A 46,882-nucleotide genomic window follows, 5' to 3' on the forward strand; every position below is an offset into this window, starting at 1 on the left:
ACCCTCCGGCGACCTCCCCGTGAACCGCGCCCACCCCGCCCAAGCAATGCGTGGTGCGAAGCCCGCCTGATCTTTGGTATTGTTCTCACGTCGCCGAGGGGCGCGCCGCGAAGCCGGTAATCCCGAGGTAGATGACCCAGTCCGGGTGGCGGAATGGCAGACGCGCTAGCTTGAGGTGCTAGTGCCCGTTAAGGGCGTGGGGGTTCAAGTCCCCCCTCGGACACCACCGATTGCACCTATAACCCCATAGATTTCCAGCCCAGGAGTTACGTTAGCTGGTCGCCTGGTCTACATCCGGGCTTGTGTGTCAACCTAAGCCGATGTCCTGAGAGTAATTCTCCCCGTAGGGCCGCGCCCTGGATTACGGCGCGCGAGTCGCCAAGCGCCCTGAGAGTAGCCGCGCTAGCGTCTGCGGACTGCAACGGCGCGCTGCGCATGAGTAGTCCGGTCATGATCTCGCCAATCATTACGCCGGTGGGTTTCACCGGGTCGGGAAAGACTGCGGATGCGGTGCAAAGGCGTACGCGACGTGATCGGTCACAACGTCGGAGGGCCCGAAAGCGCTTGGCGGCCGTGCGGGTAACCGCCTGTTCGGTCGGCGTTTATCCGCGGGGACGGGCGCGGACGGAACGGAGTCGGCGGACGTCGTCCTGATCGAGTTCGTACGTCTTGTCGGGAAACTCGCCGACCAGGTAGTTCCGCAGGTACCTGAAGTACGCCGACATCTCCGAGTCCGTCATCGGACGATCCTCGGCGAACGCTCGTTCCGCCACGGCTGATCCGGCGGTGATCCCGCGATCGTCATCCGACGCTGACCAGCCGGACACGACCTCGTCTTCGTTCCGCCGACGCCTCAGCAGCGTTTGGCCGAGGCTCGCGACGTAGCGGAGGGCTGAATCGGCGCCGTCGTTGAATGCGAACGAGACTGACGCGGCCACGCTCGGCATTACCAGGATGATCTCGGCCTGCCGCGCGAACGGCTCGACCCAGTACCGCGGCCCACCGGTCGCGAGCCAGCGGGGCTCGGCTGCCAGTTCACGCGCGAACCGCTCGCGTTCCTCCGGCGGGCGAGCAACACCGCGCGCGTCGTAGAGGTAGGCGCCGTAGTCGATGACTTCGAGGCCGAGCGTCTGTGGCAGGTCCCGGTACAGGCCGCGGAACGTGAGCACGTAGACCTCTGTGACCTGTCCCGCAAGCAGTCGCGACCACAGATCATTCATAGCGCCCTGCTCCATCCTCTGGCATGACGTCATCGGGCATATTGGTCACAGCTCACGAGCATACGCCCAGGATCAATCTGTTAGCCTGCAAACGGCCTGGTGAGGCGGGATTTCCATGGTTCGCCGCCGTCGAGTCGGGTCGGGGGCAGTGGCTGGTCGTAGTAGCCGGGTGGTCCGGCGAGTACGGCTTGGAAGTATTGCGGTCGGCCGTCCGGCGCGAGGGGGACGTCGTGACCACGCGTGCGGGTGAAGCCGATCGCGAGTTCGGGGAATCGCGGGTGGTCGGGGTCGGTGTCGTCGAGCGTGTAGCCGCGAGCGACGAGGAGGTCGAGGAGTTCGAGGGCGGGGGTGTTGAAGACGTCGATCCCCAGGAGTTCGACGGTGATCCGATCTTGCCCTCGGTCGGGGTTCGGCGCCCATAGTTCGATGGCGGTGAGCGTGTATCCGTCCTCGCACGCGAAGATCGCCGTGAACGAGGGGCGCACGACGAAGAGCATCGCGTAGAGATCGGGTCGGGCCTGGGCGAGGTCTTCTAGGCGCACGTGGCCGAGGGGTGTCGTGGCCGCGACCAGTTCCTCCATCGGCATGCCGAAGGGGAAGCCGGCGACGCCGTTGGGCGGGTCGATCTCGAAGCGGTGCTCCAGCGGCTCCGGCCCGATCTTGCTGAAGTCGAAGTCCGGTTCCCGTCCGTAGTACCTGTCGCCCGCGACGAGAACGGACTGCATGAACAGCGGCTCGCCATCGTCGGCTCGCGGCACGTCGTGACCAGCGTTGCGAGTGAAGCCGAACGGTAGCTCGGGGACGGTGTAGTGCCCCGGCGCCTCGCGGCGGTCGATCTCGAAGCCCTCCGCCTCGATCCGCTCGAGCAGTTCGAGCGCGGGCGTCCGGAACACGTCGATGCCTCGCCAGGTCACGTGCAGATCGTCGGTGTCAGTGCCCTCACGGCCGGGCAACGGGCGTGGAGCATGCAGTTCGAAGTACGTGAGCGTGCATCCGTCCTCGAGCCCGAAGACGATGGCGAAGCTCGAATTCTCCAGGTAGACCGTGAGGTCCACTTTCATGTAGTGCAGGCCGGCCTGGTCGGGATCGGTGATCACGACCCTGCCGCTGGAGACTGCTGCGGGAATGAGTTCGCCTACGGGCATGCCGATCTTATAGCCGGTGGCGCCGTTCGGCGGGTCGAGTTCGATCTCCATGGCCACCCACGGGATTTTGCCATGCGGCCGTCTGCCGCGTGCCACTATTCTCGGGCTCATGTCCTTGATACGCCGCCGTAAGCCTGCTGCCGAGCCGCCCCCGGTGCGCCTTCCGGACCTCGAGTTCCTCGCTCTTGTGAAGGAGAGCCTCGAGGCGTGCGCGCCCGGGGTGACGGAGGGGGCGGAACTGAAGGGCAATTCGCTGATCAGCCCGCGTGGCTGGGCGGTAGGAGTGCTGCCGCCTCGCCACGCGGGCGGCCACCACTACGACCTGGCCGTGGCCCCGGACGTGAACCTCCAGCCCGATGTCCCGATGTTCCTCGAGTGCGCCGTCGCGATCACCGGCAACCCTCGGCACGCGGCCGACAGTTGGGCGCAGACGGCCGGAGCGTGCCTGCTCGAACTGCTCGACCGGCGCGAACGCTTCGCCGACCACGCTGGCCCCGAGGACCACCGGGGTGTTCCCGGCTGGCACATGATCGCCTCCGGGGCCACTGGCATGGGACTCGACGTCGCGGAGAACCAGCGGCTGCAGTTGGCGCTGGTGAACGCGAACGTGTTGCACCGCATCGCGGACAGCTTCACCGCGGGCCTGGAGTCGCCGTACTTCAACGGGGTCAAGGTCTTCTACGGCGGGCAGCCCGGTGCGATGGAGGCCGAGGTCCGCGTGAACGGCGAGCGGCACGCCGCCGCCTCGGCCGCTATGGCCGCGCTCAACCTGCCGGAACCCAAGGTCTTCACGGCGGTGCGCTACTACGCGCTGCTGCTTCCCCTGCCTCCCGGCCGGAGCGAGCCCGAATACCCGGCCGTCCGCCTTGAACTCGAGGACGCGGGCGATCACTGCCACGCCCACAATGCGACGTGCCGATGCGGCGGCGACTTGGACCCGGAGCACCCGGGCTTCGAGATAGGCCTGCCGCATCTGGTCGCGGAACTCTCCGACGAGGAACGCGCGCGGTCGGTGCGGATCGACACCGGGGCGATGATCGTCGCCGACGGCGTCGGCAACTTCCTCAAGGTCCGCCTCCCTATCCAGCTCGAGGACGGCCGTACAGTGGTCTACCTGGCCTGGGCCTACCTCGAGGCGGAAGTCTTCAACGAGGTCGGGAGACGAGGTCGAAGCCAGAGCCTGGAAGGCCATCGCTTCAAGGGCCTGTTCTGCAACGCCGTCGGGCCGTGGGGTGAGCATCTGCTGCGCGCGCCGATCATCCTGGAAGGCCGGCCGGCCAGCGAGCCCGGCGCGGTCGGCTACTGCGAAGTCGTCGAGACCAGCCACCCGCTGCTGAACAAGGTGCTGACGGAACGCTGGCCCGCGGACTTCGTGCTCGGCGACCGGGATCCGCGTTTGCGCGCTGCGTAGGCGACCGAGGTCGTCCCGGAGTCGGCCTTCAGCTCCCAGTTGCTCTCGGCACGAAGGGCGTGGCGTCCATACGTATGAAGAAGGCTCTGCCGTTACTGCTGCGCGCCGTCGCCACGTTGTCGTGGAGGTCGAGGGCGACGAACGGGTTGGAGCCCTCGAAGTAGGCGACCCATCGCAGGCTCCCGTCAGGCGGAGGCATCGCGAGATAGCCCTCAGAACCGTGGTCGCATTCGCCGCCCTGAAGCACGCAACCGGAAGCAGGGACGACCGTCTCGACTAGGGCCTGTATCGAGTTCGGATTGTTCGGCCCCAGCGTCTCTTGGAGGCGGCGAACGGGCGCGCGGTCATCCTGCACGCGATGCACAGCGTGGTGGACTGGCTGGCCTTCGCGATCTGGATCGACGGCGACCTGGTCCGCTCCCTCAGCATCTCGCCGGATGGCGGAATCCAGGAGAACATCGGTGAGCCGCTCTCCTTCGAGGCGCCGTTCTGGGGCGGCGAGCATCCGGTAGAGCGGACACCAGGCTGGCCGAACCAGGAGCCGTATCCGCTGTCGTTCCACCCGCTGGAGCTCGGCGAGGAGGCGCTGCGGTCACTGTTCGGATTCGTCCTGGAAGGGTTCCCCGACCCGGAGGATGTGGATGCCTCAGAGGTTCCGGCGCACGGATTCCGCCTGCTCGATCCAGACGGGCCGACGCCGGAGCAGCGTCAGGCCGAAAGAGACGCTCTGATCGTGCAGATGGGTCCGCCACGATTCTTCCGGATGCAGCCGGACGGTTCGATGCTCGAGGTGGACCTCCCGTAGTCTCCTGGCCACGGCAGGTCCCGCTGGGTGTGCCGCCGGTTCGGCGGGGACATAGATAAGGGGCGAATGACTTGCCATTGCCTTGCGTCCTGTGTCCGATGATCCACGTCTACGCGACGATGCCTGACGGGCTGGCCGAGATCGGCAGCGACCTCCTCGGCACCCGCGCTGGAGCTGTCACCGGGCTCGGCTACAGTCCGACCATGGCAGTAAGACCTTCACAACGCTGGCGCGAGGGCGTCGGGCAGGACGCGCATGAGATAGATCGAGGCGGGAATACTCGACCCCGAAGAGGGCTGTATGGCCGCGCTATTCCCGGAGTCGCTTCTGACGCGCACCGACGAGGTGCTCGCAGTCTTCGAAGTCGAAGTTGCTGCGCTGAACGACCCATCGGACGAGCAGGTGTTCACGGCTGTCCGAAACGTCGTTCTCGCGTTGAACCGGGTGAACCGCGAGAACGGCGGCGTCGGCTATGAAACCGGCGAGCGCGAGCAGCTCTGCGACTACATCGACAAGACGCTGGCAGAATTCGGAATCGACGTTCCCGCGCTGGCCGAGCGCAGCGACCTCGGTCGGTACGCGATCACCGACCGGTGGCGCACGTGGTAGACCGCGCCGAGTGACGCCGGCGCCCTCAACGGCGCGCTAACCTCAAGCACTGCACACCCGACGATCTTCGCAGGAGAGCGAGCCCGCGACCGATGAATACGACGCCCGACAGCATTGAGCTCATCCGCCTTGGCGCCGGGGCTCAGCATCTGAGTGTCATCGTGCTCGGCCGGCATACGCCCGGAGTGCTGCCGCTGCACGACATGCTGCGCGCCGAGATCGTCATCGAAACCGGGATCGGGACGCTGCGCCTTGAGACCACGATCTCCCCATCAGACATCGATGCTTGGGAACGCGCCATCGACGCGCTGGCCGAGGACGAGCCCATCTCCTGGCTCGGCAACCGCTGCCCCGAGATCGAGATCGGGCCCGGAGACGGGAGCGGTTTCTGGCACGCGACCGTGTCCGACCCCGCGCAGTCCGGCGCGATCGTCCAGATCCCGATCACCATCGACGTGGACGAGTCCCGGGCGAGACTCACGGCCGTGCAGCAGGCATATCCGCCCGAAGTCGTCTCGACCTCGGCTGGCAGCTACGAGTGGCGCCCAACGCGGCAAGACGGCACACCTCAATAGTGGGCTCTCACCTGCCGAACCGGGTGTCCCAGAACCTTTCCGATCGCGGCGAGGTCCCACTCCTCGAGCCAGTCTCGCTCCGGATTCCAGATCGGCACGTCGAAGCGGGCGAAACCGCACGGCCAGCGGTAGTCAAGATCGTTCAGTGAGTGCACTGCAGCACAGCACGGCATCAGCACCTCCAGGTCCTCGAAACCGCCCACAGCCCGAGCGTCGACGGCCTGGGACCACCACGTCAGCTCGAGCGGCGTGCCGCACAGTCGGCAGCCGACTGCCTCGAAATTGCTGCCACAGTCGACGAAGACAACACCCTCGTGCCACCGGGGCTCGGTGGGTACGGGCGCTGTCCGACGGCCGACGGGAGCCAACTCGGCTGCGAGAGCCGCAGCGCGAGTACCGCCGACCCGGCTCGGCTGCCAATACGGGTCGGTAGGGAAGACGGTCAACACGTCGCTACTCACGGCGCGCAGACTAGCAACCTATCCGGGCCAGCGGTTCGAATGAGCAAGTCCGTACTCGATGGCCTGAGCGTCAATACCACTGCACAATGCCGAGTGCACCCTGTGAGCTTCGGCTTGCGCGCTTCAGGATCCGCCCGGGGCCGTCGATGAGCCCTTCAATATCGAAGTTGCCTGGCGCGTCACCGGTGACCTGGAGCCAAGCGCTAATCCTGGCTGCGACACTCGCACGCCGAACGGGGTCCATGGCGAGGACCGTGTCAGTGGCCTGTGCGGCTTCCGAGACTACTTCGGCGGTAAGCAGGAAGCAACCAGACCGCCCCGGCATGGCGAGAGCGGCTTCGAATCCGAGGCCGTAGTAGAGCGCTGCTACTGGATCGCCCTTGCGGATGGATGCAACGAACCGGCCCTGCTCCGGGACGTCCGCCAGCAGATCCATGCACGCGTCCACGTCGAAGTTCGGGCGCCGGGCGTCGTGCATCTCGCAGAAGCGGAGTACCGCATCAGTGGGGCAGTGCCGCCCATATCCGCGGGACTCCGGCTCCGCGAGCGCCGCGGAATCCATCGCCTGCCACCACGAAAGATCCTCCGGCGCTTGGGGCTCACCGGGGATGTCGGCACGCAGTTGCGGGATTGCCGCCGACGGCACGGCGGCGACGATCCAGAAGCCGGTGACGCTCATCGCTCTTCCGTAGGAGGATTTGAAAGTGCCGTCGCCTCCTGACGGTCCCACCACTCCTTCCCGTCGGCCCAGTGCTTCACCCAGCCGGCAAACCCGGGCTCGCCGGTGGTGAGGCCGAATTCGGCACCGAAGGGGGTCGCTGCCATCTCGTCGATGAGGTAGATGTGGCCGCGGTGCTCACCTGTGACGATCAGGTGCCAGTACATGCCGCAGCCATCGGTGCCCAGTACGAGAGATCCGTGGTCGTAAACCGGGGCGAGCTCGTCTTCATCCGGCTCCGGCGCATCGCCGCCCTCCCAGATCCACTGCCCTGTCAGCGGGAACGGCTTGCCCAGATCCCGCTCCGGTCGACCCGCTCCCCAGTCCGGGGGAAGCACGCCGAGTTCCATGAGGCCGTAGTCCGGAGGACCCGAGTACGAGCCGTCGCCGATAGTCGCGACGAAGCTGCGATAGGGCTCGGGCAGAACGATGCCGTGCTCGCTTTCGAAGGCGTACACCGCGTCCCATCCCAGCGGCGTGCTATCGGGCCTGAACTCTTCGCGCAGCATGGCCAGGTCCTTGGGCGTGGCGTGGGCGGCGTCCAGGAGGTAGCTCATGGCGGGCAAGGCTAGCGGAGTCGCAATCTCGGCGTCGGTGGGCGCGGGCCGTCGGACGCAGCGTCTGTCGTAGCCGTGGTGCATAGTGCGGGTCATGTTCGCCGACCTCTTCGACATCGAGTGGGCTTCACTCACACACGCCTACGGCTCAGCTGAGGACGTGCCGGACATCCTGCAGGGCCTGGTGTCGGACGATCCCGACGAGCGGGAGATCGCCCTGGACAGGTTCCACGGGGCTGTCCACCATCAAGGCGACATCTACGACTCGACTGTTGCGTGTCTGCCATTCCTGTTCGACGCGGTCGCGGACGCGACGGTGGCAGGGCGTGGGGCGGTGGCCGAACTCTTCGTGAGCATCGGCGAGTCGACGGTCGGTTCGCCGCGGGCGCGCGGAGATGACGAGGCGGACTGGGCGGTGCCGTATCGGCAGGCTGAGACACTGATACGGACGCGGGCAGTTGAATTCGTGGCCTGGCTCGCAGATGAGGACGCGCAGGTCAGATCAGCCGCCGTGGCCGCTCTGGCGCACTTCACGGCTCAACCGATGGAGACCTTGCGGCTATTCATGCACCGGCTGGCTCTGGAGCCGGTCGTAGAGAGCCGCATCGCGATCATTACGGCGGCGGCCGATGTCGCGGTACGTACCCCGGAGGTCGGCGACCAAGTCGCCGAATGGCTGCTGGAAGTGGTCGGCGGGGACGCCGACCCTGGCACTCGGCTGGCCGCACTCGTTCATCTTGCCCGCTCGGCGCCCGAGCGGAGGGTCGAGGACCTGACCGGCCGCGCTGTGCGTCTCCTCGGCGAGATTAGTGCCCATCCCGGCTACAACGCCCCGCCGATCGATGATCGGCCGGCGACACCGACCCTGGTCGGGGCGGTGCGCGTGACGTTCGCTCCCGAGCGCGAGGGTCGTGCGGATGCCTGGACTGCGGATCTGGTCCGCGTCTTGCACGACGCGCTCGCCGAGCGGGTCGCCGACCGGATCGCGTTGATCGTCGACCAGCTGCGCCAGCCCGAGCCGGGGCGGCGGGTGGATGCGTTGCGCATGGGCAGTCAGCTGATCGGCCGCTGGCGCGGCCCGTTCGAGAATCTGGTCCGGCTCATCGGGTGCCAACTCGACGCACCGGAGCATCCGGTGCGCTACATGGCCGCGCTGGCGTTGCAAGACACGTACGAACTGGCGACGCCGGCGGCCGACACACTGGCCGCACAAGTAGTCGCCGCCGGCCCCGAAGCCTGGGTCAGCCCGGACCGGAAGGTTCAAGACTCGTACCGGATGATGCTGCTCGCGCTCGCCCGCCTGGGCGATCCACGCGCCGTGCCGGGCATCATCGCCGCGCTGGACAGCGGAGCTGAAACCTCCATGCTCGTTCAGACGCTTGGGCAGTACCGCGATTACCGGCACAAGTTCACGCCGCGACTGCTCTCGCGACTCGCGACAGTGCAGGCCGAGATAGATCCCGCCCGGCGGAACAGCATCAGCAACATGCTCACCGCCGCGCGGCAGCTCGGCGCGGCCGAGGCTCTGCCCGACGTCACACGGATCCTGGACATTGCGATGCGCTCGGAGAACCACACGATCATCCAGAGTGCGCTGCACACGCTCAAGTCACAGGGCACGGCCGCCCAACCCTCCCTGGTGCACGTGCAACGCCTCACCGACCACGCGGACGCGCATATCGCGCTGCCGGCCATCGAAATAGCCTGGGCGATCACGCATGATCTGGAGGCCTTCCTCTGCGACCTGCGACCCCGCATCGACGGCACCGACCAGCGTGCTGCGGGTCTGGCTGCGCAGTGCGCCGGGGCAGCTGGCACTGGAGCGGCACCGTTGGCCGGATCCATCCGGGTCCTGGCAGGATCCGAGGATCTTTGGACCCGTGTCCGAGCCTCCACCGCGCTGGTCAAGATCTCCGCCAGCGCCGATGCGCTGCTGCCGGTTCTGGTAGCGGCATGGCAGGAGAACGCCCATACACGCACCCTCATCGCAGAGTGCATCGGCAGCCTGGGGGCTCAGGCGTCTGACTTCCTGCCGCTGTTGCGTGCCGAACTGGCCGATCCGCGCCGCTACACATTCCGCCAAGGCCTCTGGTCCAACAGCAACGTCCCGAGCGATGAGAGGCTGCTGGCTGCATGCGTGGACGCCGTCGAACGCATCGCATGGCCCAGCAGCACCGAATCGGCGGGATCCTCGTGACGTCGACTCTTCGGCACCGGCAGAGTTGGTACCTTGACGGTCGCGGCCATCCAAAATGTCGGACGTCACCCCTGACGGTCTGATCCTCGTCTACCGAAAGGTGTGAGCATGGATGCTCAAGAGACGCCGCTGGGCGAGATCACGTGCCCGTCCGGCGTGCTGACGATCCTTGACGGCGGCTACCTCGGTTCCTGGTCGGCGGATCGTTCGCCGCAGGACGTCGATCCAGAGACGCTCGGCCTCCAGGATCCTCAACTGGCCGCTGAGATTGCTTCGGCCGTCGACTTCGAGGTGATCGGGCCGGACGCCGAGGCCGCTGCGCGCAGCTTCAACCAATGGGCCGGTCTGACGTTGTACGACATTCCCGGCTCAAGGACGCAGGCGTTCACGGCCAAGTTCGCGGAGCACTGTCGCGAGCGCGGTCTCGAGGCTGGTCTCTCACCGTTCCCGCAGCAGATTGCGCACCGTCATCGAGCAAGGCGCGCTGCGGGCAGGAATGGTGCTGGCGCGTTCCCGTTCTTCGGAGTCCCGGCTGTGGCGGTCGGCGGACTGCCTGACGATCGACCACTCGCGGTCAGCGGCACGCGGTCGCTCTCCGCCGACTTTGAGGATCGCTGGTCGAGCCTGACACTGCATGTCCATGACGCTCCGGCCGTCCGGAGTGTCGAAGTCGGAGTGGTCGGCGTCGACTGGGCTCGGTTGATGTTCGCTGACGTCGATGCTCTCTCGTCCTGGCAGCACGAGCACTCGATCGACGGCCTGGCCGACGTGGCGTTCTGGGGCCGCGACGCCGATCAGGCCGCTACGGAGCTCGACGCGCCGGTGCTCGGCACGGTCGGCGAGGACAACGTCCGGGGCTGGAGAAACCTGGCTTACGACGACGCGTGCCAGCATGCGGTGGAGGTCGGCTCCTGGAAGGCCGCCGATCCGGCCCGGCGCCTGGCGTTCGACTTCCGGCCCCACTCGCACCACTGGCAGGCGATGGCCGGCGTCAGAGCCTCGGACACCGAAGCGTCGACTGTGGATGTGGGCGGCGCCCGCATGCTGATGGCGATGACGAGTTGGGGTGACGGCATGTTCCCGGTACACGCCGAATTCGGCGAACACGGCGACGTGGTCCGGGTGCGGGTGGCCTTCGAAACCGAGATCGGGGAGTGAACCGTACAACGAGTTGAATTAGCAGAGGTCAACGCGCCGGGCATCGGTCATACTGGCCGAATGTCGGAGGCGTCGGAAGAGCTCAACGGGGACAAAGCGTCCGTGCTGCTGGCGTTCGGGATCGCGGCCAACGTCAAGCATGAGATCGGGCGGGGCGAAGGCGGTCTGGACATTCGGCGCGGCACCAAGCACTTCGCGGCGGGAGCGAAGGTGTGGGTGCTGCCGCCGCGCTGGGGCGATGGCGGAGAGCAGGTCGGGGTCGTCGGACGGCACCGCGGAAGCCCGGGGCCGTACATCCTGCTGGTGATGCCGCGCCGGCACCTGGAGAACTTCCGGACGCAGGGCGTGTACAGTCCCGCGCTATTCGCCGCGATGACCAGACCGATGAAGCGCGGAGGGAGTCCGGGGACGTCGTTCGCGCTCTGGGAGGATAAGGAGGCTGCCGCGCAGGTCGCCGCGATGTGGAATCAGCCGACCATGGAGGCGCACTTCGATGAGCCCCGGGGCTGGGGCTATGTTCCGGACCCGCCGCCGATGGAGCTGGAACGCGACCGGGTCGTGTTCTACCTCGCGCACTTCAACGCCAACCGTGCCTGGTATTCCTCGCGGTTGCCACCCCGTGAGGCGGGCGACGCTGCGTGAGGCTCACGGCCGATGAGTACCAGCGGACCGTGGCCGGGCTGGTGGGACGGACCATCACGGCCATCGCCTACTTCCCGTTGATGTGCGGAGAAGACGGGCTGGTTGTCGACGAGTGGGACGCCGGCGCCTGGCACGAGCCGACTATGGGCGTCGAACTGACCACGGCGACCGGCGAGGTCTATTCGGCTGTGTGGGGTCACAGCTTCGACTACTACGGCCTGGAAGTCTTTCCCACGCCGATGACTGCCCATCTGCGCGACCCCGGTACGCCGGGCGGATCGGCTCGGATCGACGTCACTGACCACGCGCAGTGGGCGGGCCTCGTCGGGCAGCCGGTTTCGTCGTCGGACATCATCTGGAGCACCGAGCCGGAGGCACCGCCGACCCCGGCCGCTGTGCACCTGCGCACAACGGCCTGCCAGGTGTGGATCGCGGCAGGTCGCCCAGCCGCATGGCCACCGAACGGGAAGTTCGACCTCCATACAGACGACGTCCTCGTCGTGTTCGACGAGGTGCTTGCGGATCAGATCGGGCTCGTTTGAGCGCGTGGGCCGAAGGAATCGCTTCAGCCTCGCCGCCCGGCTCTCTTCAGTGCGACCAGGCAGGGTCGATAATGCTGCCCCGAAGCCGCTGTGCGGCACGGCGTGGCTGTGGGCGCCCACTGCCGATGCCCGCCGACGGCGGCGAGCCGCGCTACCCGGCGACCAGCCTCGGGCTGGACGACGACGATGCCGATGACGACGATCGAGAAGCGGGTGGAATGGCGTCGCGCCATCCCGGCCCGGCGTGTCATCATCGCCGGATGAGCGAGACGGAGGCGTGGACGACGCCGGAGCAGATCGCGGCGAAGACCACCGAGTTCGAGGCGGCGGCGAGCGCCGCGTTCGGCTATGTCCGCCCAATCGCGGGATCTGCCACGACGATGTCGACGGGTCGGTTGTCGTGGACCGGGTCAACGTCCCGGTGCGGCTGCTGCCGGCCGCCGCGATGGCGCTGGTGCTGGGTGAGCGGTGGGCGCCGAACTGCGCGGTGCGGGTCAGCGCTGTGGAGCTCGATCAGGCGCGGACGATCGCAGGGCCAGCCGAGGCGTGCACCGAGATGCCGCACCCGAACCTCATCGCGTGGCGCTATCTACGCGAAGAGATCGGCGACCACGGGACCGCCGTCGCTGTCTACCTCGAGTGCATCGACATGACGGATATCGGCGACGCGTACATCGACGCCGTTCTCGGCGAGATTCACCGAGGACGGATCGAGAGCGCGGATGGGACGACGACGCTGTGGCGCCCGGTCGGCCCGGCCGAACTCGATCTCCTGCGTACTTCAGGGATGACGGCGTGGTCGCCGCGCCTGCCCGACCAGCCCATCTTCTACCCGGTCTTGAACCAGGACTACGCCGAGCACATCGCTCGCGAGTGGAACGTCGCCGCGTCCGGCTCCGGCTACGTCACCCGATTCAATGTGCTGACCTCGTTCGCCCGCCGCTACCCGACGCAGCAGGCCGGTGGTGCCGGGCATCTGGAGCTGTGGATCCCGGCCGAGGACGTCGACGAGCTAAACCGCAGCATCGTCGGCCCGATCGAGATCGTCGGCGAGCACCGTGGGCTATGAACTACGGGCCCTGGTAGCCGCCGACACCGTTCTGGACTCGGTGTCCGGCCTGCCCCCGGGCGCGGTCGTCCGTCTCGCGCAAGGACTGAGCCTGCTCGCGCTCACCATCGAACTGCAGGACCGTCTCGACGAATCCGGGCCGCGCACACCGGAGCAGCGTGCCGCGGCCTGGTCGGCGGCCGGCCCGGTGGCGATGGTGTTCGCCGATTACTTCGGCGGTGTCGGCGAGCAATCGGCAACTGTCTGGGACAGCGGCCGTCTCGTCCTCGGTCCGCTCACGGTCGGGGACCGCGAGCCGTTCCCCGCCGACGGCAGCCCGATTTCGCGGGCGCTGCGGCTCCTTGGCGCGCAGGCGGATGGCGGTCGGGACGAGTTCGACACAGTCGGCCTGGCACGCCACCGCAACACCGAGGACTGGCCACAGCCTCCGCGGCCGATCCCGGACGAGCACATCGTCCACGCGGCGGCGATCCGTGCAGAGGAGATCGCGGTCGGCTACGTCGACGGTTGGCTCACCGGCGAGGCCGCTCGCCGTCTGGCATGGTGGCGTGCCTGCGACCTGGCTGATCCCACGAGCACGATCGGCGGGCTCGCGGCGCTGCGCGACGACGTCGACGCCTTCGACCGGATGTGCCACGACCTGGCCGCCCCCGTCGGCGGCGGCGAACGGAACGCGATCTGGCACTACCTCGATCTCGATCACCGCAAGGCTCATCTATCCCGCGAGGTTCGTGACTCGATCGCGGTGATCCGCGACGGCCGGCAGCGGTTCCTGATCGACCGGGCGGTCTCAGGCGAGGGTATGAACTGGTCTTCGCACAGCGCACTGCTGGGCACCGACCGCCCCGAGGAGATTGACGCCGCGCTCGACCGCGCCGATCCGCTGGCCGGCGTCGCGCTGATCGGACTGGCAATGACCCACCCGGATCCGGGGCAGATCCTGCCGCGCATCGCCCGCGCCTACGCGATCGGCGGCGACCAAATGACGCAACAGGCGACTGTCGCTACCGCCCACGTCGCCCGGCTGCACCTCACCACCAGCCCCGAAGTCCTGGCCCATGTCCGCAGCAGACGCCGCGGCAACGAAGCGGACATGGACCTGTGGTCGTTCGTCCCGCGTCGCCGCTTGCCGTGGTGGCTGTGGCGGTACGAGCTTCCCCACGTCCTCGGCGCCCGGCTGCACGGGTGGTGGCTTGTGCTCACGCGCCGCGCCGGATGACGAGAGTTCCTCAGTCCCACCAGAAGAACTAGGTGTGGCTGAACACCTGCGGTTCGGCGAGCGCCGTTGTGGTGCCGGTGCCCTGGTCGACGATGTCGGGGCAGTACCCGGTCTGCTCCTCGGCGACTTTCGCGACCAGGGCCGGCGCGGTGGGCGGTTCGGGGACGTTAAGCTCGATGACGTCGTGGCCGAGGGTCAGCAGTTCGGCGCCGAACCGAGCGCGCCAGTGCTCGAGGACGGCTTCGTGCTGGGCACCGGTGATGTCGTAGTTGCAGGCGCCGCCCCATTCCATCCTGCGCAGGATGTCCAGGCCGCCGGGGCCGGCCGGGCACAGGCCGATGACCGTGGTGTCAGCGGCCCAGGATCCGCCCGGTGGAGGCTCGTTCGGCAGGTCGAGTTCGCCGCAGCGGTGCGCAGCTGTCATCTCGTCGCGGTCGTCGTCGGTGAGGAACAGGTCGCCGTTCTCGTCTCTCTCGCCGCCGCCCTGCTCGCAGTCCGCCTTCAGGTCGGCCAGCAGATCGACGACGTCGCCGCGCCAGGGATCGTCGATTGTGACGACGTAACGGCCGTCCAGGTGTCGCCACACGGTCGGGTCACGGTCCCGATCAGCCTGGTTCGGGTCGGTGAGGAACGGCCACAACCCGGTCTCGCCGTGCAGCGCCTTCAACGCATTCCACACGTCGCGCGCCGACCCGGCTGGCACGTCGACGGCAAGGATTTCCGCACCGTCGACGAGAGCGCCCATCGTGCGGGACGTGCCCAGCAGCGCTTGTGCTTCGCACTTGTTCATGCAGCGGCGAGGATGTCGCGCAGCCGCCGGGTCGAGGCCAGCCAGGGGCCGTCTCCGGTCTCGTCGCCCTCCAGCCACAGTTGCCTGATCTCGCTGTCCTCGCCGAGGATCCGTTCGACGTAGGCGTCCGAGGCGAACTCCTGGCCGCCGGGCAGTTCGCGGGCCGCGATCGCCGACGCGGCCAGCGCCTCCACCCCGAAGTCGCTGTCGAGATAGGCGTCGCAGGCGATGACCGCATCGAGCGCGCGGCGCAGCAGCGGGATCCGCTCGTGCTCGGCCGCGTCGTCCAGGTCGTTGGCGAAGTCGGCGGCCGTGTCGTTGTCGAACGGCCCGATATCCCAGGCGCCCATGAGCATCCCCATCCCTTGTTGATCGTCGCGAGGACCGTATCCGACGCCGCCGACAATCCCCGTCGCCGCCTGTCGGCGCGGGCCGCTACGGTCGTCGTCATGGTGGGGATCGACTACATGTGCGGGGACGCGACGGCGCCCAACGGCAAGGGCGTCAAGGTGATCGCGCACGTCTGCAACGACCGCGGCGGCTGGGGCAAGGGCTTCGTCCTCGCGCTGTCTAAGCGCTGGCCGCAGCCCGAAGCCGAGTACCGAGCCTGGCATCGCGACCGGGCGCGCAACGACTTCGGACTCGGCGCGCTGCAGATGGTCCAGGTCGATGGACTGCTGTGGGTGGCGAACCTGATCGGCCAGCACGGCACCCGGACCAGCCGCTCCAGCGGCGTCCCAGTCCGGTACGAGGCAATCGGCCAGGCGCTGGCGAAACTCGTGCCCCGCGCCCTCGCGTTGGGCGCCTCGGTCCACATGCCGCGCATCGGCTGCTGCCTGGCCGGCGGGCGTTGGGAGCGCGTCGAGCCGCTGATCGAGGCGACGCTCGTCTCCGCCGGGATACCCGTCACCGTCTATGACCGTGACTGAATCAGTACCCTCATTCCGAAGGATGCGCTGGCCGGGCTGGACGGCATCGATTGGACGCGGCTGCACCACGCCTACGGGCGCATCAGCGATGTCGCCGGGCTACCGAGCTGCCGTAGCCCCCGCGAGTGCCCACGCAGTCTCGTTGAACCGGGGCGAGATCACGAGGACGGGCTTGGTGGCGGTCATGACGACCATCGTGGCCGTGACCGTGGGTGCAGCGCGAGCGAGGTCCTGCAGGTCACGCCGTGATGCCATGCGGCGGCACGCGCGCGAGCAGGACTCTGTACACGTCGCCGCGCTGATCGACGGACACCTGCACCGTCGAGCCCGGCCTCCAGAACTGGCGCAGTTCCGGGTCCTCCGCCCTGGCCTCGACCAGTGCGACGCCGTCGGTCGCAAGGAGTGCCTCGAGGTCCGTGAAGGAGATGCGAGGCCGCAGCGGGCCGTAGGCGGCGATCAGGGCAGGGCTCTGGTCGGCGACTGTGAGCCAGTGGCGGTGACACTCGATGGTGATGTAGCAGCATGTCCAGTCCGGTGAGCCCTTGAGCCGGTCCCACCAGATCTCGACACCGCCGAAATCGCGTCCGAGCCGCCGTCGGAGCCGGTTCTCGGCATAGCAGTCGCCCAGACGCGCGGCCGCATCGTCAGGGCTGCACGAGCAGTCCAGGCCGAGCAGTGCACCGCCGGCGATCACCTCGGCGAGGACCGTGGCGCTCATCGCAGCGTCGCGATCGCGACCGCGGTCCAGAATGCCGGCTCGGGTGCCTGGTCATCCGGCCGGTCGCCGATCCACCGCCGCACGGCTTCGGCATGCTCGAACGACGCGAACAGCCCGTTGCCGCCGATGCGAACGCCGAGGTCGGCAAGCGCGGCGGCCTCGTAGCTGTGACACAGCCATGAGTGCACGGCGCTGAGCCACGATTCGATGCCGATCACGTCGTATCCGAGGATCTCGATGGTGCCCTGCGTCGGCTGGGACCACGGGAACCACGCGGCGGCCGACGGTGCGAGCGCAGCGTGCTGCTCGACCAGCTCGGCGCGGTCATCATCGGTCATCAACACCGCGTATTCGACGGTGGCCTTCGGTGGATCGTTCAGGCGCTCCCGATGCCAGGGACGGAAGTCCTCCTCAGTGAGGACCGGGTCCGTCAAGCAGCCGCTGATCGTGACGAACCGCTCGGGGACCAGCTCAGTGTCCTGCCACGGCTGCCGCACGGCGCCCGGCGCGTAGACGTAGCCGACCACGCCCCACCCGCTGCCGGGCGCGACGGCGTTCACTGGCCGCTCGGGTGGTTGCTCAGCCAGTCGGCGAACCGGGACATCAAGTGCGCACGCTGGCCCAGGGTCGCGGCGATGACGTCGCCGCCGCCGTCGTACGGGTGGTAAAGCCACGCAAGATCCCTCGGCGCGGTAACTGCACCGCCGTACCGGCCATCGGCGATCTGGCGTAGCAGCGGATCGAGTGCGCCGAGGTCGTCGCTGCGGATGGCCCCGGCCCAGACGATCGCCGGGCTGCCGCCTGCGTCGTCTTCGGGTACGAACAACCGCCACAGTCCAGCCCCGGGCAGCAGTGCGAAGTCCAGCGGCCAGTGCGGCCATGTCACGACCGTGACGACGAGGTCGCCGCCACGATCGCCGAGCAGGGCAGTGAGTAGCGCGTGGTGACGGTCGAGGACGGACTGCATCTCGGCCTCACCTTCCGGATACCGTTTGGACCCCGGCAGGCTGTGAAACCGCACCCAGCGCTCGGGAACCTTCTGACGGAGCCGCCAGCCGATCGGCTCGACTCCCGGCCAAACCCGGTCCCAGCGCGCAAAGCCTGGACGGTTCACCGAACGCGGGCACCGGCCGACCGAGGACGAGCGCCGTCGGACATCCTGTCGGGCTTGTCGCCCTCACGTCGGGTCGCCGCGGTCGGCGATGACGCCGACGTCATCAGGCCAGGTGCCGTGGTCGATCAGGTGCGCGACGGCGCGTCCGGCGGTGTCCAGCGGGACGGTGTCGCGGTCGGCGTAGGTGTCGGACTGACCGTTGGCCAGGATGTAGCCGCAGGACTCGCCTTCGGCGCCGAAGGCCGCGAGGTGTTCGCCGGGGTCGTCGTCGCCGTTCACCAGGATCACCATCGCGCGGGCACCGTTGGTGACGACGCCGAGCCGACGGCCGTCGTCGGCAGCGAACCACGTTTCGGCGGTTGCCCAGGCAAACCGGGAACCGATCAGGCGGCGCGCCTGCTCGCCGTCGTACCCGACGCCCGCGTCATCGGCGTCGCTCAGGCGCCAGCCCGTCCCGGTGTTCGTCACGAGCCGATCCCAGCCCAGGTCGGCAGGGGCTCGCAGCGGGTCTGCCATTCGGTGGGGATGTCTTCGACACCGAGACGGGTGGTGACGATCCCGCCGACGATGGCGCAGTTGGTGTCGATGTCACCGCCGACGATCGCGGTATCCCAGAATGCTGCGACATAGTCGTCCAGGTGCTTCGATGCGACCCAGAGACAGAAGGGGACGGTGTCGGGCGCGGAGATCTCCCGGCCATTACCGAGTGACGCGGCCGCTGAGCGTGGGTCGTCCAGGTGGATCAGGCGGATGGCGTTCTCGATCCCGTCCCGGACCAGGCCCGGCGGTGCCACGTCGGCGACCAGCCGCAGGAACTCCGCCTCGTGTACCGACGGCACAGACGCGGCGAGCGCGGCTGCCGCGGCGACGGCGATCGCCCCGGCCACGCCCTCCGGATGCGTGTGTGTCACCTCGGCCGACAGCTTCGCCTCGGCCACGGTACGCTCCACATCGTCGGCGAACCATGCTCCCAGTGGGGCCACGCGCATCGCGGCGCCGTTGCCCCACGAGCCGCGTCCGTCCCACGATTCGGCGGCCAGTTGTCGCCAGTCACCGCCTTCCTGGCGGATCAGCCGCAGCATCCGGTTCACACCCGGGCCGTAGCCACGGTCGAAATCGTGATGCTTCGCGAACGAGGCGGCCAGCGCGTCCTGGTCGATCCGGTCGTGCCGGTCGATGACCGCGAACACGGAGCAGGCCATCTCGGCGTCGTCGGTCCAGTACCACGGGTCCGGCGGCAAGCGCCGCTCGCGCAGCGCAGGCACGTTGTCGGGTACGAAGAAGCAGGAGCCGATCGCGTCACCCACGGCCAGGCCGCGCAGCGACGCGGCGGCACGGGCACGGCGGTCGGCGATCATGCCGCTTATCCTCCCAAGTGAAGCTGGCGTCACGCTACCGGAATACAAGGCGATGACGGCCTTGTCCGCCGACGTCCGAGCGTTCCTGTACCTGGAGCCGGGCGTCAATGTCTGAGATCCAGCCGAACATCGCCCGGTGCCGGCCACGGCGGGCTTGCCATGTACGGTTCTCGACCGCCATGATCCCAGACATAACGACGCGAAAGGGCTATGCCGCGTAGGCGCCCCAAGGACGTGCCCTCGGCTCGGGGCACCGCGACATCCGCTGTCCCGCGCCTGCGGTGCCGGTCAGCGATCTGGCCATCAGAGTCACGGATCCAGACCCGGACTACTGGTTCGACAACCAGGTGGTCATCGAGATCGATGGTGTTCCGTTCCTGGACAAAGATCTCGAGCACATTCACACGGTGGCGACCCCGAGGTACTCCTCGGCCCGGCCGGTTTCCTGCTGCCCGGCGACGAACCACGCGAAGCACCTCTCGGCACGCCCAACTGGTGCGTCGCCGAATGCTGCGGCGTGTCGGCCAGCACCAACGACCTCGCCACCCCCACGCAATAAAACCAAATCAATCGTCTAGCGGCGTGCATTCCAAGATCGGCCTTGTCTCGGCACGTGACCGGCCCCTCATTCGCTGTCGTGGGAGTGGGGCCGGGGATGCATGCGGGCTTGGAGCCAGTCCTCGAGGGTACGGCGTGCGCGTGCCGTGATCGCTGCCTCGGGCAGCATGCTGTCGAACGCGTGCGGGCCGTCGGCGAACACGTGCAGGTCGGTCGGCACGCCGGCGGCGATCAGTCTGCGGGCGTACTCGAGGTCTTCATCGAGCAGGCCGTCGAGGTTGCCGACGGAGACGAAAGCGGGCGGCAGGCCGGTCAGGTCGCGGGCCCGTGCCGGGACCGCGTAGCCGGGAACGTCAGGGGCGGATCGGTATGGGCCGAGGTATGAGTGCCAGCCGTACTGGTTGGTCGCGGGGCCCCAGAGCGGGGCGCCGGCCCGGCTCGATTCGGCCGGCAGCCGATCGTCGAGCATCGGGTAGTTCAGCACTTGGAAGCTGATCGGGATCTCGCCCCGGTCGCGGGCGAGCAGGGTCAGGCCTGCGGCGAGTCCGCCACCCGCGCTGCCGCCGATGACTCCGATCCGGGTGGGGTCGATGCCGAGTTCGGGTGCGTTGCGGTGGGCCCAGCGCAGCGCCGTGTAGCAGTCCTCGAGCGGGCCCGGGTAGGGCGTCTCGGGGGCTAGCCGGTAGCCGACCGAGATCCCGACGCACGCCAGCGTGGTGCACCACCGGTCGAACCGTCCGTCCTCGCCCAGGTGCGAGCCGATCACATAGCCGCCGCCGTGGATCGAGATCAGGCAGGGTCTCGGGAGCGTCGTGCCGCGTTCGCGGTGCAGGCGCACCGCGACGTCCGGGTCGCCGGGGGCGTGGCGGTTGAGGTGTTCGACGGTGCCGGTCGGCGTGCCGGACGAGCGCAGCGTGCGCCCGCGCATAGCGGCCAGGTTTGTCTCGTCGATGGTGACCTCGCCGATCTCCTCGAGTCGTTGCCGCACGTCGGCGGGCAGCGCTGCGAGGAGCAGGGCAAGGTAGTCGGCTCTCTGTGGCGCGGGTCGGGTGGTCGGGGTGGTGGGTGTCGGGCCTGATGCGGACATGGAGCGCCTCACACGGTAGGATTGCTTATATGTTTAAAGCTATCAGGGTTACCGGGAAGCGGCGAGCCGCGCCCGTACCGCCTGAGAGCGCCGCGCAGACGAAGGACGGACGGCCATGCCAGAACAGGAACACCACGACCTGGCAGCGGACGCAGGCCTGCAGGCGGACCCGGATACGGCCCGGCTCGCCGTGTCCGCCTGGGCGGCCATGTCCGAGTTCGTCCGCAGCTTCGACCCGGCCGAGGAGCTGCGCAGCACGCTCGCGCTCGGCCGCGGCTCCGGGCGGGTCAAGACACTGCTGGGGCTTGCCCGGGAGCCACTGAGCGTCGCACAGCTCGCCGCGACCGTTGGCCTAGACGCCCCCTACACGACGCTCATCGTGAACGAGCTCCAAGCGCTCGGACTCGTCTCGCGCACCAGCGACGAGCACGACCGACGACGCAGAATGGTGGCATTGACCCCGCGCGGGCAGGAAGCCGTGCAGACGGCACAGGGCATCATCGCCCGCCCGCCGGCCGCCTTGCACGCCTTACCCGCCGAAGACCTCGCACACCTGCACCGGATCCTCGAACGCCTCACCAACCTGCACCACAAGGACATCCAGCACACACCGAGCCCGCACTGAGCGCCGGACGGGGCCTCCCCCCGGGTGGTGGACACGCTGATACTGGATCTTGCAACGGGCACCGGCCCAAGACCTTGACCACTGCGGCCGGGGACCTGGATCTGCGGATCCCGAAGGTGCGGGTCGGCTCGTTCTTCCCGTCGCTGCTCGAGCGCCGCCGCCGGATCGACCGGGCCCTGTTCGCGGTCGTGATGGAGGCGTACCTGCATGGGGTCTCCACCCGCTCGGTCGACGACCTGGTGGTGGCGATGGGCGCGAACACGGGCATCTCGAAGTCCGAGGTCTCCCGGATCTGCCAGAACCTCGATACGGAGGTCGCGGCGTTCCGCGACCGGCCGCTGTCGCACATCGCCTTCCCGTACGTGTTCTTGGACGCGACCTACTGCAAGACCCGGGTCGATCACCGGATCGTCTCCCAGGCCGTGGTCATCGCCACCGGCATCTCCGCCGACGGCCGGCGCGAGGTCCTCGGCTTCCAGGTCGGTGACAGCGAGGACGCCGCCTTCTGGACCGAGTTCCTCCGGTCCCAGCGCCGCGCGGATGTCGTCGGCGTCTTCCCGAACCCCGCCGCCCTCGAACGCCTCGCCGGCGCGATCCTCGCCGAGCTTTGGGTCGAGTTGTCGGGCGTGCCTGTTCGGGTGACGCTGCCAGGGGTGCACCGGCTCTGACCGCTTGCCGGAAGCGCGGTGAGCGCCCACTGGTTGGTGTCGTCGCCGCCGAAGGCATTGACTGCTGGACCACGGTGCTACCGGTGATCGGCATGATCGAGCGTAGTTTCGCCACATGTGCGCGGCCTGCGCGTCGTCGTTCACGTTCGGGACGCCGACCTGGTTGGCCATCAGCGCGGGTTGGTAGGAGTCGCGGCCTTGGATCAGTTAGGCGTCGAACCAACCGCCGACGGCCACCGCCCCGGCCACGGCCGCGAACATCGCCGCGACGGCCGGGGTGGTGCGGGCCGTGTTCCGTGCACTGTCGCGCAGCGCGAGGCGGGGACCGCGCGGCAGGAGCAGAATGCTGTCATGCAGGGTGAGTGGACGGGCGAACGGGCTGGTCCGGACATGTTGGGGAGTGCGGTGTGACCCGCAGTGGAAGGCCGCTTGCGGGCTGGGGCTGTACGACAACGCGTTCGACTCCTCGTTGCAGGCCTACTTCCTCCGGCGCCTGGCGCGCTCGAGCGACCCGCAGCGGATCTTCACCGCGGTACGCGCCGTGGTTGCCGAGACCAGGGTCCTGAGGAGCAAGGTGCGCCGGGCTCTGGATTCTCGGGCGGTCATGTCCATACCGCGGAATGCGATCGTGATTCTGCCCGCGTCTGCCGCGTGCGCGACGGCCCCGTGGGAACTGATCAACGCCTCGCTCAACAACAGTGCGGCGCGTGCGGTTGAGAGCCTCACGACCATTGATCATCCGCAATTATGCGCATTGCGCCGCCATTGACATGGCCTATCGATCATCGCGCGCGGAGTCCTTGACGGACACGACGCACCCGCTGCACACTGGTGTACAGTGATGCACGCCGGTGTGCAACGGAGAAGCGGGGTGCGCTTCGAAGCTCCGAGGTCGGTGGGGTCGACGCCTTCTTCTCCGCCGAATCCGAGACAAGGAAAGATCATGGCCCGTCTGCCCGAACCCGACCGCTCGACCTTCCCGCAGGACCTTCAGGACTTCCTCGCGACGATCCCGGAGCACAAGAACTTCACCATGATGTCGTATTCGATATCAACGATCGAGCAATATATCCGCCAGGGCGTGGCTCAGTACACCGGGCTCGAGCTTCCGGCGCGGACCCGCGAGCTGGTCATCTTGACGACGGCGGCTGTGGCCCAGGCCGAATACGAGTTCGTCCAGCACGTTCCGATCTCCGAGTCGGCCGGAGTCGACCCGGAGATCCGCGAGGTGATCCACCGGCTCGAGTTCGACTCGCCACGGTTGTCGGCCGGAGACCGGGCGGTGGTGAACTTCGCCGCCGCGGTCGTGCGCCACCCCACCGTCTCCGACGAGGTTTTCGACGCCGTCCACGCCGTGCTGAGCAACCGCGAGACTCTCGAGGCGATGCAGGTCATCGGCTTCTACTGGTCGTTCGGCCGGGTCGCAACGGTACTGCAGGTAGAGATCGAGCCAGCGCACGGAACCGCCGTCGTCGAAGCCAGCAGGATGTTGGGCGCGGCCAGAAAGGAAATCAGCGAGTGTTGAAACTCTGGAAGGGCTGCATGGGGTTGCCGCCGCAGTGGTAGCGCGCAACGCCGTTGTGCTCAAGTATTCTGTCCGACCGCGGCCAAGAGTTCCCCGGGACCTATCTCACCATACCCGGGTTGCGGTTTAGCCGAGGCGATTTGAGCGTGCGCCGGAGATACCAACACGAGGGGCGTGCCGACGTTGACGGCACGCCTAAACCCACCTCCGAGTAAGTCCTCAACGCGATGCCGACTCTCAATCAGCAGGAATCTCCTAGTGATATATGACACAAGAAAATTCGCCCCGCGGCGCGGCGTACTCCTACATCGGATGACCCGGCGAGGGTATCTTCGCCCAGCTCAACCTTGAAAGACCCGACTGGCCCGAGCCGAGCGGGGGCGCCGGACCCAAGCCGAGTGCCGCGACTGCCTGCCCCCAGAGCGTGAGAACCTCCGCCAACTCACCCTCGGAAAATCCAGGCACACACGCGGAGAAACACGGCTTCAACAGAAAGCCCTTGAATATCACGGTGCGTTCGGGCCGCCGATCGCTGTTGCAGCATGCGCGGCATCAGCCTGCGAACTCAACCGCGGAATGTGTGCTATCGCATGGGTCACAACCTTAGTGGCGCACTTGCGCATTGAGTGTTTCTATCCGCTACAGTTATGGACGTGACCGAGATCGAATCTTTTCCGGTATACATCCCTGAACACGACCTCGAGGACCTGCAGGAGCGCCTGGACCGTGTCCGGCTTCCCGAAGCGGAGACGGTCCAGGACGGTACGCAAGGCATCGGCCTGGATCATCTGCAGAGCCTGCTGGACACCTGGCGTGCGCATGACTGGCGGTCCCTGGAAGCGCGGTGGAATGCGAGACCGCATTACCGCACCCGCCTGGACGGCCTGGACATCGCGTTCTGGCATGTACGCTCGGCCGAGCCGGGCGCCTTTCCCCTGGTACTGACGCACGGCTGGCCCGGCTCTGTCCTGGAATTCCAGAGCATCATCGGGCCGCTGACCGACCCGGTCGCGCACGGCGGCGCCGCCGAGGACGCCTTTGATGTGGTCATCCCGGCGCTGCCGGGCTTCGGCTTCAGCGAGCGGCCCCGGGAACGCGGCTGGACCCCCGGCCGCACAGCACAGGCCTGGGCGGAACTGATGACCAGGCTCGGGTACGAACGCTTCGGGGCGCACGGCGGCGACTGGGGCGCGTCCGTGAGTAGCTACCTGGCCGGCCTGGAGCCCGAGCGGGTCGCCGCGCTGCATTTGACCATGCCGTTCGCGTCCCCGCTGCCCGAAGACGTGGCGGCTGCGGACGACGCGGAGAAGCTCATGCTGGCCAAGCGTGACAGGTTCCTGAGAACCGGCCCCACCCACGCGATCGTCCAGAGCGTGTTCCCGCAGACGCTGGGCTATTCCCTGACCGACTCTCCGGCCGGGCTCGCCGCGTGGCTCGGCCAGGCGCTGGTCGACTTCTCGGACAGGCGGCCCGAGGCGGGCGGCGGCGTCAGCATGGCCCAGCAGGTGGAGAACATCGCCCTGTACTGGTTCACCCGTACCGGAGCCTCCGCAGCACGCTGGTACTGGGAGTCGGCGCGGTCGACGCCGCGCAGCGCAGAGGCGCAGAACAAGGAGACGGTGACCGTACCTACCGCCTTCACGCTGTTTCCCGGCGAGCCCTACCCGACCGCCCGGCGCTGGGCGGAACACCGCTACCGCAACATCATCAGCTGGAACGCGATGGAGTACGGCGGGCACTTCGCGGGCTGGGAAAAGCCCGGCCAGCTGGTCAGCGAACTCAGGAATGCCTTCCGTCAGGTCCGCGACCGTTAGGTTCCGAGCGATCGGGCGACGGCCTATGCACCGTCAACCGGTACCGACCTGGACCCCGAGGAGTTGAGCAAAGGCATGCAGGACGAGAAAGGACTGGAGCCGATGGAGGAGTTCGACGTCATCGTGTGCGGCGCCGGTTCCGCGGGCTCGACGGCCGCGGGATATCTGGCCGCCGACGAGGACCTGCGGGTGCTGGTCCTGGAGGCGGGGCCCGACGATGAGGACGAGCGGGTAACCGACCCTGACCGATGGCCCGAGAACCTCGGCGGCGAGCGCGACTGGGGGTACCTGACCGCGCCGGAGGCCGGGCTCGACGGGCGGCGCCTGCTGTATTCAATGGGCAAAGGCCTCGGCGGCGGTTCGAGCATCAACGTCGGAGTCTGGTCGCGCGGCCACCGGCGCGACTGGGAGGATCTGGCTGCCCAGTGCGCGGACCCGCGATGGTCATACGAGTCGACGCTGGAGATCTACCGCGAGATCGAGACCTGGCGCGGCAAGCCCGACCCGGCCCGGCGCGGCACGGCCGGCCCCATGCACATCCAGCCGGCTCAGCCGCTGGATCCCTTCTTCGACGCGATGCTCGACGGAGCAGAAGCGGCGGGCCTCGAACGTTACGACAGTCCCAACGGGGAGCTCGCCGAACGAGGCACCGGCTGCGCCGTGCGCGACGAGATCGTCGAGAACGGCGTCCGGCGCTCACCGTACCGCGCGCTGCTCGCCCCACGGCGCCGACAGCGACATCTGACGGTGCGGACGGGGACGCACGTCACCCGCGTGCTGTTCGAGGGCCGACGCGCGATCGGCGTCGAGGCCGTCGCGGACGGACGCCTCGTGCGGTTCCGGGCCGAACGGGAGGTCGTGCTCAGCCTCGGGACGGTCCAGACGCCGAAGGTCCTCATGCACTCCGGTCTCGGTCCGGCTCGGCACCTCGAACCTCTGGGCATCGACGTCCTCGAAAACCTTCCCGGGGTCGGCGCCAACCTGGACGACCATCTGCTCATCGGATGCGTCTTCGAGGCCGGTGAGCGGGAACTGCCCCCGCCTGCGCGCGCGCAGGCGGTGTGCTTCTGGGGAAGCGACGGTCGGCCCGAATCACCGAAGTTCGTCATGTACTCCGGAGGGGCGGCGTTCATGAGTCCCGAAGCCGCGGCGCGCTACGGTAGCCCGGCGTCGGCGTTCACGTTCCTGCTCGGCATGCGCCTGCGCTCCCGCGGATCGGTGCGGCTCGCCGACGCCGACCCGGCGAGCACACCGGTGATCGAGACCGGCTTTTTCACCGAACCCGAGGACCTTCACGACGCCGTCGAGGCCTACCGCTTCGCCGAGACCGTCGCCGACGCGCCGGCGATGCGGCGTTACCGCGGCGAACGCGCAATCCCGGGACCGGCGTCGGACGCGGATGTCGCCGCGTACCTCCGCACGGCCGCTTCAACGTTCTGGCACCAGTGCGGCACGGCCAGGATCGGCGCCGCGGACGACGCGGACGCCGTCGTCGACCACGAACTGCGAGTCCGGGGCACGCAGAACCTGCGTATCGCGGACGCGTCGGTCCTGCCTCGCGTCACCTCGGGAAACACCATGGCTCCGTCCGTGGTGGTCGGCTACAGGGCGGCCGCACTGATCAGCGGTCGAGCGACCGCCCCGCTCGCCGCGGACCGATGAGAATACGCGGTCACCCGATCAGTCGGCGTCACCTTCGTTCGCTTTATCCCGGGCGGCGGCCGTCCGGCACTGCTGGGTTCCGCCGAGCCGCGCGAGATCTGACCTCCCTGCCGCGCACTGTTCTGACAGGTTGACGGCTGGCTCCGCCCAGTCATCCGGATGGGTGGCTGGGCGGGCCATGCGGCCGGGGGCGACGCTCGCGCCGCGACGCCGGGTCGGGAATCACGCGCGCATCGATCGTTTGACCAGGAGGCCGACAATGACGGGAGAGCGCGATGGAGACGCCTACGCCGATGAATGTCAGGGCACTACCGAGCCCGCTCGCCGCGCCGCCGAGGCCGTAGGCGCCGAACGCGATCGCGGGGGCCCACACCAACGCGCCGGCGGCGTTCGCCACGACGAATCCGGGCCGCCTCATCGCGACCATCCCGGCGATGAACGCGGCATACGTGCGCAGGCCGGATATGAACCTCGAGTAGAAGACGACCGTGCCGCCGTGGCGGTCGAACAGGTATCGGCCGACCTTGAGCCTGCGCGGTGTCAATCCGACGTGGCGTCCGTAGCGTCGCGGACGGGACCGACGAAGCCAAAACGCAAGTCCAGCACGTGCTGACCGTCGTCGGCACCGACCTTGTCCGTCTGTTCACTAACGATCGGCCCGAACGAGCATCCCCGGCCCACGCGACGCATCAGCCGCCTACAACGCCGCTGTCAGCTGCTCGACAGGTGGCAGGCGAAGGTCGCTAACAGCACCCCGACGCTCCGACGGAGCCGCAGACCACGCAGCCCCTCAGCGCAAAGGCAGGCTCTCTATGGTGAAAGTGGGGCTGGTGAGCGGGGAGCCGTATAGATACGTGTCCATCTGGGAGTTGGTCACCAGCAACCGGTCTCCGCTTATCGCGACGCCGGTGGTGGTGTCCGCGCCGGGGTAGGTGCGCTCGGCCGTAAGGCTTGCACGCGTGTCGCCGTCGGAGAGCCGCACGGTGTCGACCTCGTTGTTCACGGAGCGGGCGATATACAGGATTCGACCTTGCCGCGCGATGCCGTCGGCGCTCGGCAGAGCCGGCGCGTCGATCTTCTCAACGGCACCGGTGTCGAGCGTGAGCCGGTAGAGAGCGCCCGTGTACCAGTAGCCGATGATCAAAGACCTGCCGTCAGGGGCGGTGACGATGCCGTTGCCGTTGGACTGGCCGGCCACGTAGTCCGGTAGGTGATAGGCCACCTGGAGGGTCCGGTGGGCTCCGGTGGCGGGGGCATAGACCTCGGCGGCCGGTATGCGATAGACGACCGGGCGGAAGGAGTCGGTGATGTAGACGTCTCCGTTGGGAGCGACGGTCTCATCATTGACGAGAGTCTTCCGGCCGGTGGCGGGCACGGTGTAGGAGGCGACGAGCTTCCCGGTGTCGGTGTAGATGAAGAAGCGGCCGGTGAAGGCGCCGGCGACCAGCAGGCGGTCGCCGGCGATCTTGATCCCGGTGGCCTGGGTCCGGCCGTCTTGGCCTGCCGTCAAAAAGGTTTCGAGCGTCTTCGCTCCGACGCGTCCGCGATAGACGGAGCCGTCGTCGATGCTTCCGGTGTAGATGTACGTGCTGTCGGCCGCGACGCTTTCGGGAAAGGCGTTGGCGCCATCGACCGTGATCGCGTAGGTACCGCCGTGGGCCTGGACGGTCGCGGCGTCGGCGGGAAGCGTGAGTGCGGCGAGAGCGGCGGACGTGGTGGCGAAAGTGAACAGGGCACGCCGGAACGTGGCGTGTGCGGATGCGCTCGTGTGCATGATGATCAACCTTTGTGTTCGACGCGGGAGGAAAACGAGCTCTGTGGCGCTGACAGGAAGTGGCCATCGACTTCGAACTCGTGCTCGAGCCCGATGCCTGGTAGCTGGATCCTTGTCAGCGCACTGCGCTGGCGACCATGTCGGCCAGCGGGGTAGTGGGCCGCCCGATGAGGCGGCTCAGGTCGCCCGAGTCGGTGAAAAGTTCGCCGCGGGCGAGGCCGAGATCTGCGTCGGCGAGGACGTGCGCGAGTTCGGCGGGCAGACCCGCCGTGGTCAGCGCCTGGGTGAGTTGCTCCGCGGGCAGATCGCTGTAAGCGATCGGCTGGCCGGTGGCCGTAGAGACCGCCGCTGCGAGTTCGGCCAGCGTGAACGCCTCATCGCCGCCCAACTCGTACACTTCGCCGGCGTGCCCATCCGTGGTCAGTACTGCCGCGGCGGCCTCGGCGTAATCGGCGCGGGAGGCGGCACTGACCCTGCCCTCGCCGGCGGCTCCGATGAAGGCGCCGTGCTGTAGGACCACGGGGAGTTGGCTCGTGTAGTTCTCCAGGTACCAACTGTTCCGCAGCAACGCGCAGGGGATCTCGCATTCACGCAGGTAGGCCTCGGTGGCGCGATGGGTGGCGGCGAGGATCGTGGTCGCCGTGTCGGCGCGCGTCATGCTCGTGTACGCGATGAGGGAAACACCCGCGGCCCGCGCTGCGTCGATGGCCCGCCGGTGGTTGCCGAGCCGTTCTTCGACCGGGAACGAGGCCGAGATCAGCAGCAACTTGTCGGCTCCCTCAAAGGCCGCCCCAAGGCTCCCCGGATCGGCAAAATCGGCCCTGCGCACGACGACGCCGCGCTCGGCCAGGTCTTTGATCCCATCGGTATCCCGGCCCGTCGCGACGATCTCGGCGGGCGGCACTCCGCGCCGCAGGAGCGCCTCGACGGCAAGCCTGCCCAGCTGGCCGGTTGCCCCTGTGACGACGATGGACATGAGGATCTCCTCTCCGCCGCGGGCGTCGCGGCGTGACAAGTAGGTGCGAGACAGGTACGTGCAGGCGGCTGAGGTCTTCCCCGGCACCCACCACAATCGGACCGTAGTCCGCTTGTGGACAGATTTGTAGCACGGAATCGGACCGAGGTCCACTTAGCCTCCCGAAAACGCTATGCTGGCCCCATGACCGCGTCGTCCCCGCCGCCCGACCCCGTCGCGCCGAGCCGCGCGGCGCAGGCCGCGGCACTCCAACTGCTGGGCCAAGCTCCGCCAAGCGAGCGCGCCGACGCGGCACGCAACCGGGCCAGACTGCTCCAGGCCGCCGCCACCCTGATCCAAGAGCAGGGCGCCGAGCACTTGACGATGGACGCGGTCGCGGCGGCTGCGGGCGTGGGCAAGGGCACCGTGTTCCGACGCTTCGGCGACCGGTCCGGCCTGCTGTTCGCTCTCCTGGACGAGACGGAGCTCACCTTCCAGAACGCCTTCATGCTCGGCCCACCCCCGCTCGGCCCCGGAGCCGGACCGATCGCACGCCTGGAGGCCTTCGGCACAGCCAGGCTGCGGCACCTCCTCGACAACCTGAACCTCTATCTCGAGGCCGACCAGCAGGCCACCGCGCGCTACACGTCCCCCTCGCGCAACGTCCGGGCCCGGCACATCGCGATCCTCCTGCACGAAGCGGACGTTCGCGGTGATCTGGACCTGCTCGCCGAGACCCTGCTCGGCACGCTCGACCCCACCTTCGTCCACCACCTCCTCGCCCGCCGCGGCCACGACGCCGACCAACTCGAAGCCGGCTGGCGCGACCTCGTGGCCCGCATCACGCACCCCGCGATCACGCGGGAAGCCGCCCACGTCAGGTGATCGGGCGGACCGGGATGGCTGACAGAATCCTGCCGAACCCGCCCCCCGCCGACCACCGTCCATCAGGGATCGTGCACCGGACGCGGCGTCAGATATGCCGCGGGTGTCGGGTTCGCGCGTCGTAACGGGCTTCAAGGCCGGGGCGGACTGAAGCGCTCGGCCGTCCTCCAGGGATCCGTGCGACGATTGACGGATGGCGCTTGCGAACACGATCGACACCCTCCTGTTCGATGTCCTTGGTACCGTGGTGGACGAGGCCGGTTCGATGCGCGCCGAGGTCGCGGCCGCGCTCGCCGATGTCGGCGCCGCGGGAAGGGCCGACGAGGTGACGTCGGCCTGGTCTCGGCGCTTCGCCACCCTGGTCTCCGCGATCCGCGAGGGCGCGCCATGGCGCTCGACCGACGAACTCAACGCCGAGGCGCTCGCGTCCGCGTTGCGTGATGGACCGCGACTGCCGGAGGCCGATGTCTCTCGGCTCGCCCTGGTGGGGCATCGGTTAAGGCCCTGGCCGGACGCACGGGCCGCGCTGCGGAAACTCAGCGAGCGGTACACCGTCGTGGCACTGTCGAACGGCAACCTTTCGATGCTCGCCGACCTGTTTTCCGCAGGCGGGCTGACTTGGCACTGTGTGCTTTCCGGCGAGATGGTGCACGCCTACAAACCCGATCCGGCCGTGTACCGGCTCGCTCTTCATCGGTTGGAACTCGACCCGAGCCGCACACTCATGGTCGCCGCTCACCCGTGGGACCTGCGCGCAGCCGCGAACCTCGGACTGCGCACGGCGTACGTGCAACGCGCGGGCGAAGGCGATCCGGAGGCCTCAGACGTCTTCGACCTGGTTATGCCCGACCTCGCCGCCTTGGCCGAGGAACTGCTCCGCGGCCAGTTCGACGCAGCGCCTGCCTGGTAGACCTGCCCGGGCTGCGGCGCGCGGAGGGAATATCGCCCCTCGTCCTTGTCCTTCGGCAGCTGGTCGTAGCAGGTTGGCCGACCCGCAGAGATCGCAGGTCAGCTGGCCGTGGATGCGCTGGAGTGATGTACTCTGGCGGCGTGATCGCGAGCGGGACCGTCTTGTCGGACCAGGTGCGGATCCGTCCGCTGGGGGATTCCGATGCCGGGCCTCTTCTGGAGGCTTACGTCTCGAACCGTGAGCACCTCAGGCCATGGGATCTTGACCGGGCCGAGGACTTCTTCACCTTTGAGGTCCAGGAGAGCCGGGTTCGTAGCCAGCTGAAGCTTCAGGAGGCGGGGCGGCTGCTGCCCTGGGTGCTGGCGACCGGCGACAGGATCGTCGGAGCGGTGACACTGTCCGATATCGCATTGGGCCCAGCTCGGAGCGCGAACCTCGGCTACTGGATCGACGAGGGGCACACGGGGCAGGGCCTGGCGACCCTGGCCGTCGAGTACGTCTGCCGTATTGCCGACGAGGAGGTCGACCTCCACCGGATCGAGGCGGCCACGTCGGCGGACAACGTCGGGTCACGGCGCGTGTTGGCGAAGTCAGGGTTCACGCTCATCGGCACCGCTCACAGCTACCTGCACATCAACGGAGCATGGCGCGATCACATGATCTTCCAGCGCATTCTCAACGATCGCCTGGCGGTGTAGGACCCAGCAGCGGGCCCGAGGCCACGGCCGGTCAACGGCAGTCCTCTGGGGCCGGCAGGTCGCGGTCTTCTCGCGATCGAGGCGGCCGTGGACCGTGGAGCGGGGCACACCCAGGGCTTCTACGAGTGCTTGTACGTTCGCGGGGCTAGAGGTTGATCACGGTCACATGCCCGGTATACGACAGGGGGAGTGGCTTACCATGCAGCGTCATGCCGCTGGGCATGGCATCGCCTGCCGCTCGGCGGCCAGGACCTGTGATATTCCGGCCGCGACGTCTGGTCAGCCACGCAATCCCGAACGGCACGCCCCGCCCACGACTCTCCTGCACCCGGGCCGCTCTGATCGATCAGCTCCACGTCGGCTTCGACACGGGCGACTTCGTCACTGGATGAGTACAAGCCCTACCTGCGCCGACGACTGGCCGAAGGCTGCGGCAACGCCGCAGCGCTGCACAAGGAGATCAAAGCGCTCGGCTTCCCCGGCAGCTACGCCGCCGTACGCGACTTCGTGCGCGCACGCCGCTCCGGCCAACAACCCGCTACCGCGCCTGCCCCCAGTTGCGCCAGGTCACCGGCTGGCTCACCTGCCACCCTCGCAGCCTGGATGACGAAGAGGAGGCGCAAAGGGCGCAGATACTCGAACGCTGCCCCGAACTCGCAGCCCTGGCCGGCCGTGTGCGCACCTTCGCGGCGGTGATGACCGAGCGCCAAGGGCACCTGCTCGATAAGTGGATCGCCGCCACCCAGGCCAGTGGCCTGGGGCCGCTGGCCGGCTTCGCCCATGGGCTGACCGGCGACTACGATGCGGTACGCAACGGACCGTCGCTGCCGACGCCGCGATGCCCGGTTACCGGGTGCGCTGCACCCTGGCCACGAAACTGGTCAACGAGCTGATCGAAGCTGCCGACGAGAAGCAGCTGACCAAGACTGTCGCCCGCTACGGGCGGGTGGATTTACTTTGCATCGATGAGCTCGTATATATGTAGCTGGATAAGCATGGCGCGGAGCTGCTGTTCCAGATTCTTATCGAGCGGGAGGAGAAGGCGAGCGTGGCGATCGACTTGAATGAGAGTTTCGGAGGATGGACAAAGACCTTTGCGGACCCTCGGCTGTGCGCCGCTATTGTCGATCGTCTCACATTCGGCGGGAACATCATCGAGACCGGCAACGACTCGTATCGTCTCGCCCAGACCCGTGCCCAGGCCGCATGACCTTGGCCTGCGACGAGCATCGACGACCATGGTGCACTGGGAAAGAGCCGATACCGCCGACATGGCGGTCCGAAGATTTGACCGCGTTGCTACGAGCCGTTCCAAAGATAGAGGTCACGCAGCAGACAGATCTCCGCGCCGTGGTGGATGACCTCGCGGTGGGTGTGCATGATGCGCTTCACCATCGGCGCGTCGGCATACTGCGGCGGTGAGATTGCGCCCTGCGGCCGTGCGAGTCCCGCAGCGCCGAGGCTGCGCAGGTCGCGGACCCACGCGTCGTGCCCTTCATCGAGCTGGCGCAACGCCCCCTCGGCGGTGCCCGAGTAGCCATCGACCGGGTCATGGGCGCGTGGACCATCGAAATGCGACGCCGTCGGGTTCCCGAACACATCGATCAGGTGCGCAAGCCGCCACGCGATCGTGGTGACAGGCTCGCGATCGTGCGGCGGCTCGGCATAGTCCATGGTGAATTCGCCCGTGCCGAGCGAGATAGGCGCCGAGCTCTCACCACGACGGCTGAGCGTCCAGCACCCACGGACCGGCTGCCAGAAGTACTCCTCATCGCTCAACCCGTCCAGTCGGGGACGAAGCTGACCGTGCCAGTGCTCCTCAAGCTGATCGACCAGCTCAGCATTCCAGTCAATATCCATGATCAGACCGTAGCCGGTGGCGAACTCGAAAGACGGACGGGCAACCGCCTCCGGTCCCGAGCGGGCTACAAGCGCTGCCAGAACTCATCGACAAGTACTGTCGCCAGTCATAGACGAAGCCACCCCGAGCTCGGTGGTGACGACGGCGCCCCAATCGCTTCCTTGCGCGGCCCACCTCGAGTAGCCCAGGCGCTTCATCGGTTCCGCCCACGCGCTCGCGATGCGCCCTACGTTCCATCCGGTCTCGGTGGGCTTTCCGGAGAACCCGAACCCGGGCAGGGAGGGCACGACCACGTCGAACGAGTCGGCGGCGTCTCCTCTGTGCGCGACCGGATCGGTCAGCGGGCCGATCAGAATCAGGAAGTCGGCGTTCGAGCTCGGCCATCCGTGCGTGAGGATCAGCGGCAGCGCGTCGGGGTTCTTGGACCTGACGTGGACGTCACCCACCGTTTCCGGATCCGGCCACCGAGTCCCGGCCAGTCGCCGCTTCACGTCATCGATCTCGGCATCCGTATCTCGGCATCCGAGATCGAGACGGTGAACGGGCGGACGAGGGGCGAGGTCGGCGACGTCGGTGCGGTCATCGCCTTCTCCTCGTCTCGCGAGTTTCGAAGCGCAGCGTATTGACTGCACACTGCTGTACAGTTAACGCCACTGTACACGCGTGTGCAATACTGGTGTCGTGCCCACCGAGTCCTTTCGTGCGCGATCGATGAACGAGACACGCAATCGCATCCTCGACGTCGCGCTCGACGTGCTCGGAGAGAAACCCGACGCCGGAATGGGGGAGATCGCCACCGCCGCCGGTGTCGTCCGGCGCACGGTCTACGACCACTTCCCCTCGCGCCTGGACCTGGTCCGGACACTCACGGAACGGGCCGTCACCGAGATGACGGCCGTGCTCACCGACGTCAACGCCTCCGACGCGGACGCGGACGCGGACGCGGCGTGGGCCGAGTTCATCGCCCGCCTCTGGCCGCTCGCGCACCGGTACCGGGTACTGCTCGCGCTGCGCCGCGGCGAGTTCGGCGAGGCGATCCACGCCCTGCTCGGGCCGCTCGACGAACTCCTCGCCGGCCTCGTACAACGCGGCCAGGACGGTGGCGTGTTCGCGAAGCATCTGCCTGCCGCCCTGCTGAGCCAGGCCGCCTACGGGGTCGTGTTCGCCATCGCGGACCACGGCCGATCGGGCGCGACCCTCGACGCCCGAGCAGCGACGATCACAAGCCTCATGATGCTCGGAGTCCCCGAGCCACGCGCCACCACACTCGCGGACAACCAGCCCTGACCCGCAGCGCTCGAGCGGAGTCGCGACTGCGAACTTACGGCACGGGCGCGGATCGCGGGCTCGGACTACGGGGGGTGACCTCCGGTAGCGGAATCACCCCGACGGCCTGCGACTACCGACTTCCGCATGAGCACCACGAATGCGGACCGCGTGGTCGTGCTGGCGATGGCGCCGCGTCTTCAGAGGGCGAAACAGGGCCGCATGTCCGATTCGCTGGGGTGTCGTCGGCTCCTGTTTTTGCGGGGCTGGTCAAGCGTAGTCGAATGCGTAGGTTGCTATAGTCCGCGCTGGGTAACGGCGAGCTTTGCGTTGCTGAGCCGCTGACCCGGCGGCTTTGCCAGACATTAGGAATGTTAGATTCTCTGCATGGTGACATCGAACCCTGCTCGCTGCCGCGCTTACGCCCTCGTGGCCGTGAGCCTCACCGCGACCGCGGTCCTCGCGGGCTGCGGTGGTGCGGGCAGACCGAACGCAGGGCAGGCCGGCTACGTCAGCGTCACCGCCGGGATCTCGCAGGTCGTGGCCGCCGACCGCCAGGCGATGCCCGCGCTCAGCGGCACGACACTGCAAGGTAAGCAGCTCTCCCTCTCGTACACCGGGCATGTGACCGTGATCAACGTCTGGGCCTCGTGGTGCGTGCCGTGCCGCGAGGAGGCGCCGGACTTCGCCGAGGCCTTTCAGAAGGACCGGTCCAAGGGCGTCCAGTTCGTCGGCATCAACTTCGAGGACGACAACGCCGCCGCGATCGCCTATAACTCGCAGTTCCAGATTTCGTACCCCTCGCTGCAGGACCGGGACGAATCCCTGGTGCTCAAGCTCAGGCAGATCATCCCGGCAACCAGCGTGCCCTCCACGCTGATCGTCGACAGCAGCGGCAAGGTGGCCGTGCGCGCGCTCGGCGGGATCACCGAGCCAGAGCTGATCAAGGAGATCGCCTACACCCTCACCGGGAGCTGACCTTGTTGATCGGGCCACCCGAGGACGGGGCCGAACCCGCGATAGCGCGTCTTCTCGTGTTCGTGATCCATGGGGAATTGCACCTCCATTGTGTTCTTGCGCCGGACGGTCAGCGCGCGGCGAGGGCGGCGGCCACGGCGGTGGCGAGCGGGGTCGTGGGGCGTCCGATCAGGCGGGCCAGGTCGCCGCTGTCGGTGTGCAGCCACCGCGTCGGATGCCCTGATCGGCGTCGGCGAGCAGGTGCGCGAGGGCGTCGGACAGGCCCGCCTCGGCGAGGACGCGGGCGTGCGCGGTCTCGGGCACGTCCGTGTAGCGCACCTCGGTGCCGGATCGCCTGGTGATCTCGGCGGCCAGTTCCGCCAGGGTGCACGCCGGGTCGCCGCCAAGTTCATAGACGCGGTTCTCGTGGTCTTGGCCGGTGAGGACCTCGGCTGCTGCTGCGGCGTAGTCGACGCGGGCCGCTCCGCTCACGAGTCCGTCGCCGGCACCGGATCGCGGTGGGGGTGCTCACGCGTGGGTGCCGCCTGCGCTGGTCGGCGAGGTGCTGGCCGCGTGTGAGCGGCCCGAGCAGCGTCATCGGATGCTCCCGACGCGGTTGGCGACGGAGAAGATCTTCCTCGGACTTCGATCGTCGGTCAGCGTCCGTCTACGGGACGGAGATCGACGAGTCGGAGCATCGCGGGGAGTAGGTCGCTTGCCAGCGGGTCGGCGGCTTGCTCGTCGATCGCTCCCTCGAGCGCGAGGCTGGTGTACCCGTGGACGAGTGACCATACTGCGTAACTCTGCACTGACCCCGGGTCCTCATCGGACGTCGATCCGGCGTCCGTGCCGCGGAGGACGCGATCCAGTGCGCGCAGGGCGCGGTGCTTCTGCTCGGCCAGTTCCGGATCGTCGTAGTCGAACTGCGTCATGCGCCACATGAGGTCGAACAGCGCGCGGTTGTCCCGCGCGAACGCAACGTATTCGACTGCGAGGCCCGTCACTCGCTCGCGCGCATCGAGCCCGGAGCACTCCACGCCCTCGAGGCGCTCGCAGAGCTGGCGGTAGGCGCGCGTGGCGAGCGCGCCGAGCAGCCCGCGCGTATCGCCGAAATGGTGCTTCGGCGCGGACTGCGACACGCCGGCTCTGCGCGCTGCCTCGCGCATGCTGAAGCCGGCGACGCCGGTCTCGGTCAGCACCTCCAAGGCGCTTTCAAGCAGCGCCGCGCGCAGGTTGCCGTGATGGTAGCGATCACCGGTTCTAGCTTGCTCGGTCACCATGATACGTCCATCTTGACAGTGAATAGATCGGCTGTAAACTACTCACTGTCAAGATTGTCGATCGTGGGAGACGGGCATGGCGGAGACGGTACTGGTCACGGGCGTTTCTGGATTCATCGGCGGCCACATCGCCGCTGAGCTTCTTCGCCGCGGGTACGCGGTCCGCGGGTCGGTGCGTTCGCCGGCCCGCGGCGACGAGGTGCGCGCCGCGATGGCGGCCGCCGGGGTGGACGTCGCGTTGCTGGAGATCGTGCGACTCGACCTCCTCGCGGACGAGGGCTGGTCGGCCGCCGCCGAAGGCTGTCGATTCGTGCAGCATGTCGCGTCCCCCTTCGTCACGACGAAGCCGAAGGACCCAGACGATCTGATCCGGCCCGCTGTTCAGGGCACGACGAGGGCGGTCAACGCCGCGCTCGACGCGGGCGCCCAGCGGGTGGTGGTCACCTCCTCCCTCGGGGCCTTGCAGTACGCCCCGGTGCGTAACGGCCACCTGTTCACGGCGTCCGACTGGACCCCACTCGACCGGCGGGGGCTCGGCGCCTACGTCACCTCGAAGGTGCGGGCCGAGCGTGCGGCCTGGGATATCGCCGAGCGGCGCGGCGCGCGCGACTCTCTCGCCGTCGTCAACCCCGGCGCGGTCATCGGCCCCCTTCTCTCCGACGACCCCGGAACCTCCGTCACAGCGATCCAGCAGATCATGGCTGGGGCGCTGCCGATGATTCCCGACCTGCGACTGCCCTGGATCGACGTGCGGGATGTGGCCGACGCACAGATCGAGGCCATGACCGCGACGTCAGCGGGCGGCAGCCGCACGATCGTCGCCACGGACCCGTCTTCGCTCATCGATGTCGCCACTGTGCTGCGCGAGCGGCTTCCCGAAGCGAGCGCGAAGATGCCCAGCCGCGCGATGCCGACCTGGTTGACCTGGGTCGCGAGCATCTTTGAAACTCAGTTGCGCGACAACCGATGGCTCATCGGATCGGCGCAGCGCTTCGACCGGGGCCCCGCCGAAGCGCTCCTTGGCCGGCCTCTCCGCTCGATACCTGATGCGATCGAGGAGACCGCCCGAAGCCTCGTCGAGCGCGGACTCGTCTAGAGCGGGCAATTAAGGATGGTTCGCGTGGCGGTTCGCGCGCGATCGGCTGATCGGGGAACTCCGCGACAGACGATTGCCATCTCAGGAGGAGCTGTTCTGGTGGGCGTCGAGGCCTGCCGGGGCCGCGGCGCCGGAAAGGTAGCGTTCGAGCATCTCCCGTCGCAGTGAGAGTTGCTGTTCCTGCTGCGCGAGTTGGTCGCGGACCTGCTCGACGCGGGCGAGCAGTGCGCCGCAGTCGCCTTGAGGTTCGGCGGATCCGGCGCACGGCAGGATCTGCCGGATGATCTCGGAGGGTAGCCCGGCGCGGTAGAGATCCTGGATGAAGGCGACCACCTGCACGGCCTGCTCACTGTAGTCCCGGTATCCGTTGGTGCTTCGGCTTGCGGGCAGCAGTCCTTGTTCCTCGTAGTAGCGCAGTGAACGGGTGCTGACGCCGGTGGCTCTGGCGAGTTCTCCGATGCGCATGCCGTCTCCTCGACCGGGCCAGCCTTGACATTCACGTTAGTGTCAAAGTTTAGCGTGGCCGACATGGACGTCACAACGAGAGAACCGATCAAGCAGGGCACCGTGCTGGTCACCGGCGCCACCATGGGAATCGGGGCGGCGATCGCCGAGCGAATGGCGCGGGAGGGTATGGACCTGGTGCTGGTCGCGCGCGACGGCGCACGGCTGGAGGCCGCGGCGAAACGTCTGCGTGCCGATCACGGCGTCGAGGTGCTCGCCGTTCCGCTGGACTTGTCGCGCGAGCAGGCGTCGGTGCGGCTGGCCGAGCGGCTCAGGGATGAGCGGATCGAGGTCGAGATCCTCGTCAACAACGCCGGTACAGCCCTGGCCGCGGCAGTCGCCGCTACGGATCCGGCGCGAGTGCGGGCACTGGTGGATCTGAACGCAGGGGCGGTGGTGGAATTGACCTCGCTGCTGCTGCCCGGCATGATCGCACGTGGCCACGGCGCGATCGTGAACATCGCCAGCACCGCCGCGTACGCACCGGCGCCGTATAACGCGGCCTACGGCGCCTCGAAGGCGTTCGTGCTCTCTTTCACCCGTGCCTTGTGGGCGGAGACGCTCGGGACCGGGGTGCGGGTGGCGGCGGTCAGCCCCGGAGCGACCGAGACCCCGATGAACACCCGCCAGGCCCCCGGCAAGCGCCAGCCGGAGCAGGTGGCAGAAACCGTGATCAAAGCCCTGCGGGGCCGCGGCCCCGCCGTCGTCGACGGCCGGTTCAACTCTGTCCAGGCCTTCGTCTTCGGTCGCCTGCTACCGACGCGGACCGCCGCCCGGATCACCGGGCAGTTCTTCCGCAAGGCAGTCTGGGAAAACTGACCGCGGCCTCTACTGACTCTTTCGGGTTGAAGTCAGGTGACGGGTGATGACGCCGGTTGTAGTCCGCGCTACCTCTGTTATGTGAGGTATGCGCAGGGTGGTGGGGTGGACCTGGCTGAGAACAGCACCGCCGAAGCTCTGATCTTCGAGCGGGTCCTCGAAGTCCTGGCCCACGCCGACCTAGTGACAGGTGGCGGCCGGGCCCGCACGGACTCGCCGTTATCGCGCAGGTCAGGAACCTCGAGCGGCTGGAGTTGGTCGGCGAGACGAACGGCGCTCGAGAGACGAACGGCATCTGCCGCCTGCCGATCCGTGAGCCCCTCGGCGAACTGAAGTACGCTGACGGTCGCGAGCGTGCCCGGGGATGCGGGCGGGCGTCCGCGCGAGGCGAGCTGGCTGGCGAATGCGGCGTGATCGAACACCACGCCCAGCCCATCCCTCCAACGCATCGCGAAACACCCCTCCGGCATCAGCTGCCGGGCCAGCCTCGCTGTACCTTCGGGAACTCCGCGATCCCCATGCGGCCACAACGACATTACGATCACCCCGCTCCAGATCGCCGCTCCCCGCTGCGGAGCCTGGCATTACCGCAGGTCAGCCGAAAGCGGCGTCGACCCTAGTGAATCGCGCAGAATCGCCAGCAGAGTCCGAGCAGCTCGCGCTCAGGTGCGTCTACCTCGCCATGATGAGCCTGGACCCGACCTGCGCCGGCCAGAAACGCCGGATCGCTCCAGCGCCTCGGGGCGAAGATCACGATCCCGGGGCTCGCAGATTGCATCATCGGGGGGAGAGAGACACGACCATTGCCCGCAATAGATCACTCTTGGTGCCGGCAAAGCCGTCGCGATCGGTGTCGACGCGACGCTGGCTGCCATCACCGATGAAGTGGATGCTCCCGGCGCACGGCCGGGAGCCCGTGTTTGAAGTGCCGATCAGGCAGGACCCGGTTTATTCCGTACCGCGTGCGGGATCCGTGGTCACCACGCGGAGCAGCGGTCTGTCCTCGACACGGCCACATCCACCCGGCAAGGGCCCGGGGCGCGCCGCAATTCTTTACCAGGCCGGTCCCGTTCAGAATCGGCTCGCTCATCTCTCGAAGCTGCAAGTGATCGAGGCGCCGGAGACGGCCGTGACGGCGCCGCCGAAACCGCGCGCACCGCGCCCCTCGCCGCCGCAGATCGCTACCACTGTTCGCAGTCCACGATGCACCGGATCCTGCGCGAGGCGGGCGAGGTGCGCGAACGACGCCGTCACGCGACCCATCCGCCGCGCAAAAGACCCGAGTTGATGGCGGACGGGCCGGGCCAGGTGTGGTCCTGGGACATCACGAAGCTGCGCGGCCCGGGCAAGGGCGTCTGGTACAGCCTCTACGTGATCATCGACATCTACTCCCGGTACGTCCCCGGCTACCTGGTGGCCCCCGACTGAGGACGCGGAGCTGGCCGAGGCGCTGATCGCGGACGCGATCGACCGCGCCCCGTGCGCGCCGCGCGTGGTGCACGCCGACCGCGGCAGCTCGATGACCTCGCGCACCGTGGCCGAACTGCTGGCCGAGCTCGGTGTCACCGAAGCCATTCGAGACCGAAGACGTCCAACGACAACCCGTACAGCGAGGCACAGTTCAAAACCCTGAAATACCACCCGGACTTCCCGGTCCGTTCGGGCCGATCCAGCACGCCAGAGCGTTCGGCGACCAGTTCTTCACCGCCTACAACCACGAGCACAGACACTCCGGAATCGGGCTGCACCCCCCGCCTCGGTCCATTTCGGCACCGCCGCCCAGATCCGCGCCGAGCACGTCTGCGGCGTAGGAGGAGCCTGTGCCGATCCGGGCGAGCCACGCCATGCCCACGCCGACGGTCAGCGTGCCTGCGGCGATCAGCGGCCTGAGCCGCAGCGAGGCCACCACACCAGCCGCGCGGCCACCGCGTCCTCGGCCGTTTCGAACTCGGCTATGTCCACCGGCGGCCGAGTCGCCAGCGCCACAAAGGTTCACAGGCGCGGCCGTGCGCCGTGAAGCCGGTACGGTAGCATCGGGCAACTGGCGGTGACCGTGTGTTCTGGGGTGGGCCCGAACACCGTGGCACCGCACGCGACTCCAGCACAATCGCGAAATCCATTGGGTGAGCCACAGTTCGCCGGGGATCCGGCCGAAGGAGTCTTATGGACGCGACCGGTCAGGGTCTCGAGGACACCGAGGGCCGCGCCTCTGCGTTCCGGCGGGCGCTCGACGCCCAGGCCGAGGTCGCATACCCGGGGCAGGCGCTGGTACCGCGCGGTCCGCACGATCAGACGGCCCCGATCAATCGGGCGCAGATACTCGAGGCCTTAGCCGACCCGCAGGCCGCACAGACGTCCCCGGAAGAAGCGGAGTCGGCGGAAGGCGGGGCTGCCGACGCACGGACGCGGGTTCCGCCGTGGTCGCCCGAGATCAACTGGGTGGACGGCACTCCCGCACCTGCGGACAGCGGCGAAACGGTTCAGACCGCGCCGTCGTCAGCGATCGCGCCGCTCGGCAACCCGCCCTCGAAGCCGACGCAGACCAAAGCCGCGCGCACAGTGCCAACGCCAGGGCCAGGGCGTATCTGGATCGTGCTCGTCGCGTCCACGGTGCTTGCCGCCGCCGCGGCGGTTGTCGTCTTCATCCAGATCGACGGCGACAGCACAGGGTTTCCGTCCGCGCTGACCACGGAGCCGCAGATGCCCGGCGGCGGCGCCGTTGCGGCGGCGAGCGCCACCGGCGGTGAAGGATTCGGTAGCCCGAAAGCCAAGGCGAGCCGATCCGCCTTGCCGTCATCGAAGCCCACCTCGTCCGCAAACCCGCACGGCAGCGCGACCGCGAGGGCGAAGCAGACTTCGAACGCAGCGGTGAGCGCGACCGCGAGTTCCTCGTCCACCGGCGTGGGAACAGCCACCGCCGGGACCTCGCCAACCGCAAAGGGCGCCGCCGACTCGGCGCTGAGCAACACGCAGACCGGCCAATGCCTGGACACCCCCGGATCGGCGTACTCCTCGGGCGCCGTGGAGCAGGTCGCTGCCTGCAGCGCGAGCGCCTTTCAGACGTGGACCCTCACCTCCGACGGCCAGCTGACCCAGGACGGCGGCTCATACTGCCTCGACGACTACAACTGGGACTCGACACCGGGCAGCGAAGTCGACCTTTGGCCGTGCAACGGCGGGAGCAACCAGCAGTGGACGCTCGAATCCGACGGCTCGATTGTCGGCGTCCACTCGGACCTCTGCGTTACCACCACCGGCCAGGGCAACGCAGTGGATCTCGAATCCTGCGACGGCTCGGCGGCCCAGAAGTGGTCGTGGGGCTGAGCCGCCTCAATTATGTCTCACCGCTTCGACCGCGTTGTCCATGTCTGTACCGCGTTCGTCCGTAGATCGAGGCGCGGACGCTCTCTGGAGCGAGAAGTGCGGTGTCAGTCCGGGACGTGAGCACCGTGGCGCGGGCCGCCCCACACCCCGGCGCTCGGTAGACGGCCTTCGCGGCCGGCGACGGGCCCCGCGGATGGTGCGATTGGCGAGCCTGCGGAATGATGGGCGTAATGATACGTCGCCCTTCGACGGAGATCGGCGAGTCTCATCGAGGAGCGTGGCAGTGTGCCCCGGCAGGCCCGTCAACAGGGGCTCCGTCCGAGACGTGGTCGCGGGCGCAGGATCTCTCAGCAGATTCTGCTTGTTCAGCTGGTCATCCTGGCGCTGACGAGTCTGATCGGTTTCGCGCTGTTCGCCTTCACCCAGCGCGGGCAGCTGGACAGCTACTTCGAGCAGCGCGCCGTGGCGATCGCCCAGGTCGCGGCCGGTGACCCTTTGATCCGTAGCGCGATGGCCGCGGGCACAGCGCCGAGCCCGCACGGCATCGTGCAGATCGAGGCCCAGCGCATCGCCTACGACTCCGGTGCCTCATACATCGTGGTGATCGACCTCAACCGGATACGGCACTCGCACCCGATCCCCTCGCTGGTCGGGCAGCCGGTGTCTGAGCCGATCGTAGTGCGGGACGGTCAGCCACACGTGCGTGTCGACTCCGGCGCCACCGGGCGCTCGGCGAACGGACGGGTGCCCCTCTACGCGCCGGGTCCGGGCCGCCAGCTGGTCGGCGAGGTCTCCGCGGGTATAGCGGAGGCGCAGGCCAGCTCACAGTTCAGCCATGAACTCTCGGCTTTCGGCCTCTACGTCGGGATCGCCCTCGGCATCGGCGCGGCCGCCTCCTACGTGCTGGCCAGGCGGCTGAAGCGGACCACCTTCGGACTGGAGTTCGACGATGTCGCGGGCTTGCTTCAAGACCGCGAGGCGACGCTGCACGGAATCCACGAAGGCGTGGTCGGCTGTGACGCGCGGGGCCGTGTCACGGTGATCAACGGTGAGGCGCGCCGGCTGCTCGGCCTGCCGGAGGGCGAACTGGAGGGGCGTCGGTTGACCGAGATCGGGCTCAACCCGGCGGTGGCCTCCGTGCTGGGTCCTGGGCAGTCCGCCAAGGACGAGGTGCTGACGGTCGGCGACCTGCTGCTGGTGGTCAACAGCTGGCCGACCGGGCGCGACGGCGGCCCACCGGGCAGCGTGGCGACGCTGCGGGATTCCACCGAACTACGGCTGCTCTCGCAAAAGGCGGAGACTGTGCGCAAGCGGCTGAAGCTGCTCTACGACGCCAGCGGAGCCGTCGGCAGCACCCTGGACGTCGAGCGGACCGCGGACGAGCTGACGCGTGTGGCGGTGCCGCACTTCGCCGACTTCATCGTCGTCGATCTCGTCGCGGGCGTGGTGGAGGGCGATGAGCCACGTTCGGCCGACCGCGTCCGGCTGCACCGGGTGGCCATGTACGGGATCCACGACGTGTATCCCTTCACTCCGCTGGGTGAGGTGTTCGAACCGAAGCCGGGCTCCCCGCCGGCGCGCGCGATCGAGTGCGGGCGCGCTGTGCTCGAGACGAACTTGGAGACGGCCGTCGAGTGGCGCTCCCAAGACCCCGAGCGTGCGCAGGCCGCCCTCGACCTCGGGCTGCGCTCCAGCATCACCGCACCACTGCGCGCACGCGGCGTCCTGCTCGGCATCGCATACTTCTGGCGCTCCCTCGATCGACCGGCCTTCGAACAAGACGATGTCAGCCTCGCCGAGGAACTCGTCGCCCGCGCGGCGCTCAGCATCGACAATGCCCGCCGATACACGCGAGAACACGAGACGGCCGTCACCCTCCAGCGCAGTCTGCTTCCGCGTCGAATGCCCGAGGTGAGTGCGGTGGAGCTGGCCTTCCGCTATCTGCCGGCCCAGTCGGTCGGTGGCGACTGGTTCGACGTCATTCCGCTGCCCGGCGCGCGTGTCGCGCTGGCGGTCGGAGACGTCGTCGGGCACGGCTTGCACGCGGCTGCCACCATGGGCCGCCTGCGTACGGCGGTGCGCAACTTCTCCGCCCTCGACCTGCCGCCCGACGAGTTGCTGTGGCATCTCGACGAATTGGTCGGGAGGATCGACCAGGAAGAGTCCGGCGACGTCGGCCCGACGTCGATCCTCGGGGCGTCCTGTCTGTACGCGATCTACGATCCGACCACGCGAAGCTGCGCGATGGCGCGGGCGGCGCATCCGCCGCCGGCCCTGATGCTGCCGGACGGGACAGTGTCGTTTCCGGACGTACCGGCCGGTCCACCGCTCGGCCTGGCCATGTTCCCGTTCGAAACGGTGGAGATCGAACTGCCCGAAGGGAGCCAGTTGGTGCTCTACACGGACGGACTGATCGAGCAGCGCGGCCGTGACCTCGACGAGAGCCTGGACCTGCTGCGCGCCGCCCTCGGCAACGGCAGCAAGACGCCTGAGCAGACCTGCGTCGCCGTGCTGAACGCGATGCCTCCCTCGCGCGCTGACGACGTCGCTTTGCTCGTCGCGCGCACCTACGCGCTGCCTGAAGACAGGATCATCGAGTGGGAGGTTCCCGCGGACCCCGCCGCGGTGTCCGCGGTGCGCTCTCACATCAGCCGGCAATTGCTGCTCTGGGGTCTCGGGGACATGGAATTCACCACGGAGCTGATTCTCAGCGAGCTCGCTACCAACGCGATACGGTACGCAACGGGACCGATAAGGGTGCGCGTGCTGTATGACCGTACCCTTATCTGCGAGGTTTCCGATACGAGCAGCACCTCGCCGCACCTGCGCTACGCGACCCTGACCGACGAAGGCGGTCGAGGCTTGTTCCTGGTCGCCCAGCTAGCCGAGCGGTGGGGAACCAGGTACCTGCCCGCAGGAAAGATCATCTGGGCGGAGCAGGCGCTGCCCGAGCCCTCGGACCACGTGCAACCGGCTCCGCCGACTCGTCCAGGCGACTCGTAGCCTCGGATATTAGTGCGCTCGGCAGAACTGCAGGCATGGCCGTGGCGTGCATCGACGTGAGGTGGCACCATCCAGCGGGCCCAGGGTCGCGGCGCTGGCAGGTGACTTGGCTGGCCGGCGTTGCGTAGCGCTCCGGTGTGGTGCTGGTGGAGTCGAAGCCTGTGGTCGGTATGGGCTCTGGTTATGCGCGCAATGCGCTCCGGTCGAACGCGTCGGCGAGCCGTTCGAGCATGGTCGCTAGCTCTGTTTTGTCTCCGAGATCGCGCAGCGCAGTCGACTGTACTTCGCTGACGGCGGAGGCGACCCGGCCGTGCAGTTCGAGGCCGCGTTCGGCGGCGTGGACGAGGACGCGGCGGCGGTCGGCGGGGTCGGGG

Annotated in this window: 49 protein-coding genes, 1 tRNA gene and 4 pseudogenes; 30 read left to right on the top strand and 24 right to left on the bottom strand. The window is 68.1% G+C overall.

Translation table 11 applies throughout. The annotated features are described in order from the left end of the window. Nucleotides 1-139 precede the first annotated feature (139 nt). Nucleotides 140-226: transfer RNA gene (locus tag KDK95_RS18315), tRNA-Leu, on the top strand. Between the two features lie 376 nt (nucleotides 227-602). Here KDK95_RS18315 and KDK95_RS18320 read toward each other — a convergent pair. Next, nucleotides 603-1,220 (bottom strand): hypothetical protein, encoded by a 618-nt coding sequence (locus tag KDK95_RS18320; protein WP_212519417.1) that lies wholly within the window; start codon nucleotides 1,218-1,220, stop codon nucleotides 603-605. A gap of 80 nt (nucleotides 1,221-1,300) precedes the next feature. Next, entirely contained in the window at nucleotides 1,301-2,422 is a 1,122-nt protein-coding gene (locus KDK95_RS18325; protein WP_212519418.1) for a hypothetical protein, read from the bottom strand. A gap of 52 nt (nucleotides 2,423-2,474) precedes the next feature. Here KDK95_RS18325 and KDK95_RS18330 point away from each other — a divergent pair, with 52 nt between their 5' ends. From KDK95_RS18330 to KDK95_RS18345, 4 genes are all read left to right on the top strand, one after another. Then, nucleotides 2,475-3,776 (top strand): DUF6348 family protein, encoded by a 1,302-nt coding sequence (locus KDK95_RS18330; RefSeq protein ID WP_212519419.1) that lies wholly within the window; start codon nucleotides 2,475-2,477, stop codon nucleotides 3,774-3,776. A 319-nt stretch (nucleotides 3,777-4,095) separates the two neighbouring features. Next, nucleotides 4,096-4,581, top strand: coding sequence for a DUF6928 family protein (locus KDK95_RS18335; protein WP_372463349.1), 486 nt, complete (start codon nucleotides 4,096-4,098; stop codon nucleotides 4,579-4,581). 300 nt (nucleotides 4,582-4,881) lie between these two features. Next, nucleotides 4,882-5,190 carry a hypothetical protein gene (locus KDK95_RS18340; protein WP_212519421.1) on the top strand — a complete coding sequence of 103 codons (309 nt, stop codon included), beginning with the start codon at nucleotides 4,882-4,884 and terminating at the stop codon, nucleotides 5,188-5,190. A gap of 92 nt (nucleotides 5,191-5,282) precedes the next feature. Beyond that, nucleotides 5,283-5,765: a DUF5959 family protein gene (locus KDK95_RS18345; protein WP_212519422.1), complete on the top strand. Its 483-nt coding sequence runs from the start codon at nucleotides 5,283-5,285 to the stop codon at nucleotides 5,763-5,765. On the opposite strand, the gene KDK95_RS18350 is transcribed toward KDK95_RS18345, so the two are convergent. From KDK95_RS18350 to KDK95_RS18360, 3 genes are all read right to left on the bottom strand, one after another. After that, a complete protein-coding gene (locus tag KDK95_RS18350) occupies nucleotides 5,759-6,226 on the bottom strand; it encodes a hypothetical protein (RefSeq protein ID WP_212519423.1) in 468 nt (155 codons plus the stop codon). The two genes, KDK95_RS18345 and KDK95_RS18350, sit on opposite strands and share 7 nt — an antisense overlap. Before the next feature lie 70 nt (nucleotides 6,227-6,296). After that, the gene (locus KDK95_RS18355) at nucleotides 6,297-6,905 is read right to left on the bottom strand and encodes a hypothetical protein (protein ID WP_212519424.1); all 609 of its coding nucleotides are present in this window, start codon (nucleotides 6,903-6,905) and stop codon (nucleotides 6,297-6,299) included. Then, the gene (locus KDK95_RS18360; protein WP_212519425.1) at nucleotides 6,902-7,501 is read right to left on the bottom strand and encodes an SMI1/KNR4 family protein; all 600 of its coding nucleotides are present in this window, start codon (nucleotides 7,499-7,501) and stop codon (nucleotides 6,902-6,904) included. Before KDK95_RS18360 ends, KDK95_RS18355 begins: the two co-directional genes overlap by 4 nt. Before the next feature lie 94 nt (nucleotides 7,502-7,595). On the opposite strand from KDK95_RS18360, the gene KDK95_RS18365 reads away from it, so the two are divergent. The 6 genes from KDK95_RS18365 to KDK95_RS18390 all read left to right on the top strand — a co-directional run bounded on the left by KDK95_RS18365 (nucleotide 7,596) and on the right by KDK95_RS18390 (nucleotide 14,328). Further along, on the top strand, nucleotides 7,596-9,698 hold the full coding sequence (locus KDK95_RS18365) for a hypothetical protein (protein ID WP_212519426.1): 2,103 nt from the start codon (nucleotides 7,596-7,598) through the stop codon (nucleotides 9,696-9,698). A 108-nt stretch (nucleotides 9,699-9,806) separates the two neighbouring features. Continuing rightward, the gene (locus tag KDK95_RS18370; protein ID WP_212519427.1) at nucleotides 9,807-10,856 is read left to right on the top strand and encodes a hypothetical protein; all 1,050 of its coding nucleotides are present in this window, start codon (nucleotides 9,807-9,809) and stop codon (nucleotides 10,854-10,856) included. Nucleotides 10,857-10,958: 102 nt separating this feature from the next. After that, on the top strand, nucleotides 10,959-11,498 hold the full coding sequence (locus KDK95_RS18375; protein WP_212519428.1) for a hypothetical protein: 540 nt from the start codon (nucleotides 10,959-10,961) through the stop codon (nucleotides 11,496-11,498). A 29-nt stretch (nucleotides 11,499-11,527) separates the two neighbouring features. Beyond that, complete coding sequence (locus tag KDK95_RS18380; protein WP_212519429.1) at nucleotides 11,528-12,040, top strand: hypothetical protein; 513 nt, start codon at nucleotides 11,528-11,530, stop codon at nucleotides 12,038-12,040. A 709-nt stretch (nucleotides 12,041-12,749) separates the two neighbouring features. Further along, the gene (locus tag KDK95_RS38280) at nucleotides 12,750-13,109 is read left to right on the top strand and encodes a hypothetical protein (protein ID WP_372463350.1); all 360 of its coding nucleotides are present in this window, start codon (nucleotides 12,750-12,752) and stop codon (nucleotides 13,107-13,109) included. A gap of 187 nt (nucleotides 13,110-13,296) precedes the next feature. Next, complete coding sequence (locus tag KDK95_RS18390) at nucleotides 13,297-14,328, top strand: hypothetical protein (RefSeq protein WP_212519431.1); 1,032 nt, start codon at nucleotides 13,297-13,299, stop codon at nucleotides 14,326-14,328. Nucleotides 14,329-14,356: 28 nt separating this feature from the next. Here the strand turns inward: KDK95_RS18390 and KDK95_RS18395 are convergent, their stop codons facing one another. Continuing rightward, nucleotides 14,357-15,118 (bottom strand): DUF4253 domain-containing protein, encoded by a 762-nt coding sequence (locus tag KDK95_RS18395; protein ID WP_212519432.1) that lies wholly within the window; start codon nucleotides 15,116-15,118, stop codon nucleotides 14,357-14,359. After that, entirely contained in the window at nucleotides 15,115-15,480 is a 366-nt protein-coding gene (locus tag KDK95_RS18400) for a DUF4259 domain-containing protein (protein ID WP_212519433.1), read from the bottom strand. The genes KDK95_RS18395 and KDK95_RS18400 overlap by 4 nt, the downstream gene beginning before the upstream one ends. Nucleotides 15,481-15,567: 87 nt before the next feature. Here KDK95_RS18400 and KDK95_RS18405 point away from each other — a divergent pair, with 87 nt between their 5' ends. Beyond that, nucleotides 15,568-16,047 (top strand): macro domain-containing protein, encoded by a 480-nt coding sequence (locus tag KDK95_RS18405; protein WP_212519434.1) that lies wholly within the window; start codon nucleotides 15,568-15,570, stop codon nucleotides 16,045-16,047. A 238-nt stretch (nucleotides 16,048-16,285) separates the two neighbouring features. Here the strand turns inward: KDK95_RS18405 and KDK95_RS18410 are convergent, their stop codons facing one another. The 6 genes from KDK95_RS18410 to KDK95_RS18435 all read right to left on the bottom strand — a co-directional run bounded on the left by KDK95_RS18410 (nucleotide 16,286) and on the right by KDK95_RS18435 (nucleotide 20,882). Continuing rightward, nucleotides 16,286-16,765 (bottom strand): hypothetical protein, encoded by a 480-nt coding sequence (locus KDK95_RS18410; RefSeq protein ID WP_212519435.1) that lies wholly within the window; start codon nucleotides 16,763-16,765, stop codon nucleotides 16,286-16,288. Next, a complete protein-coding gene (locus KDK95_RS18415; RefSeq protein ID WP_212519436.1) occupies nucleotides 16,762-17,292 on the bottom strand; it encodes a hypothetical protein in 531 nt (176 codons plus the stop codon). The genes KDK95_RS18410 and KDK95_RS18415 overlap by 4 nt, the downstream gene beginning before the upstream one ends. Nucleotides 17,293-17,321: 29 nt before the next feature. Next, nucleotides 17,322-17,879: a DUF3885 domain-containing protein gene (locus KDK95_RS18420; protein WP_443612922.1), complete on the bottom strand. Its 558-nt coding sequence runs from the start codon at nucleotides 17,877-17,879 to the stop codon at nucleotides 17,322-17,324. Nucleotides 17,880-17,942: 63 nt separating this feature from the next. Beyond that, complete coding sequence (locus KDK95_RS18425; RefSeq protein ID WP_212519438.1) at nucleotides 17,943-18,347, bottom strand: hypothetical protein; 405 nt, start codon at nucleotides 18,345-18,347, stop codon at nucleotides 17,943-17,945. Then, a complete protein-coding gene (locus tag KDK95_RS18430) occupies nucleotides 18,344-19,237 on the bottom strand; it encodes an ADP-ribosylglycohydrolase family protein (RefSeq protein WP_212519439.1) in 894 nt (297 codons plus the stop codon). Before KDK95_RS18430 ends, KDK95_RS18425 begins: the two co-directional genes overlap by 4 nt. A gap of 625 nt (nucleotides 19,238-19,862) precedes the next feature. Beyond that, the gene (locus KDK95_RS18435) at nucleotides 19,863-20,882 is read right to left on the bottom strand and encodes an alpha/beta hydrolase (protein WP_212519440.1); all 1,020 of its coding nucleotides are present in this window, start codon (nucleotides 20,880-20,882) and stop codon (nucleotides 19,863-19,865) included. A gap of 208 nt (nucleotides 20,883-21,090) precedes the next feature. On the opposite strand from KDK95_RS18435, the gene KDK95_RS18440 reads away from it, so the two are divergent. The 6 genes and pseudogenes from KDK95_RS18440 (at nucleotide 21,091) to KDK95_RS18465 (ending at nucleotide 27,176) form a co-directional block, all read left to right on the top strand. Then, on the top strand, nucleotides 21,091-21,507 hold the full coding sequence (locus KDK95_RS18440) for a MarR family winged helix-turn-helix transcriptional regulator (RefSeq protein ID WP_372463351.1): 417 nt from the start codon (nucleotides 21,091-21,093) through the stop codon (nucleotides 21,505-21,507). After that, nucleotides 21,486-22,061 (top strand): annotated as a pseudogene (locus tag KDK95_RS18445) (IS256 family transposase); the annotation flags it as partial. The gene KDK95_RS18440 and the pseudogene KDK95_RS18445, both read left to right, overlap by 22 nt. Nucleotides 22,062-22,644: 583 nt before the next feature. Beyond that, complete coding sequence (locus KDK95_RS18450; protein WP_212519442.1) at nucleotides 22,645-22,944, top strand: hypothetical protein; 300 nt, start codon at nucleotides 22,645-22,647, stop codon at nucleotides 22,942-22,944. A 174-nt stretch (nucleotides 22,945-23,118) separates the two neighbouring features. Beyond that, nucleotides 23,119-23,700 carry a carboxymuconolactone decarboxylase family protein gene (locus tag KDK95_RS18455; protein ID WP_212519443.1) on the top strand — a complete coding sequence of 194 codons (582 nt, stop codon included), beginning with the start codon at nucleotides 23,119-23,121 and terminating at the stop codon, nucleotides 23,698-23,700. Nucleotides 23,701-24,347: 647 nt separating this feature from the next. Continuing rightward, a complete protein-coding gene (locus KDK95_RS18460) occupies nucleotides 24,348-25,514 on the top strand; it encodes an epoxide hydrolase family protein (protein WP_249161495.1) in 1,167 nt (388 codons plus the stop codon). A gap of 75 nt (nucleotides 25,515-25,589) precedes the next feature. Further along, a complete protein-coding gene (locus tag KDK95_RS18465; protein WP_212519445.1) occupies nucleotides 25,590-27,176 on the top strand; it encodes a GMC family oxidoreductase in 1,587 nt (528 codons plus the stop codon). Nucleotides 27,177-27,327: 151 nt separating this feature from the next. Here the strand turns inward: KDK95_RS18465 and KDK95_RS18470 are convergent. The 3 genes and pseudogenes from KDK95_RS18470 to KDK95_RS18480 form a co-directional block, all read right to left on the bottom strand. Then, nucleotides 27,328-27,762 (bottom strand): annotated as a pseudogene (locus KDK95_RS18470) (DedA family protein); the annotation flags it as partial. Between the two features lie 204 nt (nucleotides 27,763-27,966). Continuing rightward, nucleotides 27,967-28,950, bottom strand: coding sequence for an SMP-30/gluconolactonase/LRE family protein (locus KDK95_RS18475; RefSeq protein ID WP_212519446.1), 984 nt, complete (start codon nucleotides 28,948-28,950; stop codon nucleotides 27,967-27,969). Nucleotides 28,951-29,065: 115 nt separating this feature from the next. Then, nucleotides 29,066-29,926: an SDR family oxidoreductase gene (locus tag KDK95_RS18480; protein WP_212519447.1), complete on the bottom strand. Its 861-nt coding sequence runs from the start codon at nucleotides 29,924-29,926 to the stop codon at nucleotides 29,066-29,068. A gap of 183 nt (nucleotides 29,927-30,109) precedes the next feature. On the opposite strand from KDK95_RS18480, the gene KDK95_RS18485 reads away from it, so the two are divergent. From KDK95_RS18485 to KDK95_RS18505, 5 genes and pseudogenes are all read left to right on the top strand, one after another. Further along, nucleotides 30,110-30,790 carry a TetR/AcrR family transcriptional regulator gene (locus KDK95_RS18485; RefSeq protein WP_212519448.1) on the top strand — a complete coding sequence of 227 codons (681 nt, stop codon included), beginning with the start codon at nucleotides 30,110-30,112 and terminating at the stop codon, nucleotides 30,788-30,790. A 193-nt stretch (nucleotides 30,791-30,983) separates the two neighbouring features. Continuing rightward, complete coding sequence (locus tag KDK95_RS18490; protein ID WP_282971454.1) at nucleotides 30,984-31,700, top strand: haloacid dehalogenase type II; 717 nt, start codon at nucleotides 30,984-30,986, stop codon at nucleotides 31,698-31,700. A 140-nt stretch (nucleotides 31,701-31,840) separates the two neighbouring features. Then, a complete protein-coding gene (locus KDK95_RS18495; protein ID WP_212519450.1) occupies nucleotides 31,841-32,398 on the top strand; it encodes a GNAT family N-acetyltransferase in 558 nt (185 codons plus the stop codon). Nucleotides 32,399-32,955: 557 nt separating this feature from the next. Next, nucleotides 32,956-33,291, top strand: coding sequence for a hypothetical protein (locus KDK95_RS18500; RefSeq protein WP_212519451.1), 336 nt, complete (start codon nucleotides 32,956-32,958; stop codon nucleotides 33,289-33,291). After that, nucleotides 33,219-33,608 (top strand): annotated as a pseudogene (locus KDK95_RS18505) (ATP-binding protein); the annotation flags it as partial. The gene KDK95_RS18500 and the pseudogene KDK95_RS18505, both read left to right, overlap by 73 nt. 89 nt (nucleotides 33,609-33,697) lie before the next feature. On the opposite strand, the gene KDK95_RS18510 reads toward KDK95_RS18505, so the two are convergent. Beyond that, entirely contained in the window at nucleotides 33,698-34,252 is a 555-nt protein-coding gene (locus KDK95_RS18510; protein WP_372463352.1) for a DinB family protein, read from the bottom strand. A gap of 129 nt (nucleotides 34,253-34,381) precedes the next feature. Beyond that, nucleotides 34,382-34,842 (bottom strand): annotated as a pseudogene (locus KDK95_RS18515) (epoxide hydrolase family protein); the annotation flags it as partial. Nucleotides 34,843-34,970: 128 nt separating this feature from the next. On the opposite strand from KDK95_RS18515, the gene KDK95_RS18520 reads away from it, so the two are divergent. Further along, a complete protein-coding gene (locus KDK95_RS18520) occupies nucleotides 34,971-35,546 on the top strand; it encodes a TetR/AcrR family transcriptional regulator (RefSeq protein ID WP_249161498.1) in 576 nt (191 codons plus the stop codon). A gap of 366 nt (nucleotides 35,547-35,912) precedes the next feature. Then, nucleotides 35,913-36,503, top strand: a complete 591-nt coding sequence (locus KDK95_RS18525; protein WP_212519455.1) for a TlpA family protein disulfide reductase — start codon at nucleotides 35,913-35,915, stop codon at nucleotides 36,501-36,503. 168 nt (nucleotides 36,504-36,671) lie between these two features. Here KDK95_RS18525 and KDK95_RS18530 read toward each other — a convergent pair whose 3' ends face one another. Both KDK95_RS18530 and KDK95_RS18535 read right to left on the bottom strand, forming a co-directional pair. Beyond that, on the bottom strand, nucleotides 36,672-36,974 hold the full coding sequence (locus KDK95_RS18530; protein ID WP_212519456.1) for a Rossmann-fold NAD(P)-binding domain-containing protein: 303 nt from the start codon (nucleotides 36,972-36,974) through the stop codon (nucleotides 36,672-36,674). 164 nt (nucleotides 36,975-37,138) lie between these two features. Then, a complete protein-coding gene (locus tag KDK95_RS18535) occupies nucleotides 37,139-37,762 on the bottom strand; it encodes a TetR/AcrR family transcriptional regulator (RefSeq protein WP_212519457.1) in 624 nt (207 codons plus the stop codon). A gap of 76 nt (nucleotides 37,763-37,838) precedes the next feature. On the opposite strand from KDK95_RS18535, the gene KDK95_RS18540 reads away from it, so the two are divergent. Beyond that, nucleotides 37,839-38,858, top strand: a complete 1,020-nt coding sequence (locus tag KDK95_RS18540; RefSeq protein WP_212519458.1) for an NAD-dependent epimerase/dehydratase family protein — start codon at nucleotides 37,839-37,841, stop codon at nucleotides 38,856-38,858. Nucleotides 38,859-38,939: 81 nt separating this feature from the next. Here KDK95_RS18540 and KDK95_RS18545 read toward each other — a convergent pair whose 3' ends face one another. Continuing rightward, nucleotides 38,940-39,323, bottom strand: coding sequence for a MerR family transcriptional regulator (locus tag KDK95_RS18545; RefSeq protein WP_212519459.1), 384 nt, complete (start codon nucleotides 39,321-39,323; stop codon nucleotides 38,940-38,942). Nucleotides 39,324-39,386: 63 nt separating this feature from the next. Between KDK95_RS18545 and KDK95_RS18550 the strand changes: the two genes are divergently transcribed. Continuing rightward, complete coding sequence (locus KDK95_RS18550; RefSeq protein WP_212519460.1) at nucleotides 39,387-40,181, top strand: SDR family NAD(P)-dependent oxidoreductase; 795 nt, start codon at nucleotides 39,387-39,389, stop codon at nucleotides 40,179-40,181. A gap of 77 nt (nucleotides 40,182-40,258) precedes the next feature. On the opposite strand, the gene KDK95_RS38850 is transcribed toward KDK95_RS18550, so the two are convergent. Continuing rightward, entirely contained in the window at nucleotides 40,259-40,717 is a 459-nt protein-coding gene (locus tag KDK95_RS38850) for a transposase (protein ID WP_504798780.1), read from the bottom strand. Between the two features lie 667 nt (nucleotides 40,718-41,384). On the opposite strand from KDK95_RS38850, the gene KDK95_RS38285 reads away from it, so the two are divergent. Further along, on the top strand, nucleotides 41,385-41,609 hold the full coding sequence (locus KDK95_RS38285) for a DDE-type integrase/transposase/recombinase (protein WP_212519462.1): 225 nt from the start codon (nucleotides 41,385-41,387) through the stop codon (nucleotides 41,607-41,609). A gap of 1,052 nt (nucleotides 41,610-42,661) precedes the next feature. Here KDK95_RS38285 and KDK95_RS37760 read toward each other — a convergent pair. After that, on the bottom strand, nucleotides 42,662-43,096 hold the full coding sequence (locus KDK95_RS37760; RefSeq protein WP_212519463.1) for a hypothetical protein: 435 nt from the start codon (nucleotides 43,094-43,096) through the stop codon (nucleotides 42,662-42,664). Between KDK95_RS37760 and KDK95_RS18570 the strand changes: the two genes are divergently transcribed. Further along, the gene (locus KDK95_RS18570; protein WP_212519464.1) at nucleotides 43,083-43,505 is read left to right on the top strand and encodes a ricin-type beta-trefoil lectin domain protein; all 423 of its coding nucleotides are present in this window, start codon (nucleotides 43,083-43,085) and stop codon (nucleotides 43,503-43,505) included. The two genes, KDK95_RS37760 and KDK95_RS18570, sit on opposite strands and share 14 nt — an antisense overlap. A gap of 285 nt (nucleotides 43,506-43,790) precedes the next feature. Continuing rightward, nucleotides 43,791-46,508, top strand: a complete 2,718-nt coding sequence (locus KDK95_RS18575) for a SpoIIE family protein phosphatase (protein ID WP_212519465.1) — start codon at nucleotides 43,791-43,793, stop codon at nucleotides 46,506-46,508. A 181-nt stretch (nucleotides 46,509-46,689) separates the two neighbouring features. Here KDK95_RS18575 and KDK95_RS18580 read toward each other — a convergent pair. After that, nucleotides 46,690-46,882: winged helix DNA-binding protein (locus KDK95_RS18580; RefSeq protein WP_504798786.1), on the bottom strand; the 193-nt coding region annotated here is incomplete at its 5' end.

It is taken from the genome of Actinospica acidithermotolerans (genome assembly GCF_018139625.1).
Classification (GTDB): domain Bacteria; phylum Actinomycetota; class Actinomycetes; order Streptomycetales; family Catenulisporaceae; genus Actinospica; species Actinospica acidithermotolerans.

Coding starts and splice junctions, on each gene's coding strand:
- KDK95_RS18540 (WP_212519458.1), top strand. CDS start 37,839: ATGGCGGAGACGGTACTGGTCACGGGCGTTTCTGGATTCATCGGCGGC.
- KDK95_RS18360 (WP_212519425.1), bottom strand. CDS start 7,501: ATGAGCTACCTCCTGGACGCCGCCCACGCCACGCCCAAGGACCTGGCC.
- KDK95_RS18410 (WP_212519435.1), bottom strand. CDS start 16,765: ATGAGCGCCACGGTCCTCGCCGAGGTGATCGCCGGCGGTGCACTGCTC.
- KDK95_RS18320 (WP_212519417.1), bottom strand. CDS start 1,220: ATGAATGATCTGTGGTCGCGACTGCTTGCGGGACAGGTCACAGAGGTC.
- KDK95_RS18550 (WP_212519460.1), top strand. CDS start 39,387: ATGGACGTCACAACGAGAGAACCGATCAAGCAGGGCACCGTGCTGGTC.
- KDK95_RS18395 (WP_212519432.1), bottom strand. CDS start 15,118: ATGAACAAGTGCGAAGCACAAGCGCTGCTGGGCACGTCCCGCACGATG.
- KDK95_RS18480 (WP_212519447.1), bottom strand. CDS start 29,926: ATGTCCATCGTCGTCACAGGGGCAACCGGCCAGCTGGGCAGGCTTGCC.
- KDK95_RS38850 (WP_504798780.1), bottom strand. CDS start 40,717: ATGTCGTTGTGGCCGCATGGGGATCGCGGAGTTCCCGAAGGTACAGCG.
- KDK95_RS18490 (WP_282971454.1), top strand. CDS start 30,984: ATGGCGCTTGCGAACACGATCGACACCCTCCTGTTCGATGTCCTTGGT.
- KDK95_RS18365 (WP_212519426.1), top strand. CDS start 7,596: ATGTTCGCCGACCTCTTCGACATCGAGTGGGCTTCACTCACACACGCC.
- KDK95_RS18345 (WP_212519422.1), top strand. CDS start 5,283: ATGAATACGACGCCCGACAGCATTGAGCTCATCCGCCTTGGCGCCGGG.
- KDK95_RS18475 (WP_212519446.1), bottom strand. CDS start 28,950: ATGCACACGAGCGCATCCGCACACGCCACGTTCCGGCGTGCCCTGTTC.
- KDK95_RS18405 (WP_212519434.1), top strand. CDS start 15,568: ATGGTGGGGATCGACTACATGTGCGGGGACGCGACGGCGCCCAACGGC.
- KDK95_RS18485 (WP_212519448.1), top strand. CDS start 30,110: ATGACCGCGTCGTCCCCGCCGCCCGACCCCGTCGCGCCGAGCCGCGCG.
- KDK95_RS18440 (WP_372463351.1), top strand. CDS start 21,091: ATGTCCGAGTTCGTCCGCAGCTTCGACCCGGCCGAGGAGCTGCGCAGC.
- KDK95_RS38285 (WP_212519462.1), top strand. CDS start 41,385: ATGCACCGGATCCTGCGCGAGGCGGGCGAGGTGCGCGAACGACGCCGT.
- KDK95_RS18340 (WP_212519421.1), top strand. CDS start 4,882: ATGGCCGCGCTATTCCCGGAGTCGCTTCTGACGCGCACCGACGAGGTG.
- KDK95_RS18355 (WP_212519424.1), bottom strand. CDS start 6,905: ATGAGCGTCACCGGCTTCTGGATCGTCGCCGCCGTGCCGTCGGCGGCA.
- KDK95_RS18370 (WP_212519427.1), top strand. CDS start 9,807: ATGGATGCTCAAGAGACGCCGCTGGGCGAGATCACGTGCCCGTCCGGC.
- KDK95_RS18455 (WP_212519443.1), top strand. CDS start 23,119: ATGGCCCGTCTGCCCGAACCCGACCGCTCGACCTTCCCGCAGGACCTT.
- KDK95_RS18330 (WP_212519419.1), top strand. CDS start 2,475: ATGTCCTTGATACGCCGCCGTAAGCCTGCTGCCGAGCCGCCCCCGGTG.
- KDK95_RS18525 (WP_212519455.1), top strand. CDS start 35,913: ATGGTGACATCGAACCCTGCTCGCTGCCGCGCTTACGCCCTCGTGGCC.
- KDK95_RS18520 (WP_249161498.1), top strand. CDS start 34,971: ATGAACGAGACACGCAATCGCATCCTCGACGTCGCGCTCGACGTGCTC.
- KDK95_RS18430 (WP_212519439.1), bottom strand. CDS start 19,237: ATGATCGCCGACCGCCGTGCCCGTGCCGCCGCGTCGCTGCGCGGCCTG.
- KDK95_RS18535 (WP_212519457.1), bottom strand. CDS start 37,762: ATGGTGACCGAGCAAGCTAGAACCGGTGATCGCTACCATCACGGCAAC.
- KDK95_RS18435 (WP_212519440.1), bottom strand. CDS start 20,882: ATGTCCGCATCAGGCCCGACACCCACCACCCCGACCACCCGACCCGCG.
- KDK95_RS18465 (WP_212519445.1), top strand. CDS start 25,590: ATGCAGGACGAGAAAGGACTGGAGCCGATGGAGGAGTTCGACGTCATC.
- KDK95_RS18460 (WP_249161495.1), top strand. CDS start 24,348: ATGGACGTGACCGAGATCGAATCTTTTCCGGTATACATCCCTGAACAC.
- KDK95_RS18545 (WP_212519459.1), bottom strand. CDS start 39,323: ATGCGCATCGGAGAACTCGCCAGAGCCACCGGCGTCAGCACCCGTTCA.
- KDK95_RS18400 (WP_212519433.1), bottom strand. CDS start 15,480: ATGGGGATGCTCATGGGCGCCTGGGATATCGGGCCGTTCGACAACGAC.